Origin of the sequence: Actinomyces oris (assembly GCF_001929375.1) — a bacterium.
Taxonomy (GTDB): domain Bacteria; phylum Actinomycetota; class Actinomycetes; order Actinomycetales; family Actinomycetaceae; genus Actinomyces; species Actinomyces oris_B.
The window spans coordinates 83364-141034 of sequence record NZ_MSGO01000036.1; the positions used below are offsets into that span (position 1 = coordinate 83364).

General features: G+C 71.1%; 47 protein-coding genes and 1 tRNA gene (1 of these 48 only partly in view). 25 read left to right on the forward strand and 23 right to left on the reverse strand.

The window, feature by feature from the left end; genetic code table 11:
- Positions 1 to 64: 64 nt before the first annotated feature.
- The 10 genes from feoB (BKH32_RS08345) to BKH32_RS08390 form a co-directional block, all read right to left on the reverse strand.
- A complete protein-coding gene (feoB, locus tag BKH32_RS08345; RefSeq protein WP_075249505.1) occupies positions 65 to 2164 on the reverse strand; it encodes a ferrous iron transporter B in 2100 nt (699 codons plus the stop codon).
- Positions 2161 to 2544 carry a FeoA family protein gene (locus BKH32_RS08350; RefSeq protein WP_075249506.1) on the reverse strand — a complete coding sequence of 128 codons (384 nt, stop codon included), beginning with the start codon at positions 2542 to 2544 and terminating at the stop codon, positions 2161 to 2163. Before BKH32_RS08350 ends, feoB (BKH32_RS08345) begins: the two co-directional genes overlap by 4 nt.
- Positions 2545 to 2786: 242 nt before the next feature.
- Positions 2787 to 3323 (reverse strand): NifU family protein, encoded by a 537-nt coding sequence (locus tag BKH32_RS08355; protein WP_075249507.1) that lies wholly within the window; start codon positions 3321 to 3323, stop codon positions 2787 to 2789.
- Between the two features lie 83 nt (positions 3324 to 3406).
- Positions 3407 to 5533 carry a ferrous iron transporter B gene (gene feoB / locus BKH32_RS08360; protein ID WP_075249508.1) on the reverse strand — a complete coding sequence of 709 codons (2127 nt, stop codon included), beginning with the start codon at positions 5531 to 5533 and terminating at the stop codon, positions 3407 to 3409.
- Positions 5530 to 5925, reverse strand: a complete 396-nt coding sequence (locus BKH32_RS08365) for a FeoA family protein (protein ID WP_075249509.1) — start codon at positions 5923 to 5925, stop codon at positions 5530 to 5532. The genes feoB (BKH32_RS08360) and BKH32_RS08365 overlap by 4 nt, the downstream gene beginning before the upstream one ends.
- A 925-nt stretch (positions 5926 to 6850) precedes the next feature.
- Complete coding sequence (locus BKH32_RS08370; protein WP_075249510.1) at positions 6851 to 7606, reverse strand: type 1 glutamine amidotransferase; 756 nt, start codon at positions 7604 to 7606, stop codon at positions 6851 to 6853.
- On the reverse strand, positions 7603 to 8913 hold the full coding sequence (locus BKH32_RS08375) for a Mur ligase family protein (RefSeq protein WP_075249511.1): 1311 nt from the start codon (positions 8911 to 8913) through the stop codon (positions 7603 to 7605). Before BKH32_RS08375 ends, BKH32_RS08370 begins: the two co-directional genes overlap by 4 nt.
- A gap of 195 nt (positions 8914 to 9108) precedes the next feature.
- Positions 9109 to 10719: a bifunctional phosphatase PAP2/diacylglycerol kinase family protein gene (locus BKH32_RS08380; RefSeq protein WP_075249512.1), complete on the reverse strand. Its 1611-nt coding sequence runs from the start codon at positions 10717 to 10719 to the stop codon at positions 9109 to 9111.
- Between the two features lie 1286 nt (positions 10720 to 12005).
- Positions 12006 to 12647: an NYN domain-containing protein gene (locus BKH32_RS08385; RefSeq protein ID WP_075249513.1), complete on the reverse strand. Its 642-nt coding sequence runs from the start codon at positions 12645 to 12647 to the stop codon at positions 12006 to 12008.
- Positions 12648 to 13022: 375 nt separating this feature from the next.
- Positions 13023 to 13096, reverse strand: a tRNA-Pro gene (locus BKH32_RS08390).
- A gap of 279 nt (positions 13097 to 13375) precedes the next feature.
- Here BKH32_RS08390 and BKH32_RS08395 point away from each other — a divergent pair.
- Both BKH32_RS08395 and BKH32_RS08400 read left to right on the forward strand, forming a co-directional pair.
- On the forward strand, positions 13376 to 13924 hold the full coding sequence (locus BKH32_RS08395; RefSeq protein ID WP_075249514.1) for an O-acetyl-ADP-ribose deacetylase: 549 nt from the start codon (positions 13376 to 13378) through the stop codon (positions 13922 to 13924).
- Positions 13925 to 14096: 172 nt separating this feature from the next.
- Entirely contained in the window at positions 14097 to 15002 is a 906-nt protein-coding gene (locus BKH32_RS08400) for an SDR family oxidoreductase (RefSeq protein ID WP_075249515.1), read from the forward strand.
- Positions 15003 to 15230: 228 nt separating this feature from the next.
- On the opposite strand, the gene BKH32_RS08405 is transcribed toward BKH32_RS08400, so the two are convergent.
- Together BKH32_RS08405 and BKH32_RS08410 are read right to left on the reverse strand one after the other, a co-directional pair.
- On the reverse strand, positions 15231 to 16217 hold the full coding sequence (locus BKH32_RS08405; protein ID WP_075249516.1) for a metallophosphoesterase: 987 nt from the start codon (positions 16215 to 16217) through the stop codon (positions 15231 to 15233).
- Positions 16218 to 16270: 53 nt separating this feature from the next.
- Entirely contained in the window at positions 16271 to 18358 is a 2088-nt protein-coding gene (locus tag BKH32_RS08410; protein ID WP_075249517.1) for a transglycosylase domain-containing protein, read from the reverse strand.
- 516 nt (positions 18359 to 18874) lie between these two features.
- Here BKH32_RS08410 and BKH32_RS08415 point away from each other — a divergent pair.
- Complete coding sequence (locus BKH32_RS08415; RefSeq protein WP_075249609.1) at positions 18875 to 19210, forward strand: WhiB family transcriptional regulator; 336 nt, start codon at positions 18875 to 18877, stop codon at positions 19208 to 19210.
- A 57-nt stretch (positions 19211 to 19267) separates the two neighbouring features.
- Positions 19268 to 19459, forward strand: coding sequence for a DUF4177 domain-containing protein (locus tag BKH32_RS08420; RefSeq protein ID WP_075249518.1), 192 nt, complete (start codon positions 19268 to 19270; stop codon positions 19457 to 19459).
- Between the two features lie 157 nt (positions 19460 to 19616).
- Here the strand turns inward: BKH32_RS08420 and BKH32_RS08425 are convergent, their stop codons facing one another.
- Positions 19617 to 20294, reverse strand: coding sequence for a Crp/Fnr family transcriptional regulator (locus BKH32_RS08425; protein ID WP_003787943.1), 678 nt, complete (start codon positions 20292 to 20294; stop codon positions 19617 to 19619).
- 204 nt (positions 20295 to 20498) lie between these two features.
- Between BKH32_RS08425 and nth the strand changes: the two genes are divergently transcribed.
- A complete protein-coding gene (gene nth / locus BKH32_RS08430; protein WP_256691414.1) occupies positions 20499 to 21272 on the forward strand; it encodes an endonuclease III in 774 nt (257 codons plus the stop codon).
- A gap of 108 nt (positions 21273 to 21380) precedes the next feature.
- Here nth and BKH32_RS08435 read toward each other — a convergent pair whose 3' ends face one another.
- The 5 genes from BKH32_RS08435 to BKH32_RS08455 form a co-directional block, all read right to left on the reverse strand.
- Entirely contained in the window at positions 21381 to 22289 is a 909-nt protein-coding gene (locus tag BKH32_RS08435; RefSeq protein ID WP_075249520.1) for an alpha/beta fold hydrolase, read from the reverse strand.
- 418 nt (positions 22290 to 22707) lie between these two features.
- On the reverse strand, positions 22708 to 23031 hold the full coding sequence (locus BKH32_RS08440; protein WP_075249521.1) for a branched-chain amino acid transporter permease: 324 nt from the start codon (positions 23029 to 23031) through the stop codon (positions 22708 to 22710).
- Positions 23031 to 23753 carry an AzlC family ABC transporter permease gene (locus BKH32_RS08445; protein WP_075249522.1) on the reverse strand — a complete coding sequence of 241 codons (723 nt, stop codon included), beginning with the start codon at positions 23751 to 23753 and terminating at the stop codon, positions 23031 to 23033. Before BKH32_RS08445 ends, BKH32_RS08440 begins: the two co-directional genes overlap by 1 nt.
- A 61-nt stretch (positions 23754 to 23814) precedes the next feature.
- Positions 23815 to 26730 (reverse strand): hypothetical protein, encoded by a 2916-nt coding sequence (locus BKH32_RS14460; protein ID WP_256691416.1) that lies wholly within the window; start codon positions 26728 to 26730, stop codon positions 23815 to 23817.
- 94 nt (positions 26731 to 26824) lie between these two features.
- Complete coding sequence (locus BKH32_RS08455) at positions 26825 to 27763, reverse strand: hypothetical protein (RefSeq protein ID WP_256691418.1); 939 nt, start codon at positions 27761 to 27763, stop codon at positions 26825 to 26827.
- 192 nt (positions 27764 to 27955) lie between these two features.
- Between BKH32_RS08455 and BKH32_RS08460 the strand changes: the two genes are divergently transcribed.
- The gene (locus BKH32_RS08460; RefSeq protein WP_081376753.1) at positions 27956 to 28915 is read left to right on the forward strand and encodes a Fic family protein; all 960 of its coding nucleotides are present in this window, start codon (positions 27956 to 27958) and stop codon (positions 28913 to 28915) included.
- 58 nt (positions 28916 to 28973) lie between these two features.
- On the opposite strand, the gene BKH32_RS08465 is transcribed toward BKH32_RS08460, so the two are convergent.
- Complete coding sequence (locus tag BKH32_RS08465) at positions 28974 to 29912, reverse strand: HAD family hydrolase (protein WP_081376754.1); 939 nt, start codon at positions 29910 to 29912, stop codon at positions 28974 to 28976.
- A 351-nt stretch (positions 29913 to 30263) separates the two neighbouring features.
- Between BKH32_RS08465 and BKH32_RS08470 the strand changes: the two genes are divergently transcribed.
- The 4 genes from BKH32_RS08470 to BKH32_RS08485 all read left to right on the forward strand — a co-directional run bounded on the left by BKH32_RS08470 (position 30264) and on the right by BKH32_RS08485 (position 34616).
- Positions 30264 to 31412, forward strand: coding sequence for a cellulose synthase operon protein YhjQ/BcsQ (locus BKH32_RS08470; RefSeq protein ID WP_256691449.1), 1149 nt, complete (start codon positions 30264 to 30266; stop codon positions 31410 to 31412).
- A complete protein-coding gene (locus tag BKH32_RS08475; protein ID WP_075249526.1) occupies positions 31400 to 32656 on the forward strand; it encodes a TadA family conjugal transfer-associated ATPase in 1257 nt (418 codons plus the stop codon). The genes BKH32_RS08470 and BKH32_RS08475 overlap by 13 nt, the downstream gene beginning before the upstream one ends.
- A complete protein-coding gene (locus BKH32_RS14465; RefSeq protein ID WP_256691423.1) occupies positions 32653 to 33963 on the forward strand; it encodes a type II secretion system F family protein in 1311 nt (436 codons plus the stop codon). The genes BKH32_RS08475 and BKH32_RS14465 overlap by 4 nt, the downstream gene beginning before the upstream one ends.
- A 140-nt stretch (positions 33964 to 34103) precedes the next feature.
- Positions 34104 to 34616 (forward strand): PH domain-containing protein, encoded by a 513-nt coding sequence (locus tag BKH32_RS08485; protein ID WP_075249528.1) that lies wholly within the window; start codon positions 34104 to 34106, stop codon positions 34614 to 34616.
- 90 nt (positions 34617 to 34706) lie between these two features.
- Here the strand turns inward: BKH32_RS08485 and BKH32_RS08490 are convergent, their stop codons facing one another.
- Positions 34707 to 35237, reverse strand: a complete 531-nt coding sequence (locus BKH32_RS08490; protein ID WP_075249530.1) for a carboxymuconolactone decarboxylase family protein — start codon at positions 35235 to 35237, stop codon at positions 34707 to 34709.
- A 58-nt stretch (positions 35238 to 35295) separates the two neighbouring features.
- Complete coding sequence (locus tag BKH32_RS08495) at positions 35296 to 35874, reverse strand: peroxiredoxin (protein WP_075249532.1); 579 nt, start codon at positions 35872 to 35874, stop codon at positions 35296 to 35298.
- Positions 35875 to 36169: 295 nt separating this feature from the next.
- Here BKH32_RS08495 and BKH32_RS08500 point away from each other — a divergent pair, with 295 nt between their 5' ends.
- From BKH32_RS08500 to BKH32_RS08515, 4 genes are all read left to right on the forward strand, one after another.
- Positions 36170 to 36991 (forward strand): MsnO8 family LLM class oxidoreductase, encoded by an 822-nt coding sequence (locus tag BKH32_RS08500; protein WP_256691451.1) that lies wholly within the window; start codon positions 36170 to 36172, stop codon positions 36989 to 36991.
- Between the two features lie 76 nt (positions 36992 to 37067).
- Positions 37068 to 38756 carry a DUF7059 domain-containing protein gene (locus BKH32_RS08505; protein ID WP_075249537.1) on the forward strand — a complete coding sequence of 563 codons (1689 nt, stop codon included), beginning with the start codon at positions 37068 to 37070 and terminating at the stop codon, positions 38754 to 38756.
- 388 nt (positions 38757 to 39144) lie between these two features.
- Entirely contained in the window at positions 39145 to 39531 is a 387-nt protein-coding gene (locus BKH32_RS08510; protein WP_075249539.1) for a hypothetical protein, read from the forward strand.
- The gene (locus BKH32_RS08515) at positions 39528 to 40583 is read left to right on the forward strand and encodes a phosphatase PAP2 family protein (protein WP_256691428.1); all 1056 of its coding nucleotides are present in this window, start codon (positions 39528 to 39530) and stop codon (positions 40581 to 40583) included. The genes BKH32_RS08510 and BKH32_RS08515 overlap by 4 nt, the downstream gene beginning before the upstream one ends.
- A gap of 165 nt (positions 40584 to 40748) precedes the next feature.
- Here BKH32_RS08515 and BKH32_RS08520 read toward each other — a convergent pair whose 3' ends face one another.
- Entirely contained in the window at positions 40749 to 42455 is a 1707-nt protein-coding gene (locus BKH32_RS08520; RefSeq protein ID WP_430383795.1) for a sensor histidine kinase, read from the reverse strand.
- Positions 42442 to 43188, reverse strand: coding sequence for a response regulator transcription factor (locus BKH32_RS08525; RefSeq protein ID WP_075249545.1), 747 nt, complete (start codon positions 43186 to 43188; stop codon positions 42442 to 42444). Before BKH32_RS08525 ends, BKH32_RS08520 begins: the two co-directional genes overlap by 14 nt.
- A gap of 302 nt (positions 43189 to 43490) precedes the next feature.
- On the opposite strand from BKH32_RS08525, the gene BKH32_RS08530 reads away from it, so the two are divergent.
- The 11 genes from BKH32_RS08530 to BKH32_RS08580 all read left to right on the forward strand — a co-directional run.
- Positions 43491 to 44843, forward strand: a complete 1353-nt coding sequence (locus tag BKH32_RS08530; RefSeq protein ID WP_075249547.1) for a PAS domain S-box protein — start codon at positions 43491 to 43493, stop codon at positions 44841 to 44843.
- A 170-nt stretch (positions 44844 to 45013) separates the two neighbouring features.
- On the forward strand, positions 45014 to 46348 hold the full coding sequence (locus BKH32_RS08535; protein WP_075249549.1) for a diguanylate cyclase: 1335 nt from the start codon (positions 45014 to 45016) through the stop codon (positions 46346 to 46348).
- A gap of 221 nt (positions 46349 to 46569) precedes the next feature.
- A complete protein-coding gene (topA, locus tag BKH32_RS08540) occupies positions 46570 to 49506 on the forward strand; it encodes a type I DNA topoisomerase (protein WP_075249551.1) in 2937 nt (978 codons plus the stop codon).
- A gap of 184 nt (positions 49507 to 49690) precedes the next feature.
- Positions 49691 to 50308 (forward strand): DUF3060 domain-containing protein, encoded by a 618-nt coding sequence (locus BKH32_RS08545; RefSeq protein ID WP_075249553.1) that lies wholly within the window; start codon positions 49691 to 49693, stop codon positions 50306 to 50308.
- 7 nt (positions 50309 to 50315) lie between these two features.
- Positions 50316 to 51044 (forward strand): response regulator transcription factor, encoded by a 729-nt coding sequence (locus BKH32_RS08550; RefSeq protein WP_075249554.1) that lies wholly within the window; start codon positions 50316 to 50318, stop codon positions 51042 to 51044.
- Positions 51041 to 52300, forward strand: a complete 1260-nt coding sequence (locus BKH32_RS08555) for a sensor histidine kinase (protein WP_143222775.1) — start codon at positions 51041 to 51043, stop codon at positions 52298 to 52300. The genes BKH32_RS08550 and BKH32_RS08555 overlap by 4 nt, the downstream gene beginning before the upstream one ends.
- Before the next feature lie 120 nt (positions 52301 to 52420).
- Positions 52421 to 53506: an OmpA family protein gene (locus BKH32_RS08560; RefSeq protein ID WP_075249556.1), complete on the forward strand. Its 1086-nt coding sequence runs from the start codon at positions 52421 to 52423 to the stop codon at positions 53504 to 53506.
- A 31-nt stretch (positions 53507 to 53537) separates the two neighbouring features.
- Positions 53538 to 54311: a dTMP kinase gene (gene tmk, locus BKH32_RS08565; RefSeq protein ID WP_075249558.1), complete on the forward strand. Its 774-nt coding sequence runs from the start codon at positions 53538 to 53540 to the stop codon at positions 54309 to 54311.
- Complete coding sequence (locus tag BKH32_RS08570) at positions 54308 to 55561, forward strand: DNA polymerase III subunit delta' (protein WP_075249560.1); 1254 nt, start codon at positions 54308 to 54310, stop codon at positions 55559 to 55561. The genes tmk and BKH32_RS08570 overlap by 4 nt, the downstream gene beginning before the upstream one ends.
- 119 nt (positions 55562 to 55680) lie before the next feature.
- Positions 55681 to 56265, forward strand: coding sequence for a hypothetical protein (locus BKH32_RS08575; protein WP_075249562.1), 585 nt, complete (start codon positions 55681 to 55683; stop codon positions 56263 to 56265).
- A 144-nt stretch (positions 56266 to 56409) separates the two neighbouring features.
- A protein-coding gene (locus tag BKH32_RS08580) for an alpha/beta hydrolase (protein ID WP_075249564.1) crosses the window boundary here: on the forward strand, positions 56410 to 57671 show its 5' portion. It continues 322 nt past the right edge of the window; the window shows 1262 of its 1584 coding nt (coding positions 1-1262); it begins with the start codon at positions 56410 to 56412; the stop codon falls past the right edge of the window.

Consider the following 57671-nt stretch of genomic DNA (forward strand, 5'->3'; position numbering starts at 1 on the left):
TGGGAGGTAGGTGGTGTGTGCCGGGGGCGGCGGGCGCACCCCGGGCGGGCGCACCCCGGCCCGCCTACATGAGCATGGCGACGATGACCCTCGTGAGGGCCGCCATGACCCATGCCGTGACGAACATGTAGGTGTAGGCGATGATCGGCCACTTCCAGGTGCCGGTCTCGCGGCGCATCGCACCGGCCGTGGCCATGCACTGCAGGGCGTAGACGAAGAACACCAGGATCGCCGCGATCGTGGCCGGGTTGAACAGCTGCTCCCCGGCCTTGTTGGTCAGGGTGTCCTTCTGGTAGGTCATCGTGGCCAGGTGCGCACCGGGGTCCTCGGGGTCCTCGGCGGCGGCGATCTGTCCGAGGGTGGCCACGAAGGTCTCGCGCGCCGCCAGCGAGGACAAGATCGCCACGTTGATGCGCCACTCGAAGCCCAGCGGCTCGAAGACCGGCTGGACCGCCTTGCCCCCCTTGGCCGCCCAGGAGTTGTCCATCGTGTAGGAGGTCTTCTGGGCCTCCAGCAGCTTGCCGAGCTCCTCGGCGTCGGTGATGACCTGCCCGTCATCGCCCTTGACGGTGGAGGACTCCGGGTCCTCCACTGCCGCGGACACGGCCGCACACTCGGCGCTGGCGGAGCAGTGGGCGTTGAACTGCTCCTCGGAGCGCATGGGGACGTTGAGCAGCACCCACAGGATGACGGTGGTCAGGGTGATGATCGTGCCGGCCTTCTTCACGAAGCCCATGCAGGCGTCCCACACCATGATGAGGACCGTGCGCGGCCGCGGCAGCCGGTAGGGCGGCATCTCCATGTAGAAGGGCAGCAGCACCCCGCCGCGGTCGGTGAGGCGCTTGACCACCCAGGCGGCCGCCATCGCGGAGACCGCGCCCAGCAGGTAGAGGGCGAACATGACGGTGCCGCGTGCGCCCAGCGGCCCGATCTTCGCGTCGGCGGGCACCATGATGGAGGTGAGTAGGACGTAGACGGGCAGGCGGGCCGAGCAGGTCATCAGCGGGGCGGCCAGCATGGTGGCCACCCGGTCCTTGGCGCTGGGCAGGGTGCGGGTGGCCATGATCCCGGGGATCGCGCAGGCCAGCGAGGACAGCAGAGCCACGAAGGCCCGCCCCTCCAGCCCGGCCCGGCTCATGATCCGGTCCATGAGGAAGGCGGCGCGCGACATGTACCCCACGCCCTCGAGGAAGGCGATGATGAGGAACATGATGATGATCTGGGGGACGAAGGTGAGCACCGAGCCCACACCCCCGATGAGACCATCCCCCAGGAGTCCGGCGATGAGCGGGTGGGACTCGTCGAGCCAGCCGTGCACGAGTCCGCCCAGGTACCCGAAGCCGTCCTCGATGGCGCCCTTGAAAGGCTCGGCCCAGGTGAAGATCGCCTGGAAGAAGATGTACATGATGGCGAAGAACACCAGGGACCCCAGGATGGGGTTGAGCAGGACCCGGTCGACGGCGGTCGTGATGCGGTCCTGCTGAGGCGCCTGGTAGTCGGCGGCGTCCAGGATGGAGTCGGCCCAGGAGGCCACCTCGGTGGGCGTCGTCGGCGCGGGCAGTGGCGGGCGCTGCCACTCTGAGAGCTCGGTGAGGCGCTCGCGCAGCTCTGGGATGCCGATACCGCGGTTGCCGATGACTCGCACGGCGGGGATCCCCAGGGCCTGCCCGAGAGCCGCCACGTCCAGACGCCCGGCGCGCCGCGTGAGCTCATCGGTCATGGTGACCACCAGGCAGGTCGGCAGCTCCAGGGACAGGGCCTCGGCGACGAAGTTCAGTCCTCGTCGTAGCGTCGTGGCGTCGATGACGACCACGAGCGCGTCGGGCACGGAGACGCTCTGCGAGGCGTTGGTGAGGACGTCGTGGACGATCTGCTCGTCGGGGCTGATCGGGTCCAGGGAGTAGGCGCCCGGCAGGTCCTCGATGGTCAGGCTGGTCTCGCCGATCCGGCAGGTCCCCAGCGAACGGGCCACGGTGACGCCGGGGTAGTTGCCGGTCTTGGCGTGCAGGCCGGTCAGGGCGTTGTAGATGGAGGTCTTGCCGGCGTTGGGGGCCCCGGCCAGGGCGACGCGCGGGGCGTCGGCCACCAGGGTCTTGGAGCTGGAGGACCCGCAGTGGCAGTCGGGGGCGCCGGCGACCTCGGAGGATGCGCAGTGGTCGCTCATGGGAGTTGCTCCTGACGTGCGGGGGTGGCGGCCTGCTGCTCGGTGAGGGGCTCGACGACGTCGGCCTCGGCCTTGGTGAGGACCTCGACCTGGACCATGCGGGCCTCGTGGCGGCGCAGGCACAGCTCGTAGTCGGTGATGCGGTAGACCACCGGGTCGCCCAGCGGGGCGCGGCGCAACGGCGTCACGGTCCGACCGGGCACGAAGCCCAGGTTGCTCAGTCGCTTGGCGATGGGGTCGTCGGCCGTGTCCTCCCGCAGGCCAATGACCCGGCCGCTGGTCCCCAGGCGCAGATCGGACAGGGACGTGTGCGCGGAAGTCGGGGTGCCACCGGTGCCCGCCGGTGGTGTCGTGCCGTGGTGTGGGACTGCAGTCGCCATGTTGCCCTCGGAGCTCCTCGGATCCTTGAGTCTGTTATCGGTCTCGACGCGGGGGAGTGCATCGACTATGTCAGTCTAAGGTAAGGCTTTGCTATCGTCAGGTTTTTCGAGTCATCGACACAGGTCAGGGGACAGGTCAGGGAACGGGGTCCACGTCCGCAACACGCCGAGCCGGGCATTTTTCGCGTAGCCCCACAGAAATTCTGTGGGGCTACGCGAAAAATGCCCGGCTCGGAGAAGAATTACTCGTCGACCCGGCGGACCTCGACCAGCCAGGGGCAGCGGCGCCGCAGCAGGTGCTCGAAGCGCGCGTGCATCGTGATCTCCGCGGCCGGGCAGTGGTCGCAGGCACCCCCCATGGCGATCTCGACGACGCCGTCGCGCACCGAGTGCACCACGAGCGCGCCCCCGTGGCTGTTGACGAAGGTCCCCAGGGAGCCGTCGGCGATCTGCCGGGCGGCGGCCTCCAGGGCGTCGTCGGGGCCGGAGGCGTGGGCGGTGGCGGCGCCCTTCCACGACTTCGGGGCGCCCAGGGCGTCCACCAGCGCGGATCGCACCCGGGCCCCCTCCGTGTGCCAGTCGTGGCCGGTTCCCAGGAGGGTGAGCACCCCGCCGCCGTCGACCCTCACCGAGCGCAGGGTGCCGTCGTCCATGAGCTTCTGGAGAAGCGCCGGGGCCTGGGCGACCTCCCCGGTGAAGGGCAGCAGGCCGTCGGGAATGACCCACCGCAGCACGTCGGGGTCCGGCGTGGTCGTCGGGTGCGTGGGAACGACGGGCACGGGCGCCTCACCTCTCCTAATGTCCGGGGCGCCCCCAACGTCGGCGGGGGCGCCGTCCTGGTCACTGCTTCGTTCTGCTCCGCCTACATGAAGGCGGCCACGAGTGCGCGGCTGAGCGCCGCCATGACCCAGGCCATGACGAACATGTAGGTGAAGGCGATGATCGGCCACCTCCAGGTGCCGGTCTCGCGGCGCATCGCACCGGCCGTGGCCATGCACTGCAGGGCGTAGACGAAGAACACCAGGATCGCGATGACGGTGGCCGGGTTGAACAGCTGCTCCCCGGCCTTGTTCGTCAGGGTGTCCTGCTGGTAGGTCATCGTGGCCAGGTGCGCACCGGGGTCCTCGGGGTCCTCGGCGGCGGCGATCTGTCCGAGGGTGGCCACGAAGGTCTCGCGAGCCGCCAGCGAGGACAGGGTGGCGACGTTGATGCGCCAGTCGAAGCCCAGCGGCTCGAAGACCGGTTGGACCGCCTTGCCCCCCTTGGCCGCCCAGGAGTTGTCCATCGTGTAGGAGGTCTTCTGGGCCTCCAGCAGCTTGCCGAGCTCCTCGGCGTCGGTGATGACCTGTCCGTCATCGCCCTTGACGGTGGAGGACTCCGGGTCCTCCACGGCCGCGGAGATGGCGGCGCACTCCTTGTTGGAGGCGCAGAAGGCCTCGAACTGGGCGTCCGAGCGCATGGGGACGTTGAGCAGCACCCACAGGATGATGGTGGTCAGGGTGATGATCGTGCCGGCCTTCTTCAGGAAGCCCTTGCAGGCGTCCCACACCATGATGAGGATGGTGCGCAGGCGGGGCATGCGGTAGGGCGGCATCTCCATGTAGAAGGGCAGCAGGATGCTGCCGCGGTCGGTGAGCTGCTTGACCACCCAGGCGGCCGCCATCGCGGAGACCGCGCCCAGCAGGTAGAGGGCGAACATGATCACGCCGCGCGTCCCGAAGGGACCGACCTTGGCTTTGCCGTCGACCGTCAAGGAGATCATGATGACGTAGACGGGCAGGCGGGCCGAGCAGGTCATCAGCGGGGCGGCCAGCATGGTGGCCACCCGGTCCTTCGTGGAGGGCAGGGTACGGGTGGCCATGATCCCGGGGATCGCGCAGGCCAGCGAGGACAGCAGCGCCACGAAGGCCCGCCCCTCCAGCCCGGCGATACTCATGACCTTGTCCATGAGGAAGGCGGCGCGCGACATGTACCCCACGCCCTCCAGGACGGCGATGATGAGGAACATGATGATGATCTGGGGGATGAAGGTGAGCACCGAGCCCACGCCCCCGATGAGACCATCCCCTAGGAGCCCGGCGATGAGCGGGTGGGAGGCGTCGAGCCAGCCGTGCACGAGTCCGCCCAGGTACCCGAAGCCGCCCTCGACGGCGTCCTGGAAGGGGGCCGCCCAGGTGAAGATCGCCTGGAAGAAGAGGAACATGATCGTGAAGAACACGATGGTTCCGGGGACGGGGCGCAGCAGGACCCTGTCGACCGCGGAGGTGATCTGGTCGCTCTCGGGGGCCTGGTAGTCGGCGGCGGCCAGCACCGAGTCGGCCCAGGAGGTGATCTCGTCTGGGTCGGTGGGCGGCGGCAGCGGGGTGCGCTGCCAGTTCTCGACCTGGGCGAGCTGGGCGCGCAGGTCGGGCATGCCGACGCCGCGGTGCCCGATGACTCGCACGGCGGGGATCCCCAGGGCCTGCCCGAGGGCTGCGACGTTGAGTCGACCGGTGCGGCGGCTGAGCTCGTCGGTCATGGTGACCACCAGGCAGGTCGGCAGCCCCAGGGACAGGGCCTCGGCGATGAAGTTCATGCCGCGCTGCAGCGTCGTGGCGTCGACGACGATGACCAGGGCGTCCGGGGCGCTGACCGTGGTCGAGCTCCCGGTGAGGACGTCGTGGACGATCTGCTCGTCGGGGCTGATCGGGTCCAGGGAGTAGGCGCCCGGCAGGTCCTCGATGGTCAGGGTCTTGCCACCGACCTTGCAGGTCCCCATCGACCGCTGGACGGTGACGCCGGGGTAGTTGCCGGTCTTGGCGTGCAGGCCGGTCAGGGCGTTGTAGATGGAGGTCTTGCCTGCGTTGGGGGCCCCGGCCAGGGCGATACGCGGGGCACCGGCCACCAGGGTCTTGGAGCTCGATCCGCAGTGGCAGTCGGCGCCGTCATAGGGCTGCTCGCAGTGCTGCGACTGCCCGGTGGCGTGCCGCGTGGTGTTGTGGGTGCTCACAGAGTCTCTCCCGTGTTCGGTGCTGCGGGGTCGTCGGCCGCGTGCCGTCCGGCCGGCCTGGGTTGGAGAATGATGCGGTTCTCGGCCTCCACGGTGGTGACCTGGATGAGTCGGGCCTCCTGGCGGCGCAGGCACAGCTCGTAGTCGGAGACGCGGTAGACCACCGGGTCCCCCATGGGGGCTCGGCGCAGCGGCGTGGCGATCCGACCGGGGACGAAGCCCAGGTTGCGCAGGCGCTTGACGAGGACGCCGCCGACGCCGTCGTCGAGCAGGCCGGTGATGCGTCCGCTGGTGCCGGGGCTCAGATCCGACAGTGCGAAGGTGGCGGCACCCGGCTCGGGAAGGTACGTGGTGCCGTCGGGAGCACGGTGTCGTGGAACAGCGAAATCCATGGTGTCCTCGGGTCGACATGAAGAGGGCTTCGTCGATAGGAGTCTAAGGCAACGCTTCTCTGTCTCACGGCAGGCCGGAGAGTGTTCTGCTTCAGTGTGAGCCTTCTGGCCGGAGGTGCGGTGGGACGGAGATGATTTCTTATAGAATCCTGGGAGCGGGGGTTGTGGTCGCTCCAGGTGGGACCCGATCGCGGAATTGGACCGTATAAAATGTGGTGCGACCACTTCCTGCTTCTGCGGGGCGTTATTCTTGCGGAAGCAGGAAGTGGCTGGTTGATAAGACGCCGGGGTGGTTGTGTGGGGATATTCCTGACTGAAGTCGAGAACTGTTCCCCTGTGTTCCGTGTCCTCGAGAGTCGTGAGGGGGCTTGAGGTGTCTGGTGAGGTGAGGAGGGGGATAGCCGGCGGAGGGGGTGGGCATGCTCTGGGTGCCCAAGTAGTAGACGAAGCCGGGCGGCACGATGAGGGGGGTGCGGACCGGCCGGGCGTTGACGTCCATTTGTCAGTGAGGCCTCCGCAGACGCCGAGCCAGATCTTGTTGGCGGAGCGGGCGGGTCAATCGAAGCCGGTAGAATTCTGTGCTGTCATGTCGGACATTCTGCAATATCTGATGTGCTGGTGTCGCATTGGGGTTGCGGCTTGAATTAATCAGTGTCCAACAGGGGGTGGCTGGCTGGTGGGTATATCTATATGAGGCTTCTGTGTGCTGGAGGGGTGGGATGGATGTCAGCTTCCTTCCGCTTCCATGGGGTTAACCTTGGAAAATTCTCGAAACTCGATGAGGGTGACGTGAACCTCCCCATGCTTCTCTCATATTAGGCCCGAAACCTCTTGTGAAAATAACAGAGGTGTGACGACGGCGCTGGAGAGGAGAGGACCTGCTGCCCCCTGACAGGTCCGTCGTCACACCTCGGCGTCGAGAAGCTCAGCGGGGCCGGGACATGGCCACGGCGCGGGCGCGCTCGGCCCAGGCGTCGTCGAGCGGCTCGGGCTCCCAGGCGGTGCCGGCGTGCTCGGCGGCGCGGGCCAGCAGCCAGTCGGCCACGGTCGGGTTCTTGGGCAGCAGGGAGCCGTGCAGGTAGGTGCCGATGACGTGGTGGACGCGCCCGCCCTCGGTGGAGTCCTTGCCGTTGTTGCCATCGCCCATGCGCACGGTGCCGAAGGGACGCGCGCCCGGCCCCAGGGTGGTCAGGCCGGAGTGATTCTCGTAGCCGACCACCGCGCCGAAGTCCTCGGTGTCCAGGGTGATGTTGCCGATGAGACGGGTCTCGCCGGCCACCGTGTGGGCGTCCATGAGGCTGATGCCGGGGATCTCCTGGCCCTTGGCCGTGGTGAAGCCGTGCCCGAAGAGCTGGTAGAGGCCGCAGATCGCCAGCATCGGGACGCCGTCGGCCGCCCAGGCCTTGAGGGTGGGGCCGACCTCGACCAGGTCCTCCTTGATGCGGTCCTGGCCGGAGTCCTGGCCGCCGCCGCCCACGAGGATGTCGACGTCGTCGGGCAGCTCGTCGCCCGGGTCGTAGGAGAGGAGCTCGACGTCGTAGCCCTGCCACTGGGCGCGCCGCGCCAGCACGAGCGTATTGCCCCAGTCGCCGTAGATGTTCATGTCCCGCGGGTAGAGCTGGAGCAGGCGCAGGTGTCCGCGGGCGGGGCCGTCAGTGGTGTGCTCGTAGCGCGCGGTCATGACATGACCTCCTCAACGTCTGTCATCTCGCCCAGGATTGAGCGCAGGGCCAGCATCGCGGTGTAGGTGGTGAAGATCCGCATGGGGCGGTCGGCGTCAGTGGCGGCTCGGCGCATGAGGGCCACGGCTTTGCGCAGGTCGGGTTCGACGTCGGTGACCTCGACCTCGTCGTAGCGCAGCCGCAGGGCCATGTCCCAGGCCCGCACCCCGGTGACGACGGCGACCCCGCCGGCGCGCAGGGCCGAGAAGTCCACGTCCCACAGCCAGGACATGTCCCGGCCGTCGGCGTACTCGTCGTTGATGGCCACGACCACGACCTCGCCGGCCTGCGCCTGGGAGGCCGCCGAGAGCAGCCCCATGCGGAAGCCGGCCGGGTTCTTGACCAAGGAGAGCTGGACGGGGCGGCCGTCCAGGGTCAGCACCTCGCCGCGACCGAAGGCGGCCTGCACGGTGCCCAGGGTGGTCAGCAGGCCGGGCAGGTCGGCGTCCTCGCCCAGTACCTCCAGGACCACCCCGAGGGCGGCGCAGGCGTTGAGCAGGTTGTGGACGCCCGGGATGGCGAAGTCGACCTCGTGGGAGGCCCCGTCCACGCGCACGGTGGCGCGCTGGCCGTCGATGGCCTCCAGGGTGACGCGCGGACTGGGGGCCTGGCCGGTTTGACGGGGGCTGACCATGCCGGTGCGCAGGTCGTCGTCGGACAGGAACAGGGAGCGCAGATCCTCCCCGGCGCCGAAGGAGACGACGCGGGCGCTGACGCCCTCCAGGAAGGCGGGGGCGGCCAGGCGCGGGTCGTCGCCGTTGAGGACGACGACGTCGCTGGTGGCCTTGGCGATGGAGTGCAGCAGGGAGGCGGTGTAGTCGATCTCGCCGAAGCGGTCGAGCTGGTCGCGCATGACGTTGAGCAGGAGGCAAGCGCGCGGGCGGACCCGGGCCACGAAGTGCACGGCGTGGGCCTCGTCGAGCTCGAGGACGGCGATGTCGGCGTCCAGGTTGCCGGCGGCGTCGACCTCGGTGAGCAAGGAGGCGAGCACGCCGCGCACGAAGTTCGAGCCGGTCCGGTTGGTGAAGACCTTCAGGCCCTGCTCGCGCAGGAGCTGGACGACCATCTTGGTGGTCGTGGTCTTGCCGTTGGTGCCCGAGACCACGATGACGCCGTGGGGCAGGCGGCCGAGGGTGCGCTCCAGGAAACCGGGGTCGGTGCGCTCCATGACCAGGCCGGGGAAGGCGGTGCCGCCGCTGCCGCCGCCGCGCACGCGGGCGGCCAGGCGCGCTGTGCGGCCGAGGGCGACCGTAAGACGAGAACGCATGGAACTCCTGCTGGCTGAAGAGGGGGCACCGACGATGCGATCGGGGCGCGGGTGCCCATGTGGGCGGCTGTTGGTGCCCATATGGGCGACAGCTGGGCGTCAGTCTAGGGCAGCGGGGCCGGTCACGGATGCGTCACGATGCTCACGTGGCCGGTGCGGGCCGCGAGGGACGGAGGCGCTCGCGGGGGCGGCGGCTCACCGGGGGACGACGACGTGCAGGGCGCCGTCCTCGACCTCGGCGCGCAGGGTGCGGGTGGAGCCGGCCGTGTCGCCGTCGAGCTCGAAGGGGACGGGACGGTCGGCTTCGATGAGGACCTTCCGGGCGCGGGTGAGGGTGAATCCCTCCATCTCCTGGCCGGTGAGGATCTGCGCCCCCAGGCGGGCCCAGTCCACGACCTTGCCGGGGCTGGCCAGGAGCAGGTCGACCAGGCCGTCGGAGGGGGTGGCCCGCGGGAAGAGCGTCATGCCGGCGGTGATGGTGCCGACGTTGCCCATGAGCGCCATGACCATCTGGCGGCGCACCGGGGGCGCGTCGTCGAGCGTGATGGTGGCGGTGAAGGGGTCGGGGACCGCGTTCTGGACGGCGGCCACCGCGTAGGCGCCCGAGCGGATGACCTTCTTCAGGCCTGAGTCGGTGGACTCCATGATCCGGGCGTCCAGGCCCATGCCGGCCATGACGACGAAGCGCTCCTGGCCGTCGTCGAAGGTGCAGGTGACCATGTCGATGGGCTTGAGGCGGCCGTGCAGGGCCAGGCGGATGGCGGCGTCGGTGTCCAAGGGGATGGAGAGGTTGCGGGCCAGGAGGTTGCCGGTGCCGGCGGGTATGAGGGCCATGGGCATCTCGGTGCCGGCCAGCTGGGAGGAGACGGCGCGCACGGTGCCGTCACCGCCGGCCACCATGACCAGGTCGACGCCGGCCTCCAGGGCGCGGCGGGCCATGGAGCGGCCCGGGTCGTCGGGGGTGGTCTCCAGCCAGACGGTGGGCAGCCAGCCGGCGGCGCGCACCTCGGCGGTGACGCGACGGCGCAGGAGCGAGAGGTCGTCGAACTTGGTGGGGTTGTAGATGACGGCGGCGCGCTTCTCGCTGCTGGCGCGCGACAGGCGGCGGTTGACCCAGCTGGTGAGGATCGCGTCGATGCCGCCGACCCACAGGGCGAGGTTCGCGAAGGCGGCGCCCAGGAGGAAGCCGCCGATGAGGTCGCTGAGCGCGGCCAGGCCCATGTACCACTGGCCGACGGCGGTCACGGTGACGGCCGTGTAGCCCAGGAGGGTGCCGGCTGCGACCATGGCGCTGCGGTGGTGGGCGCGCGCGAGGGTCACCAGGACCCAGGAGGCCAGGGTCATCGCCGTGATGTGCGCGTTGGGGTAGGAGTACTCGAAGGCGGCGATGGAGTCGGAGAAGGTGGAGCCCGGGTCGGGGTGGGCCAGGTAGAGGGCGATGAGGTACTGGGTGGGGATGCCTGCGGCGGCGATGGTCAGCGAGACGCTCAGGTGGCGCATGCGGGCCGTGTAGGCGTAGGCGACCCCGGCCACGATGAGCCCGAGGACGAGGATGGGGTGGGTGAAGGTCGCGAAGGCCTCGGCGAGCTGCCCGGCGGCCGACCGAAGCTGGGCGTCGGGGGTCGGCAGGAGGACATCGATGGCGGGGGAGTGCCGTTTGGCGCAGGGGACGAGCGGCCCCGGGGCGCTCAGGTAGGTCCACACGAGGAAGGCCAGGGCGAAGCCGAAGCACAGGACGGCCTCGACGTACTTCAGGCGTCGTGGGGTCCGGGGGGAGGCGGCGGAGTCGCGTGGAGGCTGGTTCACGCTCGCTCGTCCTTTCCCCTGGGTGAGTTGTCGGGAGTCAGCCTAGCCGGTGCGCCTGTGGGCGGTATGTGTCCCGGCCGTGCGGGGTGTGTGGGGCGGTCGCGGAATCTTGATTTCGGCGAGCAGAGGTGGCGCGATGTGAGCGGAGCGAAACTGTTTCCGTCAGCTTCGCGTGTTGTCTGACGAATTCGGTGACGTGCGAGTGCGCGTGAATGGCGCCGTCGGCCTTCATCGCCTGCGGGGGAGGTGGGAAATGGGTGCATTGAGGCTCATTCACAAGGCTAGCCGACGCCAGCATCTGCGCAGGTCACAGTACCTTCAACGGATGCTGTGAATAAGCCTCCTTGACTCTCACGGGAATCGACTCCAACAAGAAGCCCTTTACGATCAAGGCTAAGAGGCAGAAGAAGTAGCGGTCTGTGATTGAGCTGCACGCCTCGGCGTGACGTTGTGTCGGGTCCTGCCTGCCTTCGTGAGCAGGCAGGACCCGCGTCACGTCGTGTGAGCGCTCGGAATGGATGATCCGGCCCCTCCGGTCCGTCGCCGTGCGGCCCCTGCACGGCGGGACCGTCGACGTGGCTCGGATGTATCGCGGATGCGCGAGTGCAGGCGTCGAACGGTTCGACCATCAGGCGCAACGGGGCTACGTGTTGTGACGGTGGGCGGTCTGGTCGGCCGGTGAGTGCCTGGTGGCCCTTACGCCCCAGGCCGCGGGAGTGGTGGGCCTCGAGCGCCTGCGCGCCGAGGCGCTCACTTCCTAGGACCTCGCCGACGATGCGGACGGCCTTGTCGCCGTCGATCGGTTCGGGCAGGTAGGCCTCGGCCAGCGCAGGAAAGTCCTCCAGCAGCTCAGCGCGACCCGCCGTCGGCCGGCGATGCCGTGCTCCACCAGGAGGGTCAGGTAGGGATCCTCCTACCGGTACTGGACCGCGATCGACAGTGTGTGGAGGGCGTCCTGGAGTTCATCGATTCGTCGGGACTGCTCCTCGACCCTGCGACGCAGCTCCTCGAGCTCGGTGCTGGGATCCGGCATGCGTGGCCTCCTTCCCGGTGGTGTCCCCACCTCAGGGTGGGACGTTCGGCCGGCAGTCTCGCCCCGGGCTCCCACTGCACGAGGGTCGAGAGGCGCTGGCCGTGGGTTATGCGTACTGCACGAAGCCCCGACCCCCATGGAGTACGCCCGACGCTCGTGCAGTGGCTCCCGACATTCGTTCGTGCAGTGCGGGCGTGGGCGTGACTGCGAAGCGAGAACCCCCGCGACCGAACACCCACGACGTGGGGTCGGGTTATGTGTAATTCCGGCGATCACGAGACCGGACGAAAGCCTTGGCATCGAGGCGAGTGTCCCAGGTGGTTACCCCTCGAGCTTTTAGTCGTTTGCACCCTTGCCAGCCAGTAGTCTCGAGCCTCCCGCTGCTCTCGTTGCGATCGGTATCATACGTTTCCAGAACCGGGATGAGGTCGGTGTCATGGCTGGCGAGAATAACCACGTCATACGTTCCTTGCACTGCCTTGCGGTACGCGTCAAGAGCAGTGAGCACGTCCACTCCCTTCTCCTGCTTATTCCAATCGCCGACGGTGCTGTCCCACTGATAGCGCAGTGTTCGGTAGATGACCTTGACGCGACGGTCTCTTGTCCATTGGGATCTCTGTGCTTGGGATCGGCTGTACGCAATACTGTCGTGGCGGTTTGCGGGGGCGCCTCGGTAAACTGCGACGTGAGCGAGTTCTCCGATTGGGGGAAGGTCCGGAACTCTTGCCATCCACTGAGGTGCAAGGGCGGCTCGACGTCGTTCCATCACTTGCTCGGCGAAAAGAAGAGGGTGAATGAGAGTCTCATGTTTGGGAGTACCAGGCGGCGCAAAACAGTCATGGGCGGTGAGGTGAATATTTTGATAGTCGATGATGACGGCAACAGTGGCGGTCACGCTTGCTCCTAGAAGAAAAGGCTCGCCAGTCCCGGAGGACGGCGAGCAACTATGCGACTAGTGTAAGCGGGTAGCCAGCGAACTGGCAAGACCTCGACGAAAATAGGATGTCTTGATGCTTGTGGGTTCCGTGTGTGCCCAAGCCCATGAGTTATGGGGAGGGACGGTGACGTTCCCCGCCGGACGTCTCACGAGCAAGCTCATGGGTCCTCTCATCGTCGGGGTGCTCAGGCCTTCGGCCTTTCGACCCCTACGCGTCGGAGACCTCATGAGCCAGCTCATGGGTTTCCTCCTTGGTCAGGGTATTCGGCCTGGCGGCCTCTTACCCCCTCCTCCTCGGACGTCTCACGAGCAAGCTCGCGGACGTCCTCGTCGTCGGGGTGGCGGGATTTGAACCCACGACCTCTTCGTCCCGAACGAAGCGCGCTACCAAACTGCGCCACACCCCGTGTGCAGCAGGCGACAGCATAGCCTCCACCCACCGCGGGGAGGAAATCGGATCGGCTGAGTCCTCCGTCACGTCGGTGTTCGCTCCCCGTCGGAACCCGGTTGGCCCGAGGCGCCCGCCGTGACAGGCTGCTCACGACCGGTCCACCTGCTGGCCCGCGCCCCGGCGCGTCTTGACGGGCCCAAGCCCGTCATCCTCGGGCCCCGTCCCGCTCGAAAGGCGCACGGGCTGGCAAGACTGAGGACACCCACCGAGCACCCGCCGCAGACAAGGAGCTCCCATGCGCATCGAGGCCGTCGTCGGCGACATCACCACCGAGAAGGTCGACGCCATCGTCAACGCCGCCAACAGCACCCTCCTGGGCGGAGGGGGAGTCGACGGCGCCATCCACCGCGCCGCCGGCCCCCGCCTGCTCGACGCCTGCCAGAAGGTGCGCGACACCGAGCTGCCCGACGGCCTGCCGGTCGGCCGCGCTGTGGCCACCCCCGGCTTCGACCTGCCCGCCGCCTGGGTCATCCACACGGTGGGCCCCAACCTCCACGCAGGCGAGGACGACCCCGCCCTGCTGCGCGCCTGCTTCGACAGCTCCCTGGAGCTCGCCATCCAGCTCGGCTGCACCGGCATCGCCCTGCCGGCCGTCTCCGCCGGCGTCTACGGCTGGCCGATCACCCAGGTCTCCGAGATTGCCGTGGCCAGGGCGCGCGCCGTCGAGCAGCTCTCCCACACCGATCCCGACGCCGTCGGCCGACTGGAGCTCATCCGCTTCGTCCTGTCCTCGCAGACCAACCACGAGGCCTTTGCCCGCGAGCTCGAGCGCCCCGAGGACTGATGCGGCTCGCCGGCGGCTTCCCTCTGCCCTCTTCTCTTCCCCTCCCATCGAACCGTCGGGGACAGTCGACGCCGCCGGGGGAGGCATTCCATCGTGGCCGGGGGCATCTTGCGCGTCGGGGGACTGGAATCCCGTCCCCGTATGCGGGGACCGTCCCTCTACACTCGCCCGCATGACCACCGACGCTCACCGCGGACACCCCTCCGCCGCTCCGGACTGCCACAGCGGCGCCGCCGGCACCATTGGCCCTGCCGGACGCGATCCCTTGCCGCTGGCGGGGCGCACCGTCCTGGTCACGGGCGTCAGCCGCCGCATCGGCATCGGCCACGCCATCGCCTGCCGCGCCGCCGACTACGGGGCGAGCATCGTCGCCCACCACTACCGCCCGCACGACGCCTCCCAACCCTGGGGCGCCGACGACATCGACGCCGTCATGGCCTCCATCCGCACCCACCTGGTGGGCCCGGCCCGGCTCATCGACATCCCCGCCGACCTGGCCACGCCCGGGGAGCCGGCCCGCGTCGTCGAGCAGGCCGTGGCCGCTGCCGGCCACCTCGACGCCCTCGTGTGCAACCAGGCCATGAGCAGCCCCGACGGGTCGCTCAGCGAGATGACCGAGGCCGTCCTGGACGCCCACTGGGCCGTCGACGCCCGCGCCTCCATCCTCCTGGCGCAGGCCTTCGCCGCCCAGGCGGGCTTCGCCCCGCCGGCCCCGTCTGGCTCCGCGCGCCGCCGCGGGTCCATCGTCTTCCTCACCTCGGGCCAGGGCCTGGGCCCCCTGCCCGGGGAGATCGCCTACGCCGCCGCCAAGGCCGCCATCGCCGGCCTCACCCCGACGATCTCCGATGAGCTCATCGACGTCGGCATCATCGTCAACACGGTCAACCCCGGCCCCGTCGACACGGGCTACGTCACCGAGGCGGGCCGCGAGGCGACCGCCGTCATGTTCCCTCAGGGGCGCTGGGGCGAGCCCGACGACGCCGCCCGCCTCATCACCTGGCTGCTCACCGACGAGGCCCGTTGGATCACCGGGCAGGTCATCAACTCCGAGGGCGGCTTCGCCCGCTGGCGCCGCTGACTGCCGTGCCCAGGCGCCGGTGTACCTGTGCGCTCTGCCTGCCCCGTCCCACTGCGCGCGCCCTGCGGACCCCCACACACTTCGACCGAAACTTCAGAATCGACGCGGCTCCGGGTCGATTCTGAAGATTCTGTTGAAGTGTTAGCGGGGCGCGGGTCGAAGTGTCGCGTGGGAAGGGTGCTGGGGGAGGGGCGGCTTGGTCGAAGTGTTAGCGGGGCAGCGCCGCCCTCAGGCCGGCAGCAGGCGCAGCAGCGTGGCCTCGGGCCGGCAGGCCAGGCGCACGGGCGTGTAGGGGCTCGTGCCGAGCCCGGCGGAGACGTGCAGGTACATGTGGTCGGCGGCCCGCGGGTCCCCGAGCCGGCCCGGCCACTGCGACAGTCCCGAGGCGCGCCCCCGGTCCAGGTCGCAGTTGGTCACCAGCGCCCCTACACCGGGCACGCACAGCTGCCCGCCGTGGGTGTGCCCGGACAGGACCAGGTCGACGTCGTCGGCCGACATCGCCTCCAGGACCCGCCGGTAGGGGGCGTGCGTGAGCCCCAGCCGCAGAGCCCGGCCCTCGTGGCCGCGGATCGCCGGCAGGGAGGTGGCCGGATCCGCTGAGCCGGCGGCCTCAGGGGCGGGGAAGACATCGCGGTTCGCGTGCGGGTCGTCGACGCCGACCAGGTCGATGCGCCGCCCGCGCACGGTCAGCGAGCCGCGCCGGTTGGTCAGGTCCACCCATCCTCCGGCGGCCTGCAGGTCGCGGATCTCCTCCCAGGGCAGGGCCTCGATGTCCTCGTCGCGCACGCGGCTGGAGGCCGTGCGCGGGTCCCGGTGCAGGTAGCGCGTCGGCAGGCGGAAGACGGTGGAGCGGTAGTCATGGTCGCCCATGACGAAGGCCCCCGGCAGGCCCGTCAGTGGTTCGAGCGCCCGTCGCAGCGGCTCCAGCCCGGATGCCAGGGAGAGGTTGTCGCCGGTGTTGATGACGACGTCGGGCTGCAGCTGCGCCAGCCGGCGCACCCAGGCGACCCGGGCCTCAGTGCGGCCCGTGAGATGGAGGTCGGCCAGGTGCAGCACCGTGAGGGGCGCCTCGTCGGCGGCGAGCACCGGCACGTCGATGCGCCGCAGCACGGGGCACCTGGCCTCAATGAGGCTGTAGGCCAGCGTGGCCGCCCCCAGGGCGGCAGTGGTGCCGACGACGGACAGGGCGGCGCGACCGGCAGGGCAGGGCGTCATGGGGAGTCGGGTCCTCTTCTGTGCAGTTGTGGTTCACTCGACGAGCACGTCGCTCAGTCGTGGGAGGGGATGGGGAGGACCGGGTCGTTGCCCACGGCCTGGGACATGTAGTCGCGCCACATCGGTACAGCCAGGTCGCTACCGTACATGATGCCAATGTAGTGCGGGCCGATCTGCTGGTAGTTGAGGGTCCGGGGGCTGCCGGCGTGACCGATCCAGACGGCGGTGGCCAGCTGCGGGGTGAAGCCCACGAACCAGGCGTCATTGTTGTCATCCGTGGTTCCGGTCTTGCCGCCGATCGGTCGGCCGAAGACGGCTTGCTGCGCCGTTCCGCCTCTCTGCGACGTGGCGGTCAAGGTGGTGGCCGTCAGGTCCGCGGCCCCTTGATCCATGGCCTGGGTGCAGTCCGCGCTGGGTACGGCCATGGAGGTGCCGTTGGCGTCCAGGATCCGGTCGATGGCGATGGGCTTGCAGTACTTGCCGCCGGCGGCGAAGGTCGCGTAGGCGTTGGCCATGCTCAGGGGCGGCACGTTCTGTGAGCCCAGCACGATGGAGGGACGGGGGTCCAGCTGGGTCCCGTCGGCCTTCGTCACTCCGATGGAGGCGGCGAAGCTGGTGACGTCGCAGACGTTGAGGCGGCTGAGCATCTCGGCGTAGGCGACGTTGATGGACAGCTTCGTGGCCTCGGTGACGTTGGTGGCGCGGTTGAGGGACGGGTCGACGTTCTTCGGGGCCCAGGTCGGGTCGTTGTTCTCCGGGGCGCAGGGAATGTCCCACTGGAAGGTCCTGGGGACGGCACTGAGCCCGGCGCCGGCGGAGTTCCCGTTCTTGAACCAGTCGGCCAGGATGAGGGCCTTGAAGGTCGATCCCGGCTGGAAGCCGACGGTCCCGTCACTGAGCTCGATGCCGCCGTGCTTGGCGTCCGCGGCGTAGACGAGCTGGGTGTCAGAGCTGTCGGGGCCGCCGTCGCCATAGTTGCTGTTCTGGGCCAGCGCCTGAATCCGCCCCGTACCGGGCTCGATCGAGACAATGGTCGTGTCGGTTCCCGAGGCGTCGCCGGTGGGGACATTGGACTGGATGACGCTGTCCGCGGCGCTCTGGCGCTGGAGGTTCAAGGTGGTGGTGATCTTCAGCCCTCCGCGCGTCAGGAGCTGACGGCGGGAGGTGATATCAGGCCCGAAGTTCTCCGATCCGAGAATCTCGTTGACCACGTAGGTGCAGAAGTAGGCGGCGCTTCCCGCAGCACCGCATCCGGCCGGGGACTCCGAGACGTGCAGCATGCTCGCGATCGAGGTGGCGACGGCCTCGTCGTACTGCTGCTTGGTGATGAACTTCTCCTCCAGCATCTTGGAGAGCACCCAGTCCATGCGGTTCTTGGCCAGCTCCGGCTGGGTGACGGGGTCATAAGCGCTGGGGGCGTTGGTGGTGCCGGCCATGAGGGCGGCCTCGGCCACCGTCAGGTCCTTGGCCGACTTGCTGAAGTAGTGCCGGGCGGAGGCCTCGACCCCGTAGGTGGAGGGGCTGAAGGCGGCGATGTTGAGGTAGCCCTCGAGGATCTGCTGCTTGGAGTACTTCTGCTCCAGGCTGAGGGCGAACTTCATCTCCCGCAGCTTGCGGGCCACGGTGCTCTCGGTGGCGTCGCGGATGATCTTGTGGTCATCGTTCTTCAGGCCGGTCTCGATGAGCGTGTTGCGCACGTACTGCTGGGTCAGCGTGGACGCGCCCTGACGCGAGCCGCCGGCGTTGTTGGACACCAGGGCGCGCACCATGCCGGTGGGGTCGACGCCCTGATGCTGGTAGAAGCGCTGGTCCTCGACGGCGACGATGGCGTTCTGCATGTTGACCGAGATCGAGCTTAGGGGCACCACGATGCGGTTCTCCGCGTAGAACTTGGTGATCTCGGTGCCGTCGGCCGCCAGGAGGGTGGAGATCTGGCTGGGCGGCTGGACGTTGAAGTCACTGGGGAGCTCCTCGAAGAGCTCGGCGGATGCCTTGGTCAGCGCTGCCGTGGCACCCACGAAGGGGGCGGCGAAGCCCGCTGACAGGACCCCGCCGACGCATGAGAGAGTCAGGAAGACCACGAGCATCGAGACGACCTGGGGTGGTGTCAGTGAGCGCCCGCGCGCAGAGGATTTCGCCATGGCGTCAGCCTACGTGGAATCGCCTGGAGGATGCAGTGGCGTAGACCCTCTTCGGGCTGGGAAGACTCTTGGAGACCGGTCCGGCGCCTTCCTCTCGACGGGGGACGGGATGATTCGACCGCGTGGCGGGTGCTCGGCGGCGGGGCGACTCGGCCACATAGCGAGACAGCTCTGACGCTCAGGTAATTCTTAAGAAATGTCCAGGTGAGAGTCACGGTGGTATCACGATCCCTTGAGGGTGGATGCGGCTCGGGCGTCGCCTGCCGCCCGTGAGAACTGGATTCTCCAGCCGTGGGAAAGGCAAGAGGGGTGGCGGGCTCGACGCCCGGCAATCGGCTCGCTATCAGAGAACTCTCCTTGTTTGCGCTGATCGTCGGTACGTTGTCGGGGATTCGCTGGGATCGGATTGCTCGGGTCACAGGGTGAGGATTTGGTGTGTGATGCTCGATTGCCATACGGTAACGACTGTGACGTGACCGACAACGGCGTCGGCCGTTGAATGAATCGGGAGTGAGCATGATTCAAGACGACCAGACCTGGGCGGCCCAAGCGGCCTGCGCCGCCGTCGAGCCTGACCAGCTCTTCGGCAAGGGCGCTGAGCAGCGCGACGCGAGATCACTGTGCTTCGCATGTCCGGTTCGCATGGAGTGCCTGGCCGAGGCGCTCAACTCCGAGTCCAGCTTCGGCGTCTGGGGCGGACTGACCGAGCGGGAGAGGCGGGCACTGCTGCGCCGCTTCCCCGAGGTCGATGACTGGGGCCTGTGGCTCGAGCGCGAGGACGACGAGCTCGTCGCCGAGATCCACGCCCGTCGCGCCCCCCGCATCCTGGCTCGGGTGCGCTGCGCCTCCTGAAGGCCGCCCCGCGTTCCGTGCTTCCGGCGCCTGGCGGCGAGCCCTAGGCTGAGGCCCATGACTGCATCTTCTGAGCCCGTATCCGCCGCGCCGACCACCTGGGAGTACGTCACCGTCCCCCTCATCACTCACGCCACCAAGCAGATCCTCGACCAATGGGGTTCTGACGGCTGGGAGCTCGTCCAGGTCGTGCCCGGTCCCTCCGGCACGGACAACCTCATCGCCTACCTCAAGCGCCCCCGCTCCTGACGGGCCGCTGGGTGACACCAGCACGCATGACGCCGCGCCTGCGGCCGGGTAGTACCGGACCGCAGGCGCGGCGTCGTCTGTGTCGTTGATGCGGGTGTCAGCGCCCGGCGGCTCGTCCGGTGCACCGTGCCGAGGACTCGCGACCCGAGGCAGGACCTCAGCGGGCGCGACGGCGCAGGCGGTCGACGTCGAGCAGCGTGACGGCCCGGCCCTCCAGGCGGATCCAGCCGCGCGAGACGAACTCGGCCAGCGACTTGTTGACCGTCTCGCGCGAGGCGCCCACCAGCTGGGCGAGCTCCTCCTGGGTGAGGTCGTGGGGGACGTGGACGCCGTCGTCGGTGGGCGAGCCGAAGCGGTCGGCCAGGTCCAGCAGGGCCTTGGCCACACGGCCGGGCACGTCGGAGAAGACGAGGTCCGCCAGCGCGGTGTTCGTGCGGCGCAGGCGCTGGGCCAGGGCGCGCAGCATGTCCTTGGCCAGCTGCGGGTGGGACTCCACGAAGGTCATGAGCTGGTTGTGGTCCAGCGTCAGGAGCTCGGTGGGGGCCACGGCGGTGGCGGTGGTGGAGCGCGGGCCCGGGTCGAACAGGGTCAGCTCGCCGACGATCTCGCCGGGGCCGAGCACCGCGAGCAGGTTCTCGCGGCCGTCGGCACTGGCGTGGCCGAGCTTCACCTTCCCGGAGAGGAGAATGTAGAGGCGGTCGCCTGAGTCTCCCTCGTTGAAGAGGGTCTCGCCACGGCGCAGAGTCGTCTGCGTCATCATGGCGCGCAGTTCCTCCTGCTCCTCCGGGCTCAGGCCCTCGAAGAGCGGGATCCTGGAGATAATGCTGTCTTCCACGGAGATCCTCCTGGTGGTTAGGGGGCTGGCATCCCGCATGCGGGAGCCCTCGGGTCTATCCTGCCACGGCTTGTGACCTGTGGCACGCCGTCGAGCATTGTAGCCTCCGTGTGTTGCAGGTCAAAGGGAAGTGAGCAAAATCGAGTGCGTCGTGTGACACGGTCCCATCCGTGAGGTTGCGGGTCGGCGGCGGGATCGACTGCAATGGCGGTCTGCGGAGGAGGGCCCGCTCTGAGCCGGGCCGAGGCCCGGAGGAGGGCTGCGGCGGCGCTGGGGGTGCTGTCGACGAGATCGCGGAGAGAGGACACAGTGCGCAGAGCAGAGAGCAGTGAGGCGACGGCCCCCGAGGCGGCCCGGCGCGCGGGCGCCGTCGACGACGAGCTCATGGCCCTCTACCCCGACGCCGCCTGCGCCCTCGACCACGACGGCCCCTTCCAGCTGCTCGTGGCCACCGTCCTGTCGGCCCAGACTACTGACGCTCGCGTCAACACGGTCACCCCCGAGCTCTTCGAGCGCTACCCCGACGCCGCCTCCCTGGGGGCCGCCCGGCGCGAGGACCTGGAAGCGATCCTGCGACCCCTGGGCTTCCAGCGGGCCAAGGCCGGCCACCTGCTCGGCATCGGGCAGACGCTCACCGAGCGCTTCGAGGGGCGGGTGCCGCGCAGCCGCGAGGAGCTCGTGGCCCTGCCGGGCGTGGGGCGCAAGACCGCCAACGTGGTGCTCGGCAACGCCTTCGGGCAGCCCGCCATCACCGTGGACACCCACGTCGGGAGGCTCTCACGCCGCCTGGGGTGGACGACGTCGAAGGACCCGCTGCGCGTGGAGAAGGACATCGCGGCCCTGTGGGAGCCGTGGCGCTGGACCGACGGCTGCCACCGGCTCATCGAGCACGGGCGCCGGGTGTGCTCGGCCCGCTCGCCCCGCTGCGGCGAGTGCGCGCTGCTCGAGGCCGGGCTGTGCCCGCAGGTGGGGCTCTGAGGGCGGAGCCTGTGCGGGCCGACGCCGAGCCGACGCCGAGCCGGGCATTTTTCGCGTAGCCCTACAGAAAAACGGTAGGGCTACGCGAAAAATGCCCGGCTCGCGGCCTCAGGCGGTGGTGGGCGGGGCGACGTCGGCCAGGAAGGGCAGCAGGGCCCGGACGAACCCGGCCGGGGTCTCCTCCTGAGGGAAGTGGCCGGAGCGGTGGACCGTCACCTGACGCAGGTTGCCGGCCACGCGGTGGGTGTCGCGCGCGTACGCCTGAGCGGGCTGGACCGGGTCGAGCTCGCCCTGGACCGACAGGACGGGCACCGTCACCGGCTTGTCCAGGGCCGCCGTCTCCGCCCGGGACAGCACGAGGTTGCGCAGCGGCTCCAGGGCGCTGCGGGCGGCGCCGGGTCGCGACAGGAGGTCGGCGTAGTAGGGGGCCTCCTCGGCCACCGCCTCGCGTGTGTGCGGCCCGGCCCAGGAGCGCAGCAGGCCCTCCAGGGCGCTGCGGCTGCGCAGGCGGCGCTCGGCCAGGCCGGGGATCTGCAGACTCGCGTACTGCAGCGCCGGCCCGGACAGCGCCCGGGCCCGCAGCGAGCGCAGCGCGAGCGGGTGGGGAGCGCCGACCGGGACGATCGCCGTCGTCAGCTCCGGGGCCAGGTGCGGCAGCGCCCAAGCGATCTGGCCGCCGAGCCCCGCGCCCACGACCACGGCCCGTTCGTGCCCCAGGGACCGGACCACGGCGGCCAGGTCCTGGGCGAGCGTCACCAGGTCATAGCCCGACGGCGGCCGGTCCGAGCCGCCGAAGCCGCGCAGGTCGAGGGCCGCCACGCGGTGCCCGGCCTGCGCCAGGGCGGGGATGACGTGGCGCCAGGTCCACCAGCACTCGGGGAAGCCGTGCACCAGGAGGGTCAGGGGGCCTGCTCCGGCCGGGGCCTCGGGGCCCGCCAGCGCGACATGGAAACGGGTGCCGCGGGCGGTGAGGTTGCGGTGGGTCCAGGGGCCGGGGCGATTGACGTCAACAGGCACGCCCGCAGCCTACTGGCCAGCGCCCTGTACCGGCGACGGGGTACCCGGCACCGTCCGCGGAGCAATGCCTGCGTCGGCTCGACCTGCCCCGGCGGCGCCCCGTCTCCGCCCTTCTCCCGTGCGTCCACGACACCGCCGGAGGCAGGGAATGTCCAAAATGGAGACAAAGGCCGCGACGAGGCGGAGGACAAGGAAAGAGAACCGCATGATTCCGCGGTTCGGGTGACGGTGTGAGCGCCTGGATATCCGCTTTGTCACCGATATGGACATGCAGCGGGACGAATCGGCTCCCGGAGCCATGCCCGAGCCGGCGGTCGGACTCGATGTTGACACTGGTCGCGGATTGAGGGGTAGGGGCAGCCCAGCAGGGAGGTCGTCAGCGGGCGTTGGTGGAGGTGTCGTTGGTGGAGGGGCAGGGTCAGCCCAGCAGGAGGCTGAGGGTCACGTACACGCCGGTGCCGCTGATGAGCGACAGCCCGATGGAGCGACGCCACAGGTGCAGGCCCGCCGTCGCCCCGATCCCGCCGGCGGCCGGCAGCCAGCTCGCCGGCGACAGGCTCACCCCGTTCAGCGTGTAGGCCACCAGGACGATCATGACCCCCAGCGGCATCGCCCGGGACAGGAAGGCCAGCAGCGCACTGTCCTGGCGCCCGCGCAGCAGCGCGAAGGGCACGATCCGGCACACGAAGGTGATGGCGGCGACGACCACGACGGCGACCGCGATCTGCGGGTTGGTGAGCATCAGCTGTCCCTCCGCCCCGGCTCCGGCGCGCTCGCCCCGGGGCGGCGGCCGCGCCAGGCGTACAGTCCCGCGAGACCGACGGCGAGGATCACCAGCGCGGTCAGCAGCGCCGCCGAACCACCGATCGCCAGGCCGATCCCGCCGGCCACCAGCCCCACGCACAGCACCCCGATATCGGGGTGATTGCGCCAGTTCTCAATGGCCAGGACCACGAACAGGGACGTGAGCACGAAGCCGAGCAGCTCAATGCGCTCACCCACCGCGGAGGCCAGTGCCGTCCCGGCCAGCGCCCCGACGGTCGTGCCCGACACCCAGGAGGCGTGGCTGATCGCCTCCACACCCACCAGGTAGCGCCCGCTCATGGCCCGCCGGTCGCGCGCCGCCAGCAGCGCGTAGACCTCGTCGGTGATCGCGTGGACGGCGTAGAGGCGCGTGAGCGCCCTGCCCCGCACCCGCTCCAGGGGGAAGCCCAGCCCGTAGAAGACGTGCCGACCCGAGACGAAACCGGTGGACAGGGCGATGGTCGCCAGCGGCTCGCCGCCACCGGCCAGCGGCACCAGCAGCATCTGCATGGTCCCGGAGTAGATGACCAGGCTCCACAGCGGTGCCCACCACCAGGCCAGGCCCTCGGCGACCAGCAGCATCCCGGCCGCCAGCCCCAGCGTCACGTATCCGACGACGATCGGTACCGCGTCACGGGCCGCATCGGCGAGGGTCTGCATCCGCCGAACCGACGGCGCTCCCGTCCCTTCCGTCTCGGCGGACGGCGGGACGGCGTCGGGCTCAGTCACGAGGGCCGCGGCCGCCGTCCCGCTTGCGCTGCCCGGACCGGCGAGCCAGGTGGGCGACGACGGCGACCATGATCGTGAGCACGCCCATGAGGATGAAGCGGCCCGAGAGGCCGTCGTCCATGACGTAGGTGGACAGGGCCTTCCCCAGGTCGGAGTGGGCCTGGAGCCGTTCGACCGTGGGCCCGAGGACCGACTTGGTGACTCCCGGCATGAGGATGAAGGGCAGCCCGATGACCATGCTGATGGCGCCGACGACGAAGGCCCCCAGCGAGGAGCGCGAGATCATGAACAGGGCGGTGGCGCAGGCCGCGGTCCCGCCCAGGATCTCCAACGCCCCCATCGGGGAGGCGGCCGAGGGCCAGGCCGAGGGGTTGCCGCCGGTCAGGGTGGCGGCGCCGTCGTGCACGAGGAACCAGGCCACCGGGAACAGGACGATGGCGACGAGCACCCCGGCCCAGTGAGTCTCGACGCGCGAGCTCGGGGCGCTCAGCGCGCTGGCGCCCTTGAGGAGAATGGCGTCGTCGTCCTCGTCGGCACCGGTCATGGCCATGGCGGCCTGCCGGGCACGCGAGCGGCCGCGCTCCTCCGGGTCGTCGCTCTGAACGGCGTCGGCGCTCGCGGACAGACCCCGGGCGGCGGGGGCGGCTGCGAACCAGTCGGGCGTCTGCTGCGGGGAGGGGGCCGACGGCGAGGCTGCCGGTGCTTGGCGGTAGTCCCGGGCGCCCGTGGAGGCGGGGGCCGCCTGGGTTGACGGGGTCGACGGTGCCCACTCGGAGTGCGGCGTCGACCCCGCCGGAGCGGGGAGCGGCGTGCTGGCGGGTGCCTCGGGGCGGTCACCGGAGAGCTCGATGTACGGGGAGGAGAGGGCTTGGGGCGCCGACTCGGTGGAACGCGCCGAGGAGGCGCTGGCGGCGGAGCCCGTCCGGGCCAGCTGGGCCGCGGGGGTCGCCGGCCAGAACGGGGCCGAGGGGCGGTTGTCCGCGGCCGCGCTCACCGGCGCCTCCGGCTCGGCCGGTGACGTCGACGCGGTCACCGATGGCCCCGAGTCCGCTGACGGGGCGGCCGGTGTCGTCGTGGCCGCCGACGGCGCGGAGGGGACCACGAAGGCCGTCGCCGAGACGGCGGGGGCCTTGACGGGCGCGAAACCGTCATCGGTGTCATCGACGTCCTCAACGTCATCGACGTCGGTTGCATCGGCCGTGTCGGCAGGCGTCTGGGAGCTGGAGGCCGGCGGAACCGGCGTCCAGGCCCGAGCGGCGGGGGCTGAGGAGGCTGGCGTCGAGGCGGTTGCCGACTGCGCAGCCTCCTCGGCATCGTCCTCGAGCTCGCCGTCGAAGTCGTCGAAGCCGTCGAAGTCGTCGAAGCCGTCGGTGTCGTCGAAGCCGTCGGTGTCGTTGTTGTCGGTGTCGTCCATGCCGACGGCGGCATCCGTGGTGCCGGTCGCGGTGGAGGGGGTCTGCGGGGTGGTGCCCGTGACCTCGTTCGAGGCTCGGGCCGCGCCGGTGGCCACCGAGACGGGCACGGCCCTCACGGCAGGGGAACCGGTCACGGGGGTGAGGTCGTCCCCCGCCTCAGGGGTGAGGTCGTCCCCCGCCTCAGGGGCGTCGAGGTCATCGGCTCCGGAGGGCTCCTCCGGCTGGGACGAGTCCTCGAAGTCATCGAACTCTTCAAGGTCTTCAAGGTCTTCGAAGTCCTCGAAGTCCTCAGCCTCGATGAGGCTCTGCGGCGCCGCAGGGTCCTCGGCGGTGTCCGCCACGGGCGCGCGTCCCTGAGTGCCCGCGGCCGCTGCTGACGCAGGCACCGCGGCGGCCGCTGTGGTCGGCCGGTTGACTGGCCAATCGTTCGGTGCGCCGGCCGACTGACGGGTGGGCTCGGTGCTCACTGCCGGGGCCTCGTCCTCGTCGTCCACCGCGGCGGGCGAGGGCGCCTCCGGGGCGGGGCCGGCGGAGCTGCTGAGGGCCGCAAACGTGCTGGCTGTGCTGTTGGCGGTAGCTGCGGTGGCCGCTGGAGCCGTCGTGGCTGTGGTGGCCGAGTCCTGAGGCTCCCCGGGCCGGGTGGGTTCAGGAGCCGTGGGCGTTGTGGCCTGGGCGGTGCCGGCCTCAACAGTCTCAGCACGGGCTTCCGAGGTGCCGGCGACCTCGGGGGATGCCGTCTCGGCCGTGGCCTCGGTGGCGACCGGTGCCGGCTCCTCCTCGACCTCACCGGGCTCCGACGACGGTGGAATCGACGGCGGCATGCCATTGGCAGCAGCGGTCCCGACGGCCGTCTCCACGACTGCGTCGTCGGCGGCGGGACGCAGCGGGGTCTGGGCAGGGCGGTCGGCCGGGAGGACGCCGCCGTGAAGGTCCTGGTGCACCAAGGACGTCGGCTCCTCGGAAGGAGTGCCGGCGTCCTCAGCCGCTTCATCGGCTGTGTCCGTGGCTGTGCCGGCGGCCACCCGGGCGGTGCTGGCGGCAGCCTTGGCGGCGGTCTTGACGGTTTCGACGGCCTGGGCGGCCCGGCTCGCGGCGGCGTCGGGGAAGGTCCCCTGTTCGCGGAGGTTCAAGGTGTCGATCTCGTCGTCAGCGGCCGGGTCCTGCTCGCCGGCCCCGTCACGGGCTGCGTCATCGGCCGTCTCGGCCTCATCGGCGTCGGCGGCACTGACCGGAGCGGCCTCGCGGTCCTGGGCCACCGGCGCCTGAGGCGCGGGGGAGGCGGCCGGGGAGACCTGGGAGACCCTGCCGGCGAGGCTCGCGAGGGAGGCCGGAACGAGGGCCTCATCGGCCAGGTTGACCGTCACCTCTCCCGAACGGGGGTCCGTGGCCAGTGCCCGTGCGGTGGGCGTCGACGCCGCCTCCGAGGACGGGGCGACGTCGTCGGAGGCGGCGGGTGCCTGCGGTGCAGTGCGGTCTGTGTTGTCGGTGCTCACGAGGTCTCCTTACGCATGCACACGGTAGTAGTAGGGGCGGGGATGCCGGAAGGGGGCCGGTCAACTCCGGGACACGGAGTCGGGCATGGGACCCTCAGACGCCGGAGCGCAACCTGGCCAGCGCGTTGGCACGGCCCTGCCGGCGAGCTACATGTGCTCCCCAGCCGATCGCCATGAGCTCGATGCCGATGGCGGCGAGCACGACGGCGTTCGGGCCGTTAGGCAGGAGCCTGGAGACCAGGCGGCCGCCAGGGATCATATCGTTGCTGAGCGCGGGCACCGCGGCAAGAACGAGAACCGGTCCGATGACGCGCGCACCGAGGGTGGAGCGCGACGTCGAGGCGCCGGCCGCGGCCAGGGCCAGGAGGGAGACGAGGACGGCCGCCAGCAGCAACGGCCCGGTCTGGACGCCGGGGGCGACTGCTCGCAGGTAGGCGCGCGGCAGCAGGAAGGCCGCGAGCGCCAGGCCGGCGATGACCCAGGGCAGGGACAGGAGGTGGGCGCGTCGGCGCGAGGGGGGCGGTGTCGGAGTGGAGCCCACGGTCCGGTCGGCCTCGGTGAGGCGGAAGGCGGCGTGCCCCTGGGCGTGTCCGGCGCGGCGGGCCAGGCGCATCCCCCAGGAGCCGCCCAGCCACAGGCCCGCAAGGACGAGCATGAAACCGGTGCTGATGAGCTGCTTCAGCCAGGGCTCGGTCAAGGAGGCCGCGTGAATGGGGGCCAGGAAGACCATCGTCTGGGCGGTCAGCGCGGTCAGTCCGGTGGCGAGCGCGCCCAGTGAGGAGCGGCTGGCGAACAGCACGGCGGCGGCCGAGGAGAGCAGCAGGAGGGCGCCGAGCAGCAGGCCGGTGCGCAGTATCGAGGTCTGGTCGGCGGCCAGACCCAGGAGGACGGAAGCACTCAGGGCGAAGAGGACTCCGACGACGGCGGTGAGCACGTAGTCGGGGCGGCGGCTGCGCGGTGGCCGACCCGATGCGCCAGGGGTCGCAGGTGGCGGGCCGGAGCCCGGGGCGTGATGGGAGGGGGAGTCACTCACCTGATCGAGTCTAGGGGGTGCGCTCGCCTCGTGCTGGTTTCCTCGGGATGCGGGGCCAGGAGGCGCCTGTGGCTGCCGGTGACCGCGGTGTGCCACAGTGGGGGCGTGGTGCGATTGTCTGTGGGGATCGGGCCGTCGGAGCCCGGGGGGCCGAGGAGGCCCGTCGCGCGGGGCGTGGCGGGCCGGCCCGGCGTGTCGACCGGAGGGGCGAATACCGGTGGGGTCGGCGGAGGTGCGGCGGCCGGGGCGGTCGCCGACGGCGCCCCCGCGCCCGAGGGGCCTGCGCTGGAGGCGCTCAGGGCCGTGGCCGCCGACGAGCGGGTGCGCGCCGCTGAGGCGGCGGTGCGTGAGGCCTGCTCCGAGCTGCGCTGGAACGAGGTCCTGCGGCGCCGGTGGCGCGAGGCCCGCGCCGAGGCCGCGATCCGGGGCGCCATCGCCTCGGGCGGCGTCGAGGGGGCGGTGGTCTCCGCCGAGGTGCTGCGCGAGCAGGTGGCCGCCGGCTCCCTCACCCAGGCCGCCACCGGTGACCCGGGCCTGGACGCCGTGGCCGGGCTGTGGCGCGCCGGGACCCGACTGGTGGGCTGGATGCCGGACCTGGTGGGGCGGGGGCGACCGGTGGTGCCCCCGGCGCGCTCGCTGCTGGCGGCGCTGCACCGCGACGTCGTCGGTCCCCTGGCGGCCGGTGGCCGGGTGGGTCTGGAGGAGGTCGGCGTGCCGCGCTCCGGGCGGGTGCGCGCCCGGGAGGGCGGTCCGGGGGAGGCGCCGCAGGGCGAGGAGCTGACGGTGAGGCTGGCGGGGCTGGTCGATCTCATGGAGGCGCAGCGGGCACCGGCACTGGTTCGGGCGGCCATCGTCCACGCCGAGATGCTGGCGGCGCGGCCCTTCACCGCCGGGAACGCGGCCGTGGGGCGGCTGCTCGTGCGTCACCTCCTGGTGCGTGACGGGCTTGAGCCGACCGGTACGGCGGTCACCGACCTCTATCCCGGCCGGGTGCCGGCGGCCTACGCCGAGGCCGCCGGGGCCTACGCCTCGGGCACCATGGACGGGGTCGTGGCCTGGGTGGTGTGGCAGGCCGAGGCGGTGCTCGCGGGGGTTCAGGAGGCTCAGCGCCTGTGCCGGGCGGTGCAGGCCGGCACCTGGCGGGCCGGGTGATCCCGGGGCGGACCCGGCGAACCCGGGGCGGGCCCGGCCCGAGGCCCGGCCGGAGGACTCAGATGCCGCGAGTGCCGCGAGTGCCGTGCGGGCCGCGTCGGGCCATGAGCCAGGCGGCGGTGCCCCCGACGGCCAGCACGCCGGCCACGTGGGCGATCACCGAGGCTCGGGTCGACAGGCTCGGGGGCTCCCAGCGCGGCCGCAGCCGCACCGGGCGGGCGAAGTCGCGCACCGGCCAGTCCCGCTCCTGCGCCAGGCGCCGCAGGTCCCGGTCGGGGTTGACGGCGACCGGATGGCCGACGGCGCTGAGCATGGGCTCATCGGAGATGGAGTCGGAGTAGGCCCAGCACCGGGACGGGGCGATGCCGTGGGCGGCGGCGTCCTCGCGCAGCGCCACCACCTTCTCCGAGTGCAGCATGGAGCGGGAGATGCGTCCGGTGAACAGGCCGTCCTCGCCGACCTCCATGTGGGTGGCCACGGCCCGGTCTGCCCCCACGAGGCGGGCGATGGGGGCGACCATCTCGGTGATGGAGGCCGAGACCACCACGACGTCGTGCCCGGCCCGGCGGTGGCCCTCGATGAGGTCGAGGGCCTCGGCGTAGACGGCCGGTTCGATCGCCGTGGTCAGGGCGCCCTCGACGACCTCCACCAGGTCCCGGCGGCTGATACCGGCGGACATGAGGGCCAGATGCTCCATGAGGCTGCTGGAGCGCTGGGTGCCGGCGCCCACCAGGAGGTAGGGGATCTGGGCGATGAGCCCGTAGGCCAGGGCGCGGGAGGAGATGAGGCCGCTGCGCCGCATCGGGGTGCCCAGCGCCCAGGTCGACGACGTCGCCAGGATCGTCTTGTCCAGGTCGAAGTAGGCCGCCGCGCGGTGCCCGGCGGGGGGCGGGTCGGCAGCGGGGCGCTCCGGCGCCACCGGTGGGGCGGTCGGTGCCGTCACCGGTGACGTCGCTGGCATTCGGGAGGGGTCGCTTGCGCGGTCCTGCGCGCTCATGGACCCATCTCATCATGAGGGGACCTCCGGTGTCAGGTGTGTCAGCTCCGCGGTTGCCTCCGTCATCACCGCCGGCTCCCTGACCGGCCGCAGTCCTTCGCGGCGGGCGCGGGGCCACAGCCCCGTTTCTGCACCCCGTCTCCACAGGCCCGACGACGCCGCTGGGCGCAGCCGCGGGCGGGCCCGCACCCTGGTGGGGACTCGCCCGCGGCGCCGCAGTACCGCCGCGGGGTACCGGCCGAGGAGCCGGGAGGGCGGCTGTGGCAACGGCCGCGGGAACGGCTGGCAGGCCGCGGGGAAGGACTCGGGACAACGTGGAGACATGTGAAGGAGAGGACGATGCCGGTGAGGATGCCCGTGAGGCAGACGCGCGTGCCCCCGGGGGAGGGCGGGGGACAGACCGGGCAGTGGGAGCAGTCGGAGGAGACACTGATCATTCCGGCAGCGGAGGAGCCCGGGGGTGAGACGGCGCCGGAGCAGGGGGAGAAGGACCCGACGTCGGGAGCGACGGATGGGGCCGGGGCGACGCAGGCAACCCGGGTCAGGCCGGCGACGGGGCGGAGGCCGGCGTGGGACGGCCGGGACGTCTCCTTCCCTCCCCTGAGACCCGCCGCCGACCGGCCTGCGCAGCCCGGTGCTGAGGCGCAGACGGGGGAGGGGACGACGGGCGCGGGGCGCACCGCCCAGGTCCTGGCCGTCACCGGTGCCCGCGGGGGCCTGGGGGCCAGCGTCCTGCTGCTGCACCTGGCGTGGGCGCTGGGACGCGCGGGCAGGCGGGTGGCGATGATGGACCTCGACCCCACCGGCGGCCTGGACCTCCTGTGCGGGGAGAGCGTCCTGACCGGGCTGCGCTGGGCGGACCTGCCGGCCGAGGAGTCGGCCTTCCGGCCCGGTCACCTCGTCGGGGCCCTGCCCGTGTGGCACGCCATGCCGGTCCTCACCGGGGACGTGCGTGGAGGCCCCCTGCCCTGCGCGGAGGCGGTCCTGAAGGCCATGCGGGCCGAGCACGACGTCGTGCTGGTGGACCTGCCCCGAGGGGCACCCCCGCCCCCGGGCGCCGGGGTCCTCATCGTCACCGGGCTCGACCTGCGCTCGGCCATCGCCGCCGAGAGCATCGCCTCGCGACTGCGGGGCACGGCGCCCGCCGGTACCGACGCCGCCGACGCCCAGGCCGCCGACGCCGCCGCGGGGGTGCCGGTCTGGCTCGTGGCGCGCCAGGTGGGTGAGGACGTCGTCGTCGAGGACCTCGAGCTCATCACCGGCTGCCCGGTCCTGGGACAGGTCCCCACCGACCGGGTCCTGGCCAAGCGGCTGGCCCTCGGGGAGGACCCGGTGCGGGCCCGCTCGGCCATCCGGCGCGCCGCGAGCGCCCTGGCCCGGGAGCTGCTGCCCCGGCTCGCCGGTGCCACGACGCCGGGGAGCCGGCCAGTGAGCCGGCCAGCAAACCAGTCAGCGAATCAGTCAGACCATCAGACGAGGAGGCAGTCATGGTCCCGGTGAGTCCCGATCAACCCAGAGTCTCCGGTGGGACCGGGGCAGACGGCCCCGAGCTCGCCCGCGTCCGCAGTGCCCTGGCCCGCGGCGTGGGCCTGGAGGAGGCCCTCAACGACGCCGCCGCCCCCGCTACCGGACAGGTGGGGATGGCGCGCCTGGGGCAGAGGGTGCGCGCCGACGTCGACGGCGCCGGGCCGCTCCTCCAGCCCCTCATCGAGACCGACGGCGTCACCGACGTCCTCGTCAGCGGCGGGCGCACCTGGATCGACCGGGGGCACGGCCTCGAACCCGTCCCCGCCGCCACCATGGACGAGCCCGAGGTGCGGGCCCTGGCCGTGCGCATGGCCGCCTCCGCCCACAAGCGCCTCGACGACGCCTGCCCCGTCGTCGACGCCACCCTGCCCGACGGCACCCGCCTCAACGCGGTCCTGCCGCCCCTGAGCGCCGACGGCACCCTCATCAGCCTGCGCACCAAGCGCCGCCGTGGCTTCACCCTGGACGAGCTCACCGCCGCCGGCACCGTCGCCCCCGGACTGGACGAGGTCCTGGCCGCCCTCGTCACCGGCCGCGCCAGCTGCCTGGTCACCGGCGCCACCGGCACCGGCAAGACCACCCTCCTGGCCGCCCTGCTCGCACTCGTCCCGGCCACCGAGCGCATCGTGTGCATCGAGGAGGCCAGCGAGCTGCGCCCCCACCACCCCCACGTCGTCCACCTCCAGGAGCGCGGCGCCAACGTCCAGGGCGTCGGGGCGGTCTCCATGACCTCCCTGGTGCGCACCGCCCTGCGCATGCGGCCCGACCGGATCGTCCTGGGCGAGTGCCGCGGCCCCGAGGTACGCGACGTCCTCACCGCCCTCAACACCGGCCACGAGGGCGGCTGGGCCACCCTGCACGCCAACTCGCCCGCCGACGTCCCCGCCCGCCTGACCGCCCTGGGGGCGCTCGCGGGACTCGACGAGGCGGCCGTCGCCGCCCAGGCGGCCAGTGCCCTCGACGCCGTCGTCCACCTGCGCCGGCAGGCCGGCACCGCCGGGGCACGCCGCTTCGTGGCCTCCATCGGCGTGCTGCGGCGCGAGGCGTCCCCGGCCGGAGCGGTCCTCATCTGCGAGGAGGCCCTGCACGTGACGGGCGACGGCCGCCTGAGCCCAGGCCCGGCCGTATCGGCGCTGCGGGAGCGGGTCGGTCCGCAGGTCTTCGCCCGCACCGGCCTTGACGGACTGCCCGACCCGGGGGAGAGGAGACCCACATGACCGAGACGGCCTGCATGACCGGCATGGCCTGCGTGGCGGTGGGCGTCGCGCCCCTGCCCCCGGCCGGGCACCTGGCCGGCCCGGCGGACGGACCGGTGCCCGGCGCCTGGATCGCGGCGGTCCTGGTCGCCCTGGCCGCCGCCGTGCTCCTGCTGCCGGCCCGCCGCGGCCTGCCCCGCGGCTTGACCACGGGAGCCTCCGCGGCCGAGGCTCGCCCGACGATGCGGCAGGCGGCGCTCACCGCGCTGCGCTCCCGACGCACCGGGGCGCCCGAACCGGACCTCGGCCTGCTGCTCACCGAGGTCGCCAGCCTCCTGCGCGCCGGCGCGACGGCGCAACGGGCCTGGACGCGCGCCTGCCGGCGCGCGGGTCTCACCGAGGGCGTCGAGCCCGACGAGGATGGTGTCCCACCGGTGCTGCGCGCGCTCGCGGACCTCCAGCACGACTCGTGGCTGCCCCGATGGAGCGGCGGGCACCTGCACTGGCACCCGCCCCCAAGGGGGCAGCGGGCCCGGCAGAGGCGCGCCACCGCCGCCGGGGTGCCGGGCGCCGTCGCCTCCTGCCGCCTGTCGACCGCCCTGGGGGCGCCCCTGGCCGACATCCTCCAGACCGTGGCCGGCGGGGTGGCCGAGTCCGGTCGCGCCGAGGCCTCCCGGCGGGCCGCCCTGGCCGGTCCCCGCAGCACCGCCCGGCTCCTGGCCTGCCTGCCCGTGGTCGGCCTGGGACTGGGGATGCTCGTGGGCGCCGACCCCGCCTCCCTCCTGCTCGACGGCGGCGTCGGCAGCGCCGTGGGGGCGCTGGGCATCGGCCTCATGGTGGTGGGGCACCTGGTGACCAGGCGCCTCATACGCTCCGCAACGGCTGAGGGCGAGGTCGTCGACGAGGCCCTGGTCCTGGACCTGGCCGCCGCCGCCCTGAGCGCCGGGGCCTCGGTGCCCGGGGTGCTCACCGCCTTGGGCCAGGCCCTGGAGGAGGAGGGCCCCGGCGTCGTGGGGAGGGCCTTGCTGCTGGGCGCCCCGTGGGAGGAGGCCTGGCAGGCGCCCGAGGACGATCAGTGGAGGGCGCGGCGCTCCCGCCTGGAGTCCTGTCTGCGCCCCGGCTGGGAGGACGGGGCCTCACCGGCCGCCCTCCTGGAGGCGACGGCGGCGAGCCTGCGCGCGGGGCGGCACGCCCGAGACGAGGAGGCCGCCGAGCGCCTGGCGGTGCGCCTGGTCCTGCCGCTGGGCGCCTGCCACCTGCCGGCCTTCGTCATTCTGGGGATCGCGCCGGTCGTCGCCTCGGTCGGCATGAGCATGCTCACCGGGTGAAGGCGCCCCGTCCTGCCGGCGTCCTGTCTCGGTGGTGCCCCCACCCGCCCACCGGCCGAACCACCGTATGAGGCACGCCCAAGTGGGTACTCCTGCCCGCGCGGGTGCGCGAACCCCCGGCGGCCTGGCACGATGGGGACATGGCACTGTCGAAGAAGCTGCTGAGCCGCGACGAGGTCGTGGTGCGGCACATGCACACCCACATCAAGGTCCTCCTGTGGCGGTTCGTCGTTGAGATCCTGCTGCTCGTGGTCGGCGTCGTCGCCTCGGTCATGGTCCCCGCCACCTGGCGGCCCTGGGGCATCCTGGCGATCTGGGTGGTGATCCTCGTGGTGAGCGTCCCCCTGCTGCTCCTGCCGTGGCTGCGGTGGTACCTGTGCACCTACACGATCACCACCAAGCGCATCATCACCCGCTCCGGCATCGTCAGCCGCATCGGCCACGACCTGCCCCTGACCCGGATCTCGGACATCCAGCTGGACAAGGACGTCACCGACCGCTTCTTCGGCTGCGGCACGCTGGCCCTGCAGACCTCCGCCGATGACCCGCTCCTCCTGCACGACGTCCCCCACGTAGAGACGGTCCAGGTGGAGATCTCCAACCTGATCTTCGACGACACCCAGGGCGCCATCGACGCCGACCCCCGCAGCTGAGCGGCACGGAGCCGCAGATACGCAGAGAGACGACGGCCGCCGGTTCCTCAGGGGGAGCCGGCGGCCGCCGTCGTGATCGTGGTGATCGGGTCAGTCGAGGGTCTCGACGACGCTGACCGCCTGGGCCACACCGGTCAGGGTGGCGGCGATGCGCACGGCCTCCCAGACCTGCTCGGTGCTCAGGCCCTCGCCGCGAACCGTGGCCTCGTGGGCGGTCACGCACTTCTCGCAGCCGTTGATCGTGGACACGGCCAGGATCCACAGCTCGAAGTCGACCTTCTCCACGCCGCCGGAGGTGCCCATGATGTTCATACGCAGGCCCATGCGCTCGTTGTCGTAGGCCGAGCCCAGGAAGTGGCGCGTGCGGTAGGCGACATTGTTCATCGCCATGATGGAGGCGGCGCCCATGGCGGCGCTGATGGCCTCCTCGGACAGGTGGGTGCGGGCGTCCTCCATGACCTGGACCAGGACGGACTCGTTGCGGGTCGCGGCGGCCGCGGCCACGAAGGCGCCCCACTGCTGCTGCTCGGTCAGCGAGGAGGAACGGGACAGGGTGGACAGGTTCAGAGAGAGGTCCTTGGCCCACTCGGGCAGGGCGGAACGCAGGTTGTCGATGCTCATGTGTTCTCGTTTCGTCGTCGTTCAGATAGTGAAGGTCAGGGGACGGGGCGGCGACCCGTCAGCTCATCTGGCTCAGGGCGTCGATGGTGGCGGCGCCGGCCTGCCAGTTGCAGGCGCACAGCTCGTCGGACTGAAGGGCGTCGAGCTGGCGCAGGACCTCCTCGGTGTTGCGGCCCACTGAGTCGGCGGTCACGGAGACCGACTGGATGACGTTGTGGGGGTCGATGATGAAGGTGGCGCGGTCGGCCTCACCGGTGGGGCGCTTGATGCCCAGGGCCTCGGTGAGCTCGCGGCCCAGGTCGCTGGCCATGGGGAAGGGCAGGTCCTGGAGCTTGTCGTGGCTGCGGCGCCAGGCGTAGTGGGTGTACTCGTTGTCCACCGAGACGCCCACGACCTCGCAGTCGCGGTCCTTGAAGTCCTGGTAGAGGTCGCCGAAGGCGGCGATCTCGGTGGGGCACACGAAGGTGAAGTCCTTGGGCCAGAAGAAGACGACGCGCCAGGTTCCGGCGGGGACCTGCGAGGAGACGGTGGTGAAGTAGTCCTCGGGCTTACTGGCCTCAACCTCCTTGAGGTTGCCGGGGACGACGGCGGTGAGCTCGTAGGCGGGGAACTGGTCTCCGATGGTGAGAACGGCCATGGGTGCCTCCTGAATCGTGCGAATCGTGGTGCGAGTTGGTGCGGGTCTGCGCTGACCCGCACCAACCCGGGTCGGGTCGGGTCGGTGCGGGGCGGCTCCGTCGGTCCAACCGTAAGACGCCAGCCCCATAGGCGCAACTAAAAGTTGTCCTATTTTTAAAAAGGCATGCCTTATCTGGTGGTGTTGCGGTGACGCGGCCGGCTCCCGGCCGCTCGAGCCCGTAGGCCGGTCCCCTGAAGGGGTCCTGGGGCGTGCGGGGCCCGTCGGCGGAGTGCTTCTGCCGCCCGACCTGCTCATGATGCACATCCTGGACGCCACCGACCGGATCCTGGTGGGCTCGGGCGGCGTCATGGCCATGCACTACGGATCGCTCCAGATGGCCGAGCGCTTCGCCACCCTGGCCACCCTCCATCCCGGCCGCGTCGACATGGGTCTGGGGCGCGCCCCCGGTGGGGACATGCGTGCGGCCGCAGCCCTCAACCAGGGCCGCGTCATCGACCCCGACGCCATCAACGCCCTCATCGAGGAGACGGTCGCCCTCCTGTGCGACGACCTGTCGGCCACCCACCCCTACGCCTCCATCGAGGTCCGCCCCCGCCCGGCCCAGATGCCGGAGGTCTGGCTCCTGGGCTCCTCGGGCCAGTCGGCCGCCTGGGCCGGCACCCACGACCTCAACTACGCCTACGCCCAGTTCTTCACCGGCCGCCAGCAGGTCGAGATCATGAACCACTACCGCGCCCACCTCCCCGAGAGTCCGGGCCGCGGATCCATCCACGGGGGCCAGGCCCTCTCCGCCCTGTGCGTCAGCGCCGCCGCCACCCGCGAGGAGGCCCGCGAGCAGGCCCTCGTGGCCGCCGACGCCCGTTTCAGCCTGCGCACCGGCCGCCCCATGCGCTTCCGCGACCCGGCCACCCTCGACGCCGCCTACCGCGCCGAGGTCGAGCGCTACCTCGAGCGCGACACCGCCATCATCGCGGGCACCTACGACGAGGTCGCCCAGGCCCTGTCCTCCTTCGCCGAGAACCACGGCACCGAGGAGGTCATGCTCATCAGCCACATCGACGACGTCGAGGTCAAGACCCGCCAGTACGCCGAGCTCGCCGCCCGCCTCCTGTGAGCCGTCGGGCGCACCCGCGTCCTCCCGTGCGGCGGGGCGCCAGATATGGGCGGCGCCCCGCGTTACGGTCGGTCCCATGAGCCCCGCTAGCGCCCGGTCCGCCTCTGAGCCGTCGTCCTCCTTCCCGCCTCCGGCGGCCACGCCCGAGCAGGCGGCGAGCCTGCGGGCGGACCTGGCCGACTCCGGCTGGGGTGTGGAGGCGGTGGCCGCCCTCCTGGGCGAGGCCGCCGATGCCGCCCTGCGCCGCGAAATCCGCCTACCCGCCCTGCGAGCCGTGCGCGCCGCCCTGGCGGGCGGGCAGGCCCCCTCGCCCATAGCCGTCCTGACCGCCCTGTTCATGCTCGGTGAGCCGGTCCCCACCACCGCCCTCGATATCGCCCTGCCCCGCACCGCTGCGGCGGGCGCCGCCGCCATCGGCCTGGTCGGCGAGCCCGATGAGACCGGATGCGTCCGCGCCCGTGCCGACCTGCGCCCCCACGAGGCCGTCGACGACGCCGGTGAGGTCCGCTGGTGGGTGGCCTCCGACCTGGGCGAGCTCGTCACCGGCCGTGCCCTGGCCCCCGACCACGTCCTGGGGGTCGGGGGCGCCGGGCTCACCCTGGCGTGCCTGACCCCGCGCACGCGGGTGGGCACTGCCCTGGACCTGGGATGCGGCTGCGGCATCCAGACCCTCTACCTGCTGCGTCACGCCGAGCACGTGGTGGCCACCGACATCTCCGCGCGCGCCCTGGCCTTCACCGCCTTCAACGCGGCCCTGGCCGGCGTGAGCGTCACCGGCGCTGCCGACGCCGCCCCCGGCTCCGACCTCGATGTTGACTCCGAGGCTGCCACCTCCCCCGAGTCCTCCTCGGGCTCCGGCTGTCTGGAGCTCCTGCGCGGCTCCCTCCTGGAACCGGTGGCCGGCCGTCGCTTCGACCTCATCGCTTCCAACCCGCCCTTCGTCCTCACCCCGCCGGCGGTGCGCGAGGCAGGCCTGCCCCTCATGGAGTACCGCGACGCCGGCGGCCCCATCCTGCCGGGGCTCGTCGCCGGTCTCGGCCAGCACCTCGAGCCCGGCGCGGTCGCCGTCATGCTCGGCAACTGGGAGCACCGGGGTACTGGCTCGTGGCGCGATGCCGTGGCCGCCTGGGTCCCCGAGGGGCTCGACGCCTGGGTCATTGAGCGCGAGCTCCAGGACCCGGTGGAGTACGCCACCATGTGGCTGCGCGACGGCGGCCTGACCCCCGAGCGTGACGCTGAGGGCTTCGACGCCGCCCTGGAGGCGTGGATCGACGACTTCGAGGCCCGCGACGTGCGGGGCGTCGGCTTCGGCTACCTCATCGTCCACCGTCCCCGGCGCCCCCGCGAGCCCTGGTGCCTCCTGGAGGAGGTGAGCACCTCCGGTCAGGGGGTCCTGGGACCCCATGTCGCCGAGGTGCTGGAGGTGCGTGAGCAGCTCGCCGGTCTCGACGACGAGGCCGTCGCCGACCTGCGCCCGCTCCTGGCCCCCGACGTCACCGAGGAGCGTCACCTCATCCCGGGGGCGGCCGAGCCCACGGTCATCCTGCTGCGTCAGGGCGGAGGGCTGGGGCGCGCTCTGCAAGCCTCGACGGTGGTGGCCGCGCTGGCCGGGGTGGCTGACGGCGAGCTGAGTGTCGGACAGGTCGCCTCCGCGGTCGCCGCGCTCAGTGAGCTGAACGCAGCCGACGCGCTCGCGCTGCGCGCGGAGATGGTTGAGGCGGCCCGTCATCTTCTGACCACAGGATTCCTGCGTCTGGGAAAGTGACGATGGACTGAATGAGGACTTGAGGGAAATGGATGATGGCGAACGCCCGGTGGGTATGACTCCGTTCTGAGACATTTACGACTTTGACATTGTCTTTCCTTCGTCGTCGTCGTGATGTCCTCGTCATCAACGATATGCAACTGAAACCCTTTCCGTTCGGCGTCATTTCAAGCGAAAGTACCTCTGGGCTGCGGTGATGCGCGATTGTTGTTCCGTGAACCGCTTCTGAGGTGCTGGGGAGGAGGTCGAATGACCTAGATTCCTTAGCAGTCACTTTTTCGTGCGCTCCCCGCGCGCCCATCCCTCATGATCGGAATCCATCGGTATGTCCCAGTCATCACGTCGCTCGCGGCGCGGGTGCAAAGGACTGCTGCACAGATTCTTTGCGGTGGTCGGTTCTCTTGCCGTCATCCTGGTGACCATGGTGTCGCTCCCGTGGACGGCACCGTCCGCGGACGACGTTGTTTATGGAAGCAATAGGGACTATACGGCCGATGTCGGTGCGGCGGAGCGCTGGCCCGAACGTTCTCTGCAGGACGTCGTCGGTGCCGCCGGGGCGGATGCGCAGTTCACCGACGAGACCAGCGAGCTGGAGGTCCTCAGCCCATCGGCCGCTGCGGGGCAGGCTGCTGGAAACGAGGTCTCTCAGGCCCGGGCGTCTGCTCCTGCTGAGCGGCCGGGCCCGGGGATTGCCTCCCCCTACGGGCCGATCACCGAGGCCGCAGGCGATCAGGGGGAGGACCCGTTCAGTGGCCTGGAGGCGCGCGAGTCGTGAGCAGTCCCGCACAGGAATCGCTGCTGACCTCCTATTGGTTGGCGCGTGCAAGAACCTACGATCGGCTGGTGGCCTCCTTCCAGTCGCAGTCCTCCCTCTCTCTGGGACAGCTGCGCCTGCGCGGGGGCCTGCTGGCCGTGTCCTGCCTGGCGGCGACGCTCGGCCTGTGGGGACTGTTCGTGTTCACCCACACCGGCCAGGCCCTCGACGCCATGGCCCTGGAGGGCTCGGAGATCGGATCGCACTACGTGAGCGCCCACGCCCGCAGGCTCCTGTCGGTGGTGTCCATGCCGGCGGCGGTCGTCCTCGTGGTGACGATCCTCGTCATCGGCCTGCTGCGTCGCAGCCACCGGCGCGCCGTGTGGGCCGTCGTCGCCGTGGCCGGGGCCAACCTGACCACCCAGATCCTCAAGTACCGGATCCTGTGGCGGCCCGACTTCGACATCACCGAGCGCTGGGACAACGCCAACACCCTGCCCTCGGGGCACACCACCATGGCGGCCTCCGCCGCGGTCGCCCTCATCCTGCTGTCCGGGCGGCGCTGGCGGCCTCTGTCGGCCTGGGCCGGGGGGCTGTTCACCATCGCCATGGGCTACTCCACCCTCGTGTGCCAGTGGCACCGCCCCTCCGACGTCCTGGCCGGGATCTTCGTGCCGGTGGCTTGGGGGGCCTTCGCCGTGGCCGGCGGGGCCTGGCGCGCCCCCTGGTCCCTACGCGAGGGGACCGGGGAGGAGGGCTCCGGTGAGGTGCCCGGACTGACCACCGTGGGGACGATTCCGGTGACGTCCGCCGGGCCGCGCCTGTGGCACCAGCTCGTCGGCAACATTCTGATGGCTGCTGCCGGCATCGTGTGCACCCTGGGGGCGCTCGGCCTGGGCACCTGGGTGTGGTGGCACCTGGACGGCCCGGAGACGCGCTGGCAGCTCTTCGGCGCCTACGCCACCGGGTCGGTGGCCGTCGTCGGCGTCACCTGCCTGGCCCTGTCCGCGCTCGTCTCACTCACCGACTGGGGCCGCACCCGCCGCAAGCACGAGGCCCGCCACCGCGACTGACGCCTACCCGGCGCCGTCGGGTACGTGCCCCCACCGAGGGGCGTTCGCCGTCTACTCCACGAGGGTCGGGATCCACTGGTCAGGGGTTGTGTGTACTCCACGGAGGCCGGGCCTTCGTGCAGTACGCACAACCCTCTGCGAGTAGCACCCCGCCCCCGTGCAGTGTTACTCCTCGACGACGGCGGCCGGGAGCCTGACGCTGAAGGTGGTCCCGTGGTCCTCGGGTGCGGTGGAGGAGTCGACGTCGATGCTCCCGCCGTGGGACTGGACGATGGCCAGCGCGATCGACATGCCCAGGCCCGTGGAGCCGGTGCGCCGCTCGCGCGAGGAGTCGCCCCGGGCGAAGCGCTCGAAGAGCCGGTCGCGCACATCGGGAGCGATTCCCGGGCCGTCGTCGTGGATGCGCACGATGAGCGTGTCGCCCTCGCGGGCCAGCGTCGTGGTCACCTGGCTGCCGGCCGGCGTGTGGACCCGGGAGTTGGCCAGGAGGTTGACGACGACCTGGCGCAGGCGGGCCTCGTCACCGATGACCAGCGGAGGCTCGGGCAGGAAGTCCTCGGCCTCCGCCGCCGTGGCGTCGGCCGGCGGCTCCAGGACGGCCAGGTCCAGCTGCCAGTCGTGGTCGGGGCCGGCCGCGCGGGCGTCGGCCACCGTGTCCACCAGGAGACCGACCAGGTCCACCTCCTCGCGGCGCAGCTCGCGTCCGGCGTCCAGGCGGGCCAGCAGCAGCAGGTCCTCGACGAGCGCCGTCATCCGCACCGACTCGGAGTGCACGCGCTCCAGGGCGTAGGTGGCCTCCTCCGGCAGGTCGGCGTCGGCCCCCTCCCGGCGGATGAGCTCGGTGTAACCGCGGATCGAGGCCAGCGGCGTGCGCAGCTCGTGGGAGGCGTCGGCCACGAACTGGCGCACCTGCGTCTCCGAGCGCTGGCGCGCGGCCAGGGCGGACTCCACGTGCCCCAGCAGCGTGTTGAGGGCGCCGCCGACCTGCCCGACCTCGGCCGAGGAGCCCAGGTCCGCCTTCTCCACGCGGTCCTCAATGCTCACCTCGCCGCGCTCCAGCGGCTGAGAGGCCACACGGTGCGCGGTGCGGGCCACCCGCTCCAGGGGCGCCAGCGAGGAGCGCACCATGACCCGCCCGGCCAGGGCCACCACGAGGGCGCCCACCAGTGCCACTGCCAGCTCGATGAGCAGCTGGGTGCGGATGAGAGCCTTGTCCCCCTCCAGGGAGAGCCCGGTGATGACCGTGCTGCCCGAGGCCTCGTCGCGGGTGGCCACCACCCGGTAGCTGCCCAGGTGGTGCAGGTGCACGGTGACGGGGTGGTCCTGGTTGGCCTGGGACAGCAGCAGCCGGCAGTCCTCCTTGGAGATGGCCGCGTAGTGGCCGTTCTTGTCGATGTAGGCGGCGGCCTCGTTGCTGGAGGCCGACGTCTGCGTGGTGATGAGCGTCAGGGTCCCGGTGGACTGCCCGGCGGCGTCGAGGCCGGGAGGGACCCCCTCCTTGCCGGGGCCGCCGTCGGCCCCGCCCGCCCCGTCGGACTGGTCGCCCGGCTTGTCCTGGCCCTCCTGCGCCGCCTCCTTGGAGGCCTTCCTGGCCTCCTGCGTCAGGTCGTGGCGCTTGTCGGCGGCGCGCTGGGCGGCCGCCATCAGCTGACTGTCCGTGCGTGCCATGAGCGTGTGGCGCAGGCTGACGGTGGAGAAGGCGCTCATGACCGCCGCCATGACCAGGACCAGCCCGAGCACCCCGACCACCAGCCGGGTGCGCAGGCTGCGAGGAGGTGTGAGGAGCGAGCCGGGCCGCCATGAGCGCAGGCTCATCCGCCGCCCGGTCGGTGCCGGTTGCCGGGGCGTCGGCGGGCGCTCAGCTGCGCTCATCGGTGCCGGCGACAGGCTTGAGGACGTATCCGACGCCGCGCATCGTGTGGATCATGGGCTCGCGGCCCTTGTCGATCTTGCGGCGCAGGTAGGAGATGTAGAGCTCGACGATATTGGCCTGCCCGCCGAAGTCGTAGTTCCACACCCGGTCCAGGATCTGTGGCTTGGACAGGACCCGGCGGGGATTGCGCATGAGGTAGCGCAGCAGCTCGAACTCGGTGGCGGTCAGCTGGATCTCGTCGTCACCGCGCCAGACCTCGTGGGAGTCCTCGTTCATGCGCAGGTCCCCGACCTCCAGCAGGGAGGTCCGCTTCTCCTCACTGGCCCCGGAGCGGCGCAGCAGGGCGCGCAGTCGGGCCACGACCTCCTCCAGGGAGAAGGGCTTGGTGACGTAGTCGTCGCCGCCGGCGGTCAGGCCTGCCACCCGGTCCTCGACGGCGTCCTTGGCCGTCAGGAACAGGACCGGCACGTTCGGGCGGTGGCCGCGCACTCGGCGCATGACCTCCAGGCCGTCGAAGTCGGGCAGCATGATGTCCAGGACGATGACGTCGGGGTCGATCTCCTGGGCGGACCGGACGGCTGCGATCCCGGTTCCGGCGGTGGTGACCTCCCAGCCCTCATAGCGCAGGGCGGAGGCGAGCAGGTCGGCGAGCATCTGCTCGTCGTCGACGACCAGGACACGTAGGGGGGAGCCGTCGGCGCGGGTGAGGTTCTCGGTGGGGGCGTTAGTCACGTCGTCTATTCAACAGGAAGGTGCTGTGCTCGACCACAGCGCGACCTGTGCTCCGACTGTGTTACCGATCTGAGACCCAACAGAGACGCGGCGGCGCGAGCGCTGTGACATGCTTAAGCGGTCATGCGTCTTGGTTGTTGATCCCCACATTCGCGTGCGCCAAAACGTTACTTCGTAGCGTAGTCCCATAGAGAGCGGCCCAGTGGTATCTCAGCCGTCCCCTCGTCCAGCGTGTCGCCGTCGATGAGTCGGCGTGGACCTTATTTCCCTCATATCCCTCATACAGCAACAGCAGGAGAGTCATGGAATACGTCGATGGCAACGAGCGCCGCTTCGGTGCCGAGGACCTGTTCTTCTCGACGACGGATACCAAGGGCGTCATTCGCAGGACCAACCGGGTCTTCGATTCGCTGTCCTGTTACAGCTCCGAGGAGCTCGTCGGCTCTCCGCACAACATCATTCGGCATGACGACATGCCCGTTGGAGCCTTCAAGCTCATGTGGGACGACCTCAAGCAGGGGCGCTGTTCCTGCGTCTACGTGCTCAATCGCGCCAAGGACGGGCGCGACTACTGGGTCTTCGCCACGATCGCCCCGCTGGCTGACGGCTACCTGTCCGTGCGCGTGCGCCCGACCAACTACGCCATGTTCACCCCCGTCAAGGAGATCTACGCCCGCGTGCGGGCCGCCGAGCGCGCCTACGCCGAGGAGGGCCACGGGCGCCGGGAGGTCGCCGAGCACGGTGCGGCGCTGCTGACCGAGGAGCTGGCGAAGCTCCAGTACCGCGACCTGCACAACTTCGCCCGGGCCGCGCTTCCGCGCGAGCTGGCGCTCCTGGTCGTCGAGGGCGTCCGGGTGCCGCCGCGCGCCGAGTCGGACGATCCCATGTCCGGCGTCCTTCAGGCCGTCGCCGCCATCGAGCGGGATACCGACGAGCTCATCCACCAGCTCGGCGAGTATCAGGAGCTCATCAACGGTCTGGGCTCCTGGGCCGACGGGGTGCGTTCGGTCATCGACCGGGCCGACCGTGTGGGCTCCCTCATGGGGGAGGTGATCAGTCCCGACGCCGAGTCCTCCGTTCCCACCGTCTCCGAGCGCGTCAAGGAGCGCGGGGCTCAGGCCGTCGAGGTGCTGCGCCAGCTCAACTCCTCCCTCGTGGCGCTCTACGAGGCGGTCTCCGAGGTGCGCTTCCGCAGCTCGATGATGCGTCTGCACACCCTCATGGCCGGCATCTTCGCCGCCGCCGTCCTGGACGGCCAGGAGGGGGAGTCCGCCGACGCCATCGGAGACCTCGCCGAGGCGATGCTCTCCGACCTGGAGGAGCTCGTGCCCTCCTGCCGGGAGGCGGCGAACCTGGTCGAGCGCCTGGAGGGCGATCTTCGCTCCGTGGTCAGCAATCTCGACCGCGTCAAGCGGCCCTTCCAGCGCTGGATCCGCGCTCTTCAGGATGAGGGGGCCCAGGCGCTCGTCGAGGGCGTCGACGCCGAGGCCGCCCTGAGTGAGGCCGTCGCCGTGGGCGAGCAGGGCTTCCCGGAGACGGCCTCGCTGGCCGAGCTGGCCGCCAAGGCCCGCGGTGTCGTTGTGACCTTGGACGAGTCCGTCATCCGTCAGCGGGTGGCGACGGTTCGCGAGACCCTGAGTCACCTGGGGGAGTAGTTGGCAATATTCTACAAGACAGCTTCCACCTTATTGGTGACAATGCCATAAATCGTCTTCCGCGGGATCGCGCGTCTCACTACGTTCTTCTCGGCACTGTGTGAGGGGCTGAGGGAAATGGTCCTCTGGCGAGGTGCTCCCGCGAATTATTCACCCTGAAGGAAAGCACCATGGAGTCACAGGTCGGTTACGAGCGTTTGTTCGATCCACAGGACATCTTCTTTTCCACCACGGATCTTAAAGGTGTCATTCAGAACACCAACCGGACATTCGACACGCTGTCGCGTTACTCGCGCGAGCGTCTTATCGGGGCTCCGCACAACATCATTCGTCACCTGGACATGCCGGCGGGTCTGTTCCGCCTCATCTGGGACGATCTGCAGGCTCGGCGCCCGGCCTGCGGATACATCACCAACCGTGCCGTGGACGGCCTGGACTACCGGGTCTTCGCCACCATCGTGCCGCTGCGCCAGGGGTACCTGTCGGTGCGGATCAAACCGATGGACACTGCGACCAGGGAACGGGTCGAGGAGGTCTACCGCCGGGTGCGCGCCAAGGAGCGCGACCTGGAGGCCCGGGGCGCCTCGCGCCACCAGCTCGGTGAGTTCGGTGGTCGTGAGCTGGCCGCGGAGCTGGCGGCCCTGGGCTTCTCCCGCCTGTACGACATGACACTGGCGACCCTGCCGCGCGAGGTGGCCGCCCTGGTCGCCGCCGGGGTTCGCGTTCCGGCGGCCGCCCCCGAGGGGCTGGGTGCCGTGGCCCGGATCCTCAACGCGGTGGCCGCCATGGAGAAGGACACCGACGCCCTGGTCTTCGAGCTCGACGAGTACCTGCGCCTCATCACCACCATGGAGGCCACCCACGACTCGGCCCGGGTGGTGGAGGCGCGGGTGAGGCGCATCGGCCAGCTCGTCTCCCACGACGTCGGCGACAGCGCCCAGACCAAGGTGCTCATGCTCAGTGAGCGCATCACCGAGTTCACCGGTGTCGCGGGCGCCGAGCTCAGCGGGCTGCCCTCGCGGCTCAGGGTCCTGCACCAGTCGGTCACCGAGCTGCGCTTCTCCGTGGCCCTCATGCGCCTGCTGACTCTCATGGTGGGGCGCTTCGCCCAGGCCATCCTCGATGGCAGCGAGGTGGACGCCGTGCACTCCCTGACGGACCTGTGCGAGGCGCTCGAGTCCGGCCTGCGCGGACTGGGTCCCGTGCTGCAAACCGTGAGCGGCCAGGTCGCTCAGCTCAACGACGCCCTGCACACCGTGACCTCCAGCCTGGACCGGGCGGTCCGGCGCCTGGGGCAGTGGGTGGACCTGCGCGGCGGCGGGGCCGGCTCCTCGGGCTCACCGATCATCGACGAGGTCGCCCAGCTCACCTCCCGCGGCTTCCCCGAGGTCCGTTCCCTGGCCGCGCTGGCCGCCGAGTGCCGCGGACTGCACCTGCCCTACGACGAGACCATCGCCGCTCAGCGCCTGGCCGCCGTGCGCAGCGCCCTGGCCGAGCTCGTCTAAGACGAAAGTCGTTCTCCCGGACACTGCCTGGTCGGAAAAGGTGGGGGGTGCGTTACAGTCGGCTGGGAACCGGCATGCGCCGACTCCCCACCGTCCCCTCGTCGGGGCCCCGGATCGCCCGAATCGTCACGATCACGCGGCGATCGCCGGGACCTGCCGACAACCACCCGCAGACCCGCCAGCCGCGGCCAGCCGCGCACCACCCGTGAGGAAGGCTTTACGTGTCCACCAAGCTCGTCATCGTGGAGTCCCCCAACAAGGTGCGCTCCATCGCCGGCTACCTGGGTCCGGAGTTCGACGTCGAGGCCTCCGTGGGGCACATCCGCGACCTGCCGCAGCCCTCCGAGCTGCCCTCCACCATGAAGAAGGGCCCCTACGGGAAGTTCGCGGTCGACGTCGAGGACGACTTCACCCCCTACTACGTCGTCAACCCTGACAAGAAGAAGACGGTCGCCCAGCTCAAGAAGGCCCTCAAGGACGCCGACGAGCTCTACCTGGCCACCGACGACGACCGCGAGGGCGAGGCCATCGCCTGGCACCTTCAGCAGGTCCTCAAGCCCAAGGTGCCGGTGCGCCGCATGGTCTTCACCGAGATCACCCGTGAGGCCGTCACCCGGGCCCTGGACAACACCCGCGAGCTGGACATCCACCTCGTCGACGCCCAGGAGACCCGCCGCATCCTGGACCGCCTCGTGGGCTACGAGGTCAGTCCGGTCCTGTGGCGCAAGGTCCGCGCGGGCCTGTCCGCCGGGCGCGTGCAGTCGGTGGCCACCCGACTCGTCGTCGAGCGCGAGCGCGAGCGCATGGCCTTCCGCTCCGCCTCCTACTGGGGGGTGGAGGCCACCTTCTCCACCGTCCTGTCCGCCGTGGACGTCACCGCCCGCCAGGAGGCCTCCTTCACCGCTCGGCTCGTCACCCTCGACGGGCGGCGCGTGGCCACCGGACGCGACTTCAACGACGACGGCCAGCTGCGCCCCGCCGCGCTCAAGGCCTCCGCCGTCCACCTCCACCAGGTGGGGGCCACCGCCGTGGCCGAGGCCATCGGCCGGGGGGAGCCCCGCGTGGTCGGCGTGGAGGACAAGCCCTACAAGCGCCGCCCGGCCGCCCCCTTCACCACCTCCACCCTCCAGCAGGAGGCCTCCCGCAAGCTGCGCATGAACCCGCGCGAGACCATGCGCGTGGCGCAGGGCCTCTACGAGAACGGCTTCATCACCTACATGCGCACCGACTCCACGGTCCTGTCCGGCCAGGCCGTGGCCGCGGCCCGCTCGCAGGTGGCCGAGCTCTACGGGGCCGAGTACGTCCCCGAGCGCCCCCGCGTCTACGCCTCCAAGTCCAAGGGCGCCCAGGAGGCCCACGAGGCGATCCGCCCCGCCGGCGACCACTTCCGCACCCCGGCCCAGGTCTCCGGCGAGCTCACCGGCGCCCAGTTCCGCCTCTACGAGCTCATCTGGAAGCGGACCGTGGCCTCCCAGATGGCCGACGCCGTCGGCTCGACCGCCACGGTGAGCGTCGAGGTGCCGCTGACGCCGGTGGCCGGCGAGTCGCGCGACTCCGGCCCCACCTTCTCCACGGCCGGCCTGACGGCGTCGGGCACCGTCATCACCTTCCGCGGCTTCCTGGCCGCCTATGAGGAGGGGCGCGACGCCGACCGCTACCAGGACGACTCCGGCGCCACCGCCAAGGATTCCAAGGACGTGCGCCTGCCCGCGATGATCGCCGGTCAGGAGCTGGCCTCCCTGGCCGCCGAGGCCGCCGGCCACGCGACCACGCCGCCGCCGCGCTACACCGAGGCCTCCCTGGTCAAGGCCCTTGAGGAGCGGGAGATCGGCCGCCCCTCGACGTATGCGGCCACCATGTCCACCATCTCCGACCGCGGCTACGTCGACCACCGTGGGCAGGCCCTGGTTCCCACCTGGCTCGCCTTCGCCGTCACCCGGCTGCTGGAGGAGAACTTCACCGAGCTCGTCGACTACGACTTCACCGCCTCCATGGAGCGCGACCTCGACCGGATCGCCGCCGGCGAGGAGGACCGGGTCGCCTGGCTGCGGCGTTTCTACACCGGTCAGGGCGGCGCCGGCGCCCCGGAGGCCGCCCAGGTCGCCGCCTCGGGTGAGAACGACGCCGCGGCCGCCGCACTGCGCGCCCACGGGCTCAAGGGCCTGGTGGACAACCTCGGCGAGATCGACGCCCGCGCCGTCAACTCCATCGAGATCGGCGAGGGCATCACCCTGAGGGTGGGGCGCTACGGCCCCTACCTGGAGGACGCCGAGGGCAAGCGCGCCAACGTGCCGACCGACCTCGCCCCCGACGAGCTGACCGTGGACAAGGCCCGCGAGCTCTTCACCCGCGCCGCCGATGACGGCCGCGAGCTCGGCGTCGACCCGGTCAGCGGGCACGTCATCATCGCCAAGGACGGCCGCTACGGCCCCTACGTCACCGAGATCCTGCCCGACCCGGAGGAGACGACCGAGGCGAAGACGACGGAGACGGCGAAGACGACGGAGACGACGGAGACGGCGAAGACGGCAAGATCGACGAAGGCGAAGAAGACCACCAAGGCCGCCAAGCCCAAGCCCCGCACCGCCAGCCTCCTGCGCTCCATGGACCTGTCCACCGTGACCCTGGAGCAGGCCCTGGACCTGCTGAGCCTGCCGCGCGTCGTCGGACAGGACCCGGAGTCGGGCGCGGACATCACCGCCCAGAACGGCCGCTACGGGCCCTACCTCAAGAAGGGCACCGACTCGCGCTCCCTGGAGACCGAGGAGCAGATCTTCACCGTCACCCTGGAGCAGGCCCTGGAGCTCTTCGCCCAGCCCAAGCGGCGTCGAGGACAGGCGGCCGCCCGCGGACCGCTGCGCGAGCTGGGGCAGGACCCCGCCACTGACAAGCCGGTAGTCATCAAGGACGGCCGCTTCGGCCCCTACATCACCGACGGGCAGACCAACGTCACCGTGCCCCGCAGCGAGGACCCGGCCACCATCAGCGCTGAGAGGGCCTTCGAGCTGCTGGCGGACAAGCGCGCCAAGGGCCCGGCCAAGAAGCGCACCACCCGTAAGACCGCCGCCAAGAAGACGACGACAACGAAGAAGACCACCACCAAGAAGACCACTGCCAAGAAGGCGACGAGCAAGGCGGACGCCTCGACGGAGGGCTGAGGGGCCGCGGTGGTGGTGCTGGCCGCCGTCGCAGAATGTCCCTGTCTGCGCAAGCCGATTGCCCCGTGATCATCATCGCGGCCCGTGTCGCAGTTCTGCGACAGCACTGCGACAGGGAGAGGATACCCGGCCGGTATTGTATTTCTTGTACAACTCCCCACATGATTCCTGAGAGGAACCCATTATGCGTCTGCCCAAGATCGTTCTCGCGGGTACCGCCGCCCTGGCCCTGACCCTGACCCTGGGCGCCTGCTCCTTGTCCGTCAACGGTTCCGGCTCCGGGGACTCCGGCACGCCGGCCGCCCAGGCTGAGCAGAAGGACTCGCAGAGCACCGACTCCAAGGACTCGTCCAAGGCCGATGCCAAGGGGACCGCGACGGCCGACTCCCAGCCCTCCTCCGACGGCTCGGCTCAGGCCACCGCCGCCCCCAGCAACAAGGCCGGGGACAAGGATGATGACAAGGACGGCGACGACGCCCCCATCACGGATCCCACCTGGAAGGACATTCAGAGCACGGGCCAGCGCACCGAGGTCTCCGGTGCCTACGTCGTCCAGGGAACCGGGAAGAGCTTCAACCTGGTCGGCGACCTCGACACGCTGGCGGTTCAGGGCTCTGACGTCAAGATCGCCGCGGAGGACGTCGACACCCTCACCGTTCAGGGCTCCAACGTCACCGTCTACGCCCGCGACATCGACCACCTGACCATCCAGGGCTCCAACGTCACCGTCCACTGGCTGGGCGACGACCCGACGATCCAGGACTTCGGCTCCGGCAACACCACCGGGAAGCTCTCCCAGTGAGACTGCCGTGACCCAGCCCGCCGCACCGGTTCCGTCCGCCACCGTCCTGCTCGTCGACGACGAGGCCCCCATCCGCCGCTCACTGGGACCTTACCTGGAGCGCGGCGGGTACCGGGTCCTGCTCGCCTCGGACGGGGTGGAGGCCCTGGACACCCTGGCCTCCTACCAGGTGGACATCATCGTCTCCGACGTCCTCATGCCCAGGATGGACGGGCGTGAGCTGGTGCGGCGGGTCAGGGCCGATGGGGCCTGGACCCCCATCATCCTGCTCACCCAGGTGGACGCCTCCTATGAGCGGGTCTCGGCCCTTGATGACGGCGCCGACGACTACCTGTCCAAGCCCTTCGACCCCGCCGAGCTCGCCTCCCGGATCCGCGCGGTGCTGCGCCGCACCCGCGGCGTTGCCCAGCCGCTGACCTCCGCCGCCCGGCTCGTGGCCGGGGAGCTGCTCCTGGAGCGGACCTCGCGGCGGGTGACCCTGTCGGGGCGCGAGGTGACGCTCACCCCGAAGGCCACGATGCTCCTGGACTACCTCATGAGCCATCCCGGAGAGCTCCACACCCGCGATGCCCTGCTGGCCTCCCTGTGGGGCATCGACTTCGCCACCTCCACACGCGCCGTCGACCACCGCATCCGCGAGATCCGCCAGGCCCTGGGCGACGACGCCGCCCACCCCACCTACATCGAGACGGTCCCCTCCGTCGGCTACCGCTTCCGGGCCGAGGTCCGGGCATGAGCCTGCCGCCGATGCCGCCGCAGCTGCCGCCCTCGGTCCCGCCGCGCGCGGCGCCCGCGCAGGACGGCCGCATCAGCTTCCTGGGGCCGGCGGTGGACACGGGTGGTCCGCGCACCGTGCCGGTCACCCGGCCCGGGGCGCAGGCGGAGCAGTCCGTACAGCCGCCGAGCCACCCACTGGCGGGCCACCCGGGGAGCCGGCCGCAGCAGGTGGCCGCCCCTCAGCAACCGGTGGCCGAGCCCCGGCCTGTCGAGCCCTCGGCCGGGGTCGTCGCTGAAGCTGTCGCCGAAGCCGCCCCGACACATCCGGAACCCGCGACGGAGGGGCCCCGGCGGGCCACCTGGATCGGATGGGTGCTGGCGGTGGTGCTCGTTGCTGTTGCGGCGGCGGTCTCCTACGCGGCCTTCGGACTGGCCCCGGTGGTCATCTCGACGGCGGTGCCGCTGGTGGTGGCGGAGGCCGGGCTCGTTCTGCTGCTGCTCGCTCTGGCCGCGACGGTGATCCGCCGCAGGCTGCGGCTGGCGGAGCAGCAGGGGCGAGGCCAGGCCCAGGAGGAGGCCTGGTCCCGTCACCAGCAGTTCCTGCGCCGGCTGGACCACGAGCTGAAGAACCCGCTGACGGCGGTGCGGGCCGCCGTCGCCGACCTGCCGCAGGCCCCGCCCCACGAGCTGCAGGCCCGGGTCGACGTCGTCGACGCCCAGGCCCGCCGGATGGGGCGCTTGGTGACGGACCTGCGCAAGCTGGCCGACCTGGAGACGGCCGCGCTCTCACTGGAGGACGTCGATATCGCCGAGACCGTCCACGACGCCGCCCAGGCGGTCGGTGAGGAGGGGGCGGCGCGTGGCGGCGGGCCCAAGATCCGCCTGGATCTGCCCCAGGTGCCGTGGCCGCTGTCGCATGTGCGCGGCGACGGCGACCTGCTGTACTCGGCCGTCTACAACGTCATCTCCAACGCCTCGAAGTACACCCAGCCCGGCGGGACCGTGGAGGTGCGCGGTCGGGAGGAGTCCGGCACCGTCACCATCGAGGTGGCCGACACCGGGATCGGGGTGCCGCAGGCCGACCTGCCGGCCGTGTGGAGCGAGCTGGCCCGGGCCGGCAACGCCCGGGGCCTGCCGGGCTCGGGGCTGGGGCTGGCGCTGGTGTCCACGATCGTGCGCCGCCACGGCGGCAGCGTACGCATGGCCTCCCGCGAGGGCGTGGGCACCCGGGTCTGGCTGAGCCTGCCCGTCGCGGGCCCGCCGGATATGTCGTGATCGCATGACGGACCGGCGGCTGGGGCTGAAGAACCCGCCCTCACCCCGCCCTCACCCCTGTCGCAGTCCTGCGACAGGGCAGGAATCAGGCGGCGACAGCGACTCAGTAACGTTCTGGACATGACGAAAACACTCATCTCCCTGCCCTCCCTCGCCCTCATCACCGCCCTCGCGCTGAGCGGCTGCTCCCTGACCGTCGGAGGAGGTTCGTCGTCGCCGGCTCAGGGGCAGGAGACCGGGGTCGGTGCGGACTCCAGCAGCTCCGCGGGAAGCACTCAGGCCCCTGCCTCCGCCCAGGCGACGGGAGCCTCCGGCTCCACGGGGCAGGCCGTCGCCGGCTACGAGCCCGGCCAGATTCCCCCGATCCCCATGATCGCGCTGCCCGACCTCAGCCTGCTCACCCAGTCCACGGGCGCCTTCACCCCGGACCTGACACGCTCCATCACCTCCCAGCCCGGTATCACCGTCAGGCCCGCCCGCTGCGACGCGAACGGCTCGCTCGTCTCCGGCTCCACGGTCCTGGGCGGAGACGGCTCCATGACCACGAGCTCAGGAGCCACCGCAGTCACCAATAACGGTGACGGCTCAGGGACGTTCAACGACGGCAGGGTCTCCATCACCAACAATGGTGACGGCTCGGGCACCTACTCCGACGGCAGGGTCTCCATCACCATCAACGGTGACGGCTCGGGCACCTACAGTGATGACCACCTCTCGGTCACCGTCAACGGCGACGGCAGCGCCATCGTCAACGGCTCCACGATCTCGGCCAAGCCGGTCCCCAAGGCGGGCAAGGTCGGCACCTTCCCCTCCATCGACGCCGCCAAGCCCGTGCAGTCCTGCGGCACCGTCATCACCCTGGAGGAGGGCGTCCTGTTCGACTTCGGCTCATCCGACCTGCGCGGCGAGGCCTCGACCACCTTGAGCAGCCTGGCCACCGTCCTCAAGGACTCCAAGGCCCCCAAGGTGCAGGTGCAGGGCCACACCGACTCCGTCTCCGACGACGCCTTCAACCAGAAGCTCTCCGAGCAGCGGGCGCAGGCCGTCTCAAACGCCCTGAAGTCCGACGGCGTGTCCGCCGACCTGGAGGCCGTCGGCTACGGCGAGACCAAGCCGGTGGCCCCCAACGAGAACCCCGACGGCTCCGACAACCCCGGCGGTCGCCGCCTCAACCGCCGCGTCGAGGTCTTCGTCCCGACTTTCTGAGGTCTCACATCGCGGCCGCTACGCTGGGGACGTGACTCAGCCGCCCCCCGCCACGGCCCACCCCGGTCTGTTCATCTCCTTCGAGGGAGGTGACGGCGTCGGCAAGACGACGCAGATCCGCATTCTCGCCGACCTCCTGACCGCAGCGGACGTGGACCACATCCTCACCCGCGAGCCGGGCGGCACGGAGCTCGGCGTCGAGATCCGCCGCCTCCTCCTGCACGGCGGGCACGTCGCCCCGCGCGCCGAGGCCCTCCTGTACGCCGCCGACCGCGCCCACCACATCGCCACCCGCGTGCGGCCCGCCCTCGAGCGCGGCGCCGTCGTCCTGGCCGACCGCTACCTCGACTCCTCGGTCGCCTACCAGGGCGCGGCCCGCTCTCTCGGCCCCCAGGAGGTCCGCGACCTGTCCCTGTGGGCCACCGAGGGACTCCTGCCGGACCTGACCATCCTGCTCGACGGCGACCCCGACCTGGCCGAGCGGCGCACCACCGGCCGCGGCGCCAAGGACCGTCTCGAGCAGGAGGGGGACGTCTTCCGCGCCGCCCTGCGCGAGCAGTTCCTCACCCTGGCCCAGGCCGAGCCCGAGCGCTTCGTCGTCGTCGACGCCGACCGGCCCGTCGACCAGGTGGCCGACGACGTCATCGAGGCCGTTGTCGCCGCCGTGCGCCGCCACGGCGTGCACCTCGCCCACGGCGGGGCCCACCAGGGCGTGCTCCTGGGCCTGGAGGCCTTCGTGGAGGCCTTCGTGGAGGCCGCCGTCCGCCGTAGCGCCGCAGGGCCGGGCGAGGAGGTGCGCTCATGAGCGTGTGGGAGGACGTCGTCGGCCAGGAGAGCGCCGTGGCCGCCTTCACCGCCGCGGCCCGGGCCGCCCGCCAGGCCGCCCAGCAGCGCGAGGCGCAGGCCGCCGCCGGTCTGGCCCCCGAGGAGGCGCGAGACGGGGTCGCGCGCCCGGGGGCGGCCTCACCGGCCGGGCTCGCCATGACCCACGCCTGGCTGGTGACCGGCCCACCCGGGTCGGGCCGCTCGAATGCCGCCCGCGCCTTCGCCGCCGCCCTGCAGTGCACCGGCCCCGTGCCCGGCTGCGGGCAGTGCAAGCCCTGCCGTGACGTCATGGCCGGCTCCCACCCCGACGTCGTGCGCCTGGCCACCGAGAAGCTCATCATCACCATGGAGGAGGTCAAGACCCTCATCGGTGAGGCACAGCGCCGCCCCTGGACCGGACGCTGGCGCGTCATCCTCGTCGAGGACGCCGACCGCATGGCCGAGCGCACCACCAACGTCCTGCTCAAGTCCATCGAGGAGCCCCCGCCCCAGACCGTCTGGCTGCTGTGCACCCCCAGCGCCGACGACGTCCTGCCTACCATCCGCTCCCGCTGCCGCCTGGTGACGCTGCGGATCCCGCCGGCAGACGCCGTCGCCGAGCTCCTCGTGCGCCGTGACGGCGCCGACCCCGAGCTGGCCGCCCGGGCCGCCCGGGCCAGCCAGTCACACATCGGGCTCGCCCGCCACCTGGCCACCGACGCCGGCGCCTGGGACCGGCGCCGTCGCCTCCTGCTCGCCCCGGTCTCCCTGCGCAGCGTCGGTGACGCCGTCCTGGCCGCCGCCTCCCTGGTGGAGGCCGCCGAGTCCGAGGCCAAGGAGGCCACCGCCGAGCGCGACGCCCGCGAGAAGGCCGAGCTCACCCGCGCCCTCGGCCTGGAGAGCGACGGGAAGATCCCAGCGGCCCTGCGCGCCCAGATCCGCCAGCTCGAGGAGGACCAGAAGCGCCGCGCCAAGCGCGCCCGCACCGACGTGCTGGACCGGGCCATGATCGACCTGCTGTCCTTCTACCGCGACGTCCTGACCACCCAGATGGGCAGTGACGTCGAGCGCGTCAACCTCGACCTGTCCGAGGCCGTCGACCAGGCCGCCCGCACGACGAGCCCCGAGCAGTCCCTGGCCCGCATCGCCGCCATTGAGGAGTGCCGCAGCCGCCTGCGCTCCAACGCCGCCCCCCTGCTGGCCGTCGAGGCCCTCATGGTGCAGCTGCGGCCCCAGGCCGAAGGAAGGTGAGCGCCCAGCCCCGCCCGACCCACGGCGGGGCATGAAACCGACGTCGTAGGGCCCGGGCCACTGCCGGCGCAACCCCCCAAAACCAGGACGGCCGCGGCCAGGTGTGCAAGAGTCGTGACATGACCGTGACACAGTCCGGGGTCGAGGGCGGCGGCCACGCCGCTCGGTTCGAGCCGATCATCCGCAGATCGAGCCCGCAGGAGCGGGTCGTCGCCTGGGGACTCATCGCCGTCGGCCTCCTGGGGCTGGCCATCGGGCTGGCGATCATGACCTACGGGCAGTACCGGGGGATGCTCGCCTGTTTCGTCGTGGCGGCGCTGTGCCTCCTCATGGGCTACCCGACCCTGTGGCCGCGGACCGTCTTCGACCAAAGCGGCATCCACAGCAGGACGCTGCTGCGCTCCTACGACCTCGCCTGGCCCGGTTCCCGGGACGACTTCGACATCGCCCAGGAGCCCCGCCCCGCCCGCCGCATCGGCGGCGCGGGTCCGAGCGTGCAGGCGACAGTGCGCAGCGGGGCGGGCACGGTGGTGCTGGGAGGAATGACCGCTTGGGCTCTCACCGAGCCCAGGGCTCGTTTCCTCATGGAGGACGAGCTCGATCGGCTCTGGGCCTGGGCCGCCTCCTGGGGGCTGGTACCCGCCGAGGACCCGGAGGGCAAGAGGACTCGCAGTGGGGAGGGAAACGGCCCATCTCATCCCTGAGAGGGATCCTGCACCGGCTGGTCGGTTCATATGATGCTGCTCATGGAAACGAGAACGAAGCATCCTCCCAAGAATCGGCCTTATCGGTCCTCGCCCGCGGTCGTGGACGAGGCGAGAGGCTCCGGTGGCCTTCGACGTCGTCGGGTGTCTGCTGGGGTGCTGGCGGCTGTGGCGGGTGTGTGCCTGGGGGTGGGGGCCGGTGTGGTTCCTGCTGCTGCGGTGCCCGCTGCGGGGCCGGCTCCGGCTGCGTCTTCCAAGGCGGCGGTGCCCAAGGGGCTGGAGTCCTTCTACGGTCAGAAGGTCGAGTGGTACGACTGTGTGGCCACCGGTGGGGTGGAGAGGTCTGCTGACAGGACCGGTTTTCAGTGCGCCAAGGTCAAGGTGCCGTTGGACTACTCCCAGCCCGATGGCCAGACCATTGAGATCGCGATGAAGAAGCACCTGGCCACCGGCTCGGTGCGCCAGGGCACCCTCTTCGTCAACCCCGGCGGCCCCGGCGGATCCGGGGTGGATACCGTCAGCACGATGGCGACGACGACCTTCGCCGGCGTGCAGAGCTCCTACGACATCATCGGCTTCGACCCCCGCGGCGTCGGTGCCTCCACCGCCATCACCTGCACCTCCGACACCGAGGTGACGGCAATGGCGGAGGCCGCCCCGGTCAATGCCGCAGCCGGCGCCACGACATTCGAGCAGCGGGCCGCCGCCATCTCCGCGCAGTTCAAGAAGCTGGAGGCCAACTGCGCGGCGAACACCGAGCCGGCCGAGCTGCTCGACCATGTGGACACCGTCTCGGTGGCCCGGGATCTCGATGTCCTGCGAGCGCTGTCCGGGGACCAGAAGCTCAACTACCTGGGCTTCTCCTACGGCACCTACCTGGGTGCCCACTACGCCGAGCTCTTCCCGGCCAACACCGGCCGCATGGTCCTCGACGGCGCCCTGGACCCCAGCCTGACCTACAACGAGCGCAGGCAGGGGCAGGCGCAGGGCTTCGAGCGGGCGCTGCGCAACTACGTCGCCTGGTGCCAGTCAGGACAGGACTGTCCCCTCACCGGTGACACCGACGCCGGCGTCAAGCAGATCGGAGACCTCTTCACCTCGGCCAACCAGTCGCCCGTGCCCTCCTCGGGCCCGAACCGCCCGGTGACGGGCGAGGACATGAAGCAGGTGATCGCGCTTCTGCTCTATTCTCCGGAGACTTCCTGGGAGACTGGCAATGAGGCCCTGGCGCAGGTCATCAACGAGCACGACGCCTCGATCTTCAGGACGATACTGACCCGGCTCGACGCGCAGCCCGCGGTCAGCACCGGTGCGATGATCGGCACCAACTGCCTGGACTACCGGGTCGAGGGCGATATGGCCACCTGGGCGGCGCAGAGCAAGGAGCTGGAGAGGATCGCCCCCCG

Coding starts and splice junctions, on each gene's coding strand:
- feoB (WP_075249505.1), bottom strand. CDS start 2,164: ATGAGCGACCACTGCGCATCCTCCGAGGTCGCCGGCGCCCCCGACTGC.
- BKH32_RS08350 (WP_075249506.1), bottom strand. CDS start 2,544: ATGGCGACTGCAGTCCCACACCACGGCACGACACCACCGGCGGGCACC.
- BKH32_RS08365 (WP_075249509.1), bottom strand. CDS start 5,925: ATGGATTTCGCTGTTCCACGACACCGTGCTCCCGACGGCACCACGTAC.
- BKH32_RS08370 (WP_075249510.1), bottom strand. CDS start 7,606: ATGACCGCGCGCTACGAGCACACCACTGACGGCCCCGCCCGCGGACAC.
- BKH32_RS08375 (WP_075249511.1), bottom strand. CDS start 8,913: ATGCGTTCTCGTCTTACGGTCGCCCTCGGCCGCACAGCGCGCCTGGCC.
- BKH32_RS08395 (WP_075249514.1), top strand. CDS start 13,376: ATGCGCATCGAGGCCGTCGTCGGCGACATCACCACCGAGAAGGTCGAC.
- BKH32_RS08400 (WP_075249515.1), top strand. CDS start 14,097: ATGACCACCGACGCTCACCGCGGACACCCCTCCGCCGCTCCGGACTGC.
- BKH32_RS08405 (WP_075249516.1), bottom strand. CDS start 16,217: ATGACGCCCTGCCCTGCCGGTCGCGCCGCCCTGTCCGTCGTCGGCACC.
- BKH32_RS08410 (WP_075249517.1), bottom strand. CDS start 18,358: ATGGCGAAATCCTCTGCGCGCGGGCGCTCACTGACACCACCCCAGGTC.
- BKH32_RS08415 (WP_075249609.1), top strand. CDS start 18,875: ATGATTCAAGACGACCAGACCTGGGCGGCCCAAGCGGCCTGCGCCGCC.
- BKH32_RS08420 (WP_075249518.1), top strand. CDS start 19,268: ATGACTGCATCTTCTGAGCCCGTATCCGCCGCGCCGACCACCTGGGAG.
- nth (WP_256691414.1), top strand. CDS start 20,499: ATGGCGGTCTGCGGAGGAGGGCCCGCTCTGAGCCGGGCCGAGGCCCGG.
- BKH32_RS08440 (WP_075249521.1), bottom strand. CDS start 23,031: ATGCTCACCAACCCGCAGATCGCGGTCGCCGTCGTGGTCGTCGCCGCC.
- BKH32_RS08445 (WP_075249522.1), bottom strand. CDS start 23,753: ATGCAGACCCTCGCCGATGCGGCCCGTGACGCGGTACCGATCGTCGTC.
- BKH32_RS08465 (WP_081376754.1), bottom strand. CDS start 29,912: ATGAGCGCGCAGGACCGCGCAAGCGACCCCTCCCGAATGCCAGCGACG.
- BKH32_RS08470 (WP_256691449.1), top strand. CDS start 30,264: ATGCCCGTGAGGCAGACGCGCGTGCCCCCGGGGGAGGGCGGGGGACAG.
- BKH32_RS08475 (WP_075249526.1), top strand. CDS start 31,400: ATGGTCCCGGTGAGTCCCGATCAACCCAGAGTCTCCGGTGGGACCGGG.
- BKH32_RS14465 (WP_256691423.1), top strand. CDS start 32,653: ATGACCGAGACGGCCTGCATGACCGGCATGGCCTGCGTGGCGGTGGGC.
- BKH32_RS08485 (WP_075249528.1), top strand. CDS start 34,104: ATGGCACTGTCGAAGAAGCTGCTGAGCCGCGACGAGGTCGTGGTGCGG.
- BKH32_RS08490 (WP_075249530.1), bottom strand. CDS start 35,237: ATGAGCATCGACAACCTGCGTTCCGCCCTGCCCGAGTGGGCCAAGGAC.
- BKH32_RS08495 (WP_075249532.1), bottom strand. CDS start 35,874: ATGGCCGTTCTCACCATCGGAGACCAGTTCCCCGCCTACGAGCTCACC.
- BKH32_RS08500 (WP_256691451.1), top strand. CDS start 36,170: ATGATGCACATCCTGGACGCCACCGACCGGATCCTGGTGGGCTCGGGC.
- BKH32_RS08505 (WP_075249537.1), top strand. CDS start 37,068: ATGAGCCCCGCTAGCGCCCGGTCCGCCTCTGAGCCGTCGTCCTCCTTC.
- BKH32_RS08520 (WP_430383795.1), bottom strand. CDS start 42,455: ATGAGCGCAGCTGAGCGCCCGCCGACGCCCCGGCAACCGGCACCGACC.
- BKH32_RS08530 (WP_075249547.1), top strand. CDS start 43,491: ATGGAATACGTCGATGGCAACGAGCGCCGCTTCGGTGCCGAGGACCTG.
- BKH32_RS08535 (WP_075249549.1), top strand. CDS start 45,014: ATGGAGTCACAGGTCGGTTACGAGCGTTTGTTCGATCCACAGGACATC.
- BKH32_RS08545 (WP_075249553.1), top strand. CDS start 49,691: ATGCGTCTGCCCAAGATCGTTCTCGCGGGTACCGCCGCCCTGGCCCTG.
- BKH32_RS08555 (WP_143222775.1), top strand. CDS start 51,041: ATGAGCCTGCCGCCGATGCCGCCGCAGCTGCCGCCCTCGGTCCCGCCG.
- BKH32_RS08560 (WP_075249556.1), top strand. CDS start 52,421: ATGACGAAAACACTCATCTCCCTGCCCTCCCTCGCCCTCATCACCGCC.
- BKH32_RS08570 (WP_075249560.1), top strand. CDS start 54,308: ATGAGCGTGTGGGAGGACGTCGTCGGCCAGGAGAGCGCCGTGGCCGCC.
- BKH32_RS08575 (WP_075249562.1), top strand. CDS start 55,681: ATGACCGTGACACAGTCCGGGGTCGAGGGCGGCGGCCACGCCGCTCGG.